This is a genomic window from Pseudomonadota bacterium (assembly GCA_036141575.1).
In the GTDB taxonomy this organism is placed as follows: domain Bacteria; phylum Pseudomonadota; class Alphaproteobacteria; order UBA2136; family JAPKEQ01; genus JAPKEQ01.
In genome coordinates this window covers 1-45531 of record JAYZXF010000013.1, presented here as the reverse complement: position 1 = coordinate 45531, position 45531 = coordinate 1, and the positions used below count along the sequence as shown (strand labels likewise).

Genomic DNA, 45531 nt, shown 5'->3' with positions numbered 1-45531 from the left:
TACACGGCGCTCACCCTCACGGATAATTTGCACACCGTAGACATCTTCAAGGTAAGAGCGCGCTTCATCAAAAGTCAGGTCTGCAACAACAAGGTCTTCACGTACTTCTGTACGCACACCATCACCATATCTCACAGCAATATTATAGGTATCCGCAATACGTGTCATTGCTTCTTCAAGAGTTGTACGACCTTTAACACTAAACGTCGCATTCGCTTTCATACGTTGCTTGCTTACAGGCTCACCAACTCCAACAACAGCTGCAGACTCATTTAAATAATCCTTATAAGGGTTAGAAGGACTTTCTCTCTGCACATAACTGATGTCATCACCACACGCAGAAAGTAACGTCGCTCCAAGAAGAGCTGTTGTATAAAGAAGCTTTGTTTTCATTATTTCACACTCCCGTAACCAAAGCGGTTGTTATGCGTCACAACAATCAACTTACCGCCAGGGAATACTTCAAATTTTAGGTTAAAGAGCTTAAGAAGACGCTCCATTGCAATACCAAAAGGCTCTTCAATGTGAGCAGGCTTAAGAACCTGATCTAACCCCGCGTACATACGCAGGCGCCACTGGCCACGTCCAGCTTGACTCACAACATTTTCAAGAGCATCTACAAGAGGAATCTCATCATAATGTAGAGAAACCATTGCCTCTTTAAGAACTTGTTCTGTTACAGCCAGACCTTCATCTTCATCAATTCCAGCAGCAGAAGACTTACCAGCAAGGTTACTACCACCAGCTTGATCCGTAATCACAAGGCGCTGTGTATTATCATAACGTACAACACGTAGCGGCTGGCCACTACGAGACTGAACACGAGCAAGAAGGGCATTAAGAACACTCATAAAAGGCTCTTCAGAGTAAATAGAGATTTCCATCTCTGGTAGACCTGCATTTTGCTCAGCAAGATCCCAAACTACTGTCCAGTCACCACCACCAATCTGATCCATCATACGCTGAAGCGCGCGACGAATTGTAATGCGATCTTCACGGAGACGAACAAGTGCATTTGTCATATCAACACTGTTTTTGTAAACCTGACCACGAGCAATTTCTTCACCAGCAGTTACATCTAGAGCTACAGAAGGCGGGTTGTAGCTGTAAGGGTTGCGCTGTGGAGCCATTGTTGGCATTGCAGGCTGGCCATACATAGGTGAACCCATTGTGTTTTGGCTTACTTGATACATTGCACCACCATTTGCCATTGTTGGCGCAGGGCCGGCAGCAGGTTCAATCATGTTTGGGTTACGTGCAACCATATCCAAGTTTGCTTCACGGGCAAGGTGACCTGCACTGATACGGTTCAGTTCACGCTCGTATGCATCTTCAGACATTGCAGAAGATCCCATACCAGCAACATAAGACGGGCGCTCGTACATTGGCGCGTTAAATTGTGATAGCTCCGTCTCAGTTTTTAAACGGTACTGACCATGTGTTGGAACAAACACACCACGTGTGTCATCCGCGTAATCAGGGACGTTTTGGTAGTTTACTGGAGGAACATAACCTGGAACAGGGGCAGCTTGGGCTGCAACCCCATGTAAGCTCGACGCAACCACTGTTGCGGCAAGAATGACACCAACTTTCATCGTTTTGCCTTCTTTTTTGGTAGCAAAATGCTTTTTATTATTGTCTTTACTGTAGACTTTTACATATAAATTGTCATTAGATTACCAAGGTAATGTGATAATATAAAGCATAAAAAATAAACAAAGTGTTGTAAATTAACAATGTATGATCCTAGGTTCAGACTCGCATTACTTATCTGCCTGATTTTAATGGTATTTACCATTGTACGTGTCACATACTACCTTATCTTCCAACCCGGCCTCTCTATTGGTGAGTACTTTAACGGTATCATGTCTGTAAGCGGCGCGACCCTTGGAGGATTCGTTTTTGTATGGATTTGCATCAAGTTTATTAATGCTGAGCGATTTAAAAAGACTGGATTTGAAGCCTCAAAAACGGATGACAGTGGCACCTCTTTTAACTTCAGCGTATCCCTCAGCAAGTTCATCCCTGAGCTTATCGCCTGCCCACCACCAACAAGTACAAGACACCCCCTTGAATCGGAACTTCTTGGCTTTTTAAATGGCTACCGTCACTGGCCTTACGATATTAGCGGCAACACAAATGAAACTTTATTTGAACACGCCATGAAGCAATGGCAAGCCATGAACACCCTTGAAGGCTGTACACCTTACCACCGTATTGCTGCCCTTGCCCAAGACCTATCCCTTATTTACGCCTACGAAGAAAAGCGTAAAATGCACCCCATTACAAGCTTTTGGAAAATGGACGACGTCTCTTACTCAAGACGCTGCGATGAACATGGCGGGCTCTCAGCTTTTATCCTCACAACATTCCCAAGCTTCAGAAAGCTGCATCACGATCCTGATAAAAACAGAGCTCTCAGACGCGCCCTAACAACAGCAGTCAAATACAGGGACAACCCAAGCAGCATTCCAAACAATTGCGACCCTCTCGCACGCGATATTTATGAGTGCTTGCACCGCTCATACCAAATTTCACTCAAATCAGCAGAGAGTAATGACAGCACATTTGCCCCAACAGAAGAGCAAGTCAGCCTATTTAGAACCAATGCTGCTGCATATTTCCAAACAGTCATTGAAGACCTTGATGTAAACCCAGCTGACATCACTGAAGATAGCGCTGGTATTTACATGGGGAACGGCATCCTTATTGTGCGCATGTGCGCCCTTGTTAAAAAATATGCCACAACACTCAACCCAACAATTCGCAGTGACTTCAGACTCTGGTCTCTTGATAACCGACCACATGCAAGCTGGCCGTACTTTATTGATATGCTCACAAACCAGCTCGGCTTACTCAAAACAGAGTTCAACAATGCCAAATCAACTGACAGCCTATTTCAACTCACGGCAGATGACATGGCCTTTGATAACTGTGTTGTTCTTAACTTGCCGGTTACACAATACCCAACACTTAGACAATCCCTTGACAGCTTGCCAGCATACAAAGGCATCATTGATGTAAAACAAGATGCTGTAAGCTACCTTGAACAGATTAAAGATAAAAGCCAAAAAGTGGATATACTTATTCAAGAAATGAACAGCACCCCACCAACCCAAACACTTGGTTAACCATCCCCCTTTAAGAGGTTAAGAAAGAAAAATCCATGAGCCATTTCAATTGCCCCGATGCAGACCTTGCCCCATGTGAAGGATCTGTAGAAATGACTATTTTTCCTCGTACAGGCGATATTGGTAATTTTGAAGTCCACCGCGCCCTCCCATTTAAAGATAAGCGCATGGTTGGCCCTTTTATTTTTTGGGATCAAATGGGCCCAGGTGAATTTATTACAGGGCAAGGCGTGGACGTGCGCCCCCACCCACACATTGGGCTTTCAACACTTACATTTTTATTTGAAGGAACCATGGACCATAAAGATTCTCTTGGCACAGACATGCGCATTTCTGCTGGTGACTTGAACCTTATGACAGCAGGGAACGGCATTGTACATAGTGAGCGCACAGGACAAGACATCAGGCAACAACCATCCTCCCTATACGGCATTCAAAGCTGGATTGCCCAACCAAAAAGCTCAGAGCAAGGAGCGCCTAGCTTTGTACACTTCCCTAAAAACGACCTTCCAACCTTTGAAGAAAATGGCGTGTCTGGTCGTGTCGTACTTGGCAACTTCCACGGACTTAAGTCTCCCGTAGAGACGGAGTGGGACACACTATATGTTGAACTTAAAATGGGAACAGGCACATCTATCAGCCTTGATGCTGGTACCGAAGAGCGTGCACTTTACCTTCTAAAGGGTGAAATTAGTATTGGGGGTGTTCTTTATCCAAAAGGTCAAATGATGGTACTTAGAGCGGGAGACGTTGTGACTGTTAAAGCAACTCAAGATATTCACATGATGCTCCTAGGTGGTGCAGCCATGGATGGCCCTCGCCATATTTGGTGGAACTTTGTCGCCTCAGATAAAGAGCTTATGGAAGAGGCTAAGCGTCGCTGGAAGGCTAAGGAATTTCCAGAGGTACCCAATGATTGTGAGGAGTTTATTCCTCTACCAGAGTAAAGTTAAAAGCATAAAAACCCCGCTCATGCGGGGTTTTTTGAGTTACTTGGTTCGAACACCACCTTCAGTAGGAAGAAGGTCTCCATCAGTTTCATCAATAGATGTAAACAAGAACGTTTCAAAGAAGTAGTAGCAACCACCCTCAAGAACGCGCTTTGTCCCAAGCGTCCAATTTGGTGTAAAACCAGTTAGGCCAGTTGTTACCTTAATCAGGCTATCCGTTACAATCACAACAGGGTGGCAAGCCTCAAGAAGCTTATCATCACCTTCTGCTTTCATAACTGTACCAACCCACCACGCAATCCCAAGAATTGAGAACACAAGAAATGCGGTCTTAGCAAAGTCCATTATATTTCCCCCCTATCAAACTTTAAAAGCCGTCAGAGCTTTCAGCAGCTGCAACTGGTGCTTCTTCTACTGGCTTCTCTTCTTTCACTGGCGCTGCTTCAGCAGGCTTAGCTTTTGGCTTTTGCTTTCTCTTCTCTGCAAGCTTATAGCGCTGCGCAATACGAGAAACAAAGTTGTTACCTGTCAGGTCAATCTCATGACGCTCAACACAAGCCTTCAGCTTTTCCATCATAAAGCCTAGAGCTTCATCAAAATCTTTTCTTGTATCATCAAAGGCATCACGGCTTTGCTTAGCTACGTAACCACGCGTACGACGATCTGCTTGAATCATGACATGCTCCCAAAGGCGAGCTGCATTAATAATATCTGTTGCTTCTGGAGTTGTGCGAATCACAACCTCGGCCATGTTACCGTGACGTTCAAGTTGTGTTTTTTGGTTTTCAAGGCGCGCTTGAAACGCTTGAGACTTGTTTGACATTTTACCGTGTCCTTTCAAAGTTTGCAGTTTTACAGTTTGGCCAATTAAAAGCCAAAAATCAGTTCTAGAGGCTTAACGCCTTTTTATTTACGTAAATAAAAGAATAGGTGAGGTTGAGAACATTTCAACCCCTAAAAGTATATTTTGTGGAACCTAAGGCCTAATAAAGGAACTATATTTAGGCAGCAGAATAATACGCTTTTACTAGCGTACTACCATAATCTCAACCACATCACCACCAAGGTGATCAGCTGGCATAGATGCAATCGGCACAGATTCTACGTTCGAAACTTTACTTAGGTATTTGCTCACTGCACGAACACGATCACGAAACTCACGAGAGTTTGGCTTACCACCGCGCGCATAAACAGTTACCTGTTCACTGTTACGAATTGCTTCAATCACATCACGAGACTGAGTCAACTGGGCTTTTTCTGGCCATACTTTGCCGGCTTCATAAGCGATAGACCATACAGCGATAGACTTATCCGCTTCATCAGAGCCGTTATCTGCGTCCGCTAGACTGGGCAGTCTGGGCGTGCGTGACGCTAAAGTTGCTGTTTGCTGGCCAGTCACCTGGGCAGGTGCTGCTTGCAAACTTGATGTTACCATACCATCGTTTGGCAGGTTATATCCAACAGGGCGAAGAGCTGCCCCTGAAAATCCTTGTTGTTCGTCATAACCCCTGTGTCCGTTTTGCAGCATTGCATTGGGTTCAACCGGTTGAAAAGAATTCATACCCAATGGCGACGCTGATCCGGATACATGAGAGCTAGTCTCAGAATAACTCATTGGCTGAAACATACCTGAGGGAGCTTGTGTTCCTGCACCATTCATTTCCATTCCAGAAATGCGAGAGAGTTCATTGCGTTCGAGGAGCTGCATGCGCTTATCAAGACGAAGCATTGCACGTTCGGCTCTTTTAAGACGCTCACGAAGTACTTGTAATTCAGCTAGAGGGGCTGTCTGGTCCATTGTTTGATACTGCACAGGAGAGGAAGCCTGAGGCATCATTGGTACTGGAGCTTGGGCTGGCTCGACATAAGGTTGACTGTAAGCTGGGCTTGCTTGACCAGTTACCCCATATCCCATTGGCGTTGGGCCGTTAGGAAGACCTCTTTGAGAGTTTCCACACGCCGATAGCAGGGCCGCAACTGCGACACATGACAGACTGAGAGTACTTTTGTTTTTCATTATTTTTCTTATTCCTCAAACATTTAGGAAGAGATAACTTGGGCTTGTTACATCTTCTGTATGATGCATAATACACACATCATATAGGTAAACGCAAGTGCCCAATCACTAAATATAGTTATTTTCTTGCCCTGTTGCACAAGACACACAAAAGTGATGTTTTTATGTTGACGGCCTGCCTAGTACATAGGCATATTTACCTTAATTTACATCTTATTTTCCATTTTTTAGAGTTTTCCCATGACAGAGAAAAACACCCTTGCGCACGACAGCATCAAACACCTTCTTAACGGTGTAAATGCCCTGCAAAACTTTCAAACATCTGAGTTTGAATCTTCCATCACCAAAGGCATCAATCTGTTTAATGAGTTCATTCAACAAGACCAGCCTTTTGATGAATACCTCACCCCCTTCCTTGAAGGGCTTTATGAAACTCAACTGATTGCAGGAAGTAAGGAGGACATCCTTCAAAACCTTCCGCAGGAAATCACAACCATCCATGGCCAAGTTGGCTACCTGTTTTGGATTGGTGTTTCCAGCAGCACGCGTGACGCCATCACACAGTTTATTGAAACCTTCTATAAACACTTGCAGGCTCACAGCGCTTAATCGATACAAAAAACCCCACCATTGGTGGGGTTTGAATTTTTTGAGGCTTAAATACGAGACATAAAGAAGTCACGAAGCGTCGCCATAATAATACGAAACATACGCATAATCGTGCCAAACACAAAAGCAATGGCGAGATATATGTACAAGCAGGTTTTATATATGAATGAGAATGTGCCGTTAAAGATCTGGCTCGGCAGATCCATCAGCTTACCTTCTTTAGCTTTCGCCCAAAAGGCCAGCACTAAAAGAACCAAAAGCAAAAATACAAAGATCTTAAAACCTGGCAGAAGGTAGTGCACGTATAGATATGCAAACTTTTCGACCGTCATAAAGTATCCCCTTAACTCACTTTACATTTCAAATCCGGAGAGCGTTTGGTAGCGCTCTGCCACAGATAGTCCTTGTACTTTTGGCATCTTAAAGCGTGGGAAGTCAAGGGTTTTGTTGGTTTTGTCCAACATAACAAGTGGCACTTTCAGCTTATAAACACTGTTCCTACCAATGTAAATCGCCTCACCGTCTTTCAAGTTTCTAAAGTCTTCTGGTCGCACAACAGCGCTATAAGAGTATGAAATCGATTTACCAAAACTCTTACCACGACCACCGGTACGCAGTGCAGAGGCATCATCTTCACCAGAAGCAAATGAAAGGCTTTCACCAAAACTCTCAGAAACAGACTCTTTAAGGATTTCACCAGCCGCGCGAGACATCATCTCACAACTTTCAGGCTCTTGAAGCAGGAAGGAAATTTTGTTCCATGTATTACCAAACACTTTGGCGGCAAAGTCATCACTCAGACCTGCCTCCTTATCTGTAAGAGATGAATACGTTTGAATGAACGGGAACAAACATACATTTGCTGAACGGGCCTGCTCAAACACGGGGGCAAGTGACGGCTGTGCGTAAGATGAAAACTCATCCATCAACGTTAGGAACGTTGGGTGCGGCTTATACTTATCATTTTGAATCTGACCAATAGCCGTTTTCAAATCACTAATAAAGAACTTGGCAAAATCAATCGCGGCTTCACGCTTATTGAGCATTGGCAGGGCTACATAAACCAAAAGGTTCTCTTTAATGGCCTGATAAAGGTCTACCTCTGGTGCGTACGAGTTCAGCACGCGACCTGCCGTACCAACATAGTAACTGTGCAGGCGAGACGACAAGTCACCAAATGTATGCTGAAGCTTGCTTGCATTAAGCTTTTGCTTACCCGTTTTCGGATCAATTTCCGTCATCTGGTCAAAGAAAATTTTGAAATCGCTGTATTCTTTGGTCGATTTTGGCGCATCTTCTAGAAGTTGGCGCATCGCCACTTCATTTGTCATCAAAACGTTTAAGTCACCAAAGTTGTAAGGTTTACCAATCACCTTAAGAATACCTGCAATCGCACGCATACCACGCGCAGCCTGCCCACGGAAGAAAGGATCACCTTTATTTCCGATGAGCTCCATAATACGGCTGGTCACCTCATCCTGGTCACCACGAAGGAGCGGGTTATATGTATTAGAAAAATCTGGATCTGCAATATTAATAATACGAACATCCTGCCAACGATCATGTTGGCGGGCAAGGTTAAGAAACTCAAGCGCTGCCTCTTTAGAAGATTTACCATCAATATGAATCGCCCCACCACCACGCATCATCTGCTGCTTAAGGATCAGGTTCAGGAAATTAGACTTACCACCACCCGTCGCAGCAATACCAAGGCAATGCCTTGTCATCAAGCTTGAAGAAATATTAATATCCTCAGATTCTGGTAGAGGTGATTTTGACATGGGTTCTCCAGCTTACTCAGACTTTTGTAAAACTTCCATAACCTTACCAAAGTAGTACTCATCTGGCATACGGTTTTTGCGGTTCTTTGTATCCTTACGACGCACAACAAGGTAATGCTTAAGTACGCCATAGTTTAATACAATACCAAAAAGTGCCCCTAAAAGGAAACCAAGCAGCGTGCTTCGGTCTAAACTTTGCGGATGTACTGTTCCAGGGCTCAAAACCCAAGCCACAATAGAAAAGAAGAAAACAGGGCGCATAACCCAAGCCAGGCGTTCTGCAGCGATCGCCTGATACTCATATGCTACGTCCTTCTTAGCTGGATTATTCATAAACCGACCTTAAGACTTTGAGCGTGATTTGGCAAGATTCTTTAGAAGCATTTCAATTTCAGTTGCCACAAGCACCCCTTCTCTCTTAATAAGAGGCGCCTTAGGGCCCGTACTAATAAGAAGTGTTGGTGTACTTCTTACACCAAAAGCTTCCAGCTCGCCCGGAAGAAGTGGACGCCAGTCACAGTCAATAATGCCTGCAATATTTTCTCTCTTTTGCTCTTTTGGAGATGTATCTACACAAGTCAGCTTCACGTCAGAGCTAGATATGCGATCCATAGCAAGACGAAGCTCTGGCTCAAACTTCTTACAAAACGGGCAAACATTACTAAAGTAGTAACTCACCTCAATAGGCCCTTGAGGGGCTGCCGTATTACTTTTACCACCATAAGCATCAATAGGTGTTAAAGAGCCACTTGCTGATACATTTTCACGCGCAAACGAGATCGCATCACTTGTACGATTGTAAGGATTTTCCTTCTTTTGCGCCATACTTGGTGGCTTTGACCCTGGTGGAGGCATCAAACCAGGATATTCTGGAATTGGTGGCAAAGGCTTAGAGAGCTCTGGAAGCTCGCCACCTTGATCTTTTGTTTGTTTATAAATCTTTTGAGCTGCCTGCCAAGCTTCCGCCATCTTTTGGTTACGCGTCATCATTTCATCATACTTACGTGCCCAGCGTAGAGCGTTTTCAACTGTTGGATTGACCGTCCATTCAGCAAACTCTCTTGGTGGCTTATCGTATGTATTATAGAACTCCTCAACCTTCAAATCCATTTCTGTCTTCATCGGCTGTGTTAGCGCAGGCTGCATGACCTGCTGCTGTTGCTGAGGCACTTGCGGCAAAGGCGTCGCCTCAACTACTTCTTCCTCTTCTGCGTAGGCATCATTATCCATACAGCCAGAAATCCCCTCTGCTGTATAACTAATACACGTTTGCGCAAACAAGCTCCCATGCAGAGCTATACCTAGAATTGCTGAAAGAATCAGTTTATACGCCATATGTTCACCATACACCTTTCCTAAGGATTTATGCTGTTTATCATTATTTTCATTCATGACAGTTATGCTAGTATGATGCCATAAAGAGGTTGGCGCAAGCACTGGAAAACGGTATATAGACGCCTAAACCCTATAAATAAGGAATATTTCATGTTTATTCTTGGAAATCTCATTATTGGAGTTACCCACGTCCTAGATGCAGTTTTATCACTGTTTACGCTTTTGATCGTTGCATCTGCGGTGATTTCACTTATGAATGCAAACCCTCGTAACAGGCTGGTTATGGCAGTTCACTCCATGACCCTCCCTGTATTTGGAATGCTGAGAAAGAAGATCCCGTCTAAATACTGGATTTATGGACAAGTCGATCTTATCCCGCTTTACACAATCTTAATCATTATTCTGGTTCAACGTGGCATTCTGCCTTCTATTTACCAAATTGGTGTAGGACTACAATAATGCCCCATACTGACAAACAGGTTTTAGATGCTGGCTACAAAGCAACAAGGATGGGCGTTGCTTTAAATGTTGGCATGGGTGTCGCCAAAGGTGCTGTTGGACTTTTTTCAGGCTCAGCAGCTCTTATTGCCGATGCTTTGCACTCCATTGCTGACGCTTTTACAGACCTGTTTGCTTACTTTATGCTGAAAATTGGTGTGCAAGCCCCTGATGATGACCACCCATACGGCCACCTTAAGTTTGAAACAGCTGGAACCCTTGTGCTTGCTGTTATTTTGGCTATTATTGCCCTAAGTATTGGTTATAGCGCCCTTGAAAACGCGATTCACGGCCACACACTTAACATTACGCCCATCGCCCTTGTGGTAACGGTAGGATCTATCCTTATTAATGAGTTTCTCTATTTCTATACAAAAGGCCTTGGTGAAAAAGTTGAATCTCCAATTTTAATCGCGAACGCTTGGCACCACCGTACAGACAGCCTTTCCTCTCTTGCGGTACTTGCCGGCCTAAGCGTGAGTATGCTTGGCTTTCCTATTTTTGATACCCTTGCCGCCCTTGTTGTAACAGTTCTACTCCTCAAGATCGCCTTTGATATTGGCATCGAGTCTTTCCACGACCTTGTTGATGCAGCTGTAGATCCTGAATTTTTAGAACGCCTTACACAAAGCATTCATAATCATGACGGTGTTATCGGTATATCATCGCTTCGCGCGCGCCGTGTCTCTAATAAAGCATATGCAGATGTTAATATTGAGGTTGATCCCCTTATTTCTGTATCAGAAGGCCATACCATTGCAGAAACTCTAGAAAGAGCACTCCTTAAAGCCCATAAAACGCTGTACGACATTACTGTCCATGTAGAACCTTCTGGCGCTGTTCATGGCACAACAAAAAGCACAAAGAAACTCAGATCCCAGGTACAGAAAAGCCTGAGCGCGCACATCAAGCACGATATCCATTCAACAAAAGTAAATATTGATGACCTTGAATCTGGCCTTTATCTCAGCGTTCACCTATCAGAGCTCACAAAAGAGCAAGAAAAAGCCCTAGACAAGGTATCTAAAGACCTAAAAAAACCAGAAGGCGCGTTTGATCACGTCACCTTCTGGAAAAACATTAAAACGAAAAACTAGGCGTTTAGTTTCTTTTTATCAACAGACTGCGCTTCTGCAGCTTGTTTAGCCTGCATCTGCTTGTTATGCATGTAAAGACCTGCAAAGTGGATTGGCTCAATCATACGAGGCTGGTAACCAAGAGAGGTTACGCCGTTCATAATCACTTGTCTGGCAAATGGGAAAACGAGCGAAGCGCCATCAATAGCAAGCAAGGCTTCTTTACGCTCATCATCAATATTTGTAAGTAGGTACTCACCTACATATTCCGTTTCAACAAGATAGACTGGCTTGTCACCAACCTTACCTTCACAACGTAGCTTTAAGAGCACTTCATAGGTATCATCTTTAAGAGGTTTTGTTGCGAGGCCCACATCTAGGCTTGTCTGCATTTCACCCTCAAAGGCGCTTTTAGAAACAAAACATTCTGCCGAAACATCTTTTGCGTACTGGTGTACCAGCTGAAACGTTGCTTTTGGAGTTTCTTTAGCTTCTTCTTTTTTCTTAGCCATTCTCTATCCCTTTATCACCCTGTTATTTTTTGACCCCTCACACACAAAAGCGTATATTGAGCGGGGTCAGTCTAACGAATTGTGAGTGAAATATCTATGGGAACTACAAAACATTTTGATTATTTGGTTATCGGCGCAGGTTCAGGCGGTGTTGCTTCTGCACGCAGAGCAGCAAGCTATGGCGCTAAAGTTGGTATTATTGAAAAGGGTCGCGTTGGCGGTACTTGCGTGATTCGTGGCTGTGTCCCTAAGAAAATCATGACATACCTTGCAGATCTAAAACGATCAGAGAAACTTATGGCTGACTACGGCTTTGAAGGCGAAATGCCAAAACTCAACTTCAAAACCTTTGTGGAAAAGCGTAATGCTGAAATTGACCGCCTCAACGGCATCTACCTAACAATGCTAGAAGGCTCAAACGTTGACCTTATTGAAGGCCACGCTTCATTTAAAGATACAAACACTGTAACTGTAAGCCATGAAGATGGCACTCAAACAGATTACACTGCTGACAAAATCATGATTGCTACGGGTGGAAAGCCGGTAAAAGCTCCTATTGATGGAGCTGAGCACTGCATGACATCAGATGATATGTGGAGCCTGACTGAAATTCCAGAAACACTCACTGTTATTGGTGCAGGCTTTATTGGTATTGAGTTTGCCTGCATTATGCAAGCGCTCGGCTCTCAGGTTCACCTTATATATAGAGCAGATCACATTCTCAGAGGGTTTGATCATGAAATGGTCCAACACCTTGAGGAACGCATGAAAGAACAAGGCATCACTCTCCACCCTTGCACATCTCCTACAAAGGTAGAGAAAACCGCTAAAGGCCTAGAAGTCCAAACAGACAAAGGTAAAGTTTCTTCAATGCACGTTCTCATGGCAACAGGCCGCACACCAAACACTTACGACATCGGTCTAGATAACATTGGTATTGAGACTGAACGTGGCTTTGTACCTGTAAACGATAACAGGCAAACTCAACATGAGCATATCTATGCTGTAGGTGATGTGATTAACCACTACGCTCTTACACCCGTTGCAATTCGCGATGGTCGCGCCATTGCAGACCATCACTTTGGTGGCAAAGAGCTTAAAATCGGTTTCAAAGCCCTACCTACAGCCGTTTTCAGCGAACCTCAATTTGGTACGGTTGGCCTCACTGAAGAACAAGCCCGCAAAGAGCATGGCGATAACATTGAGATTAAAACAACTTCATTTAAGCCTATGAAGTACAGTTTTACTGAGGTTAAACCACTTATTAAGATGAAGATGGTCCTTAAGAAGGATGATCAAACCGTTATTGGTTGCCATATGGTTGGTGCTGATGCTGCAGAAATCATCCAAGCAGCTGGTGTTGCCGTTGGCATGAATGCCAAAATGAGTGATTTTTACAACACCGTCGCACTTCATCCGTCTTCGGCGGAAGAGCTTGTGTTGATGTAAGCTTTACCTTATAAAGAATATGTAGATAAAATAAACCTATAGTGATCTGCCCGACACTATAAGCCCAATGCCCAGAAAGGATAAAAGATGAGCTTTTTAGAGGTTGGCACACCTGCCCCAAGCTTTACTCTGAAAAACCAAAACGCTGAGGATGTTTCTCTTGCTGATTACTCAGGCAAGTGGGTTGTCCTTTATTTTTATCCTAAAGCATTGACCCCGGGCTGCACAACACAAGCTTGTGCCCTCCGCGACGGTCTTGAGGAGCTTTCTTCTTTTAACGCCACCGTGATTGGCGTTAGTGGTGACGAATCCAAAAAATTGAAGAAATTTGAAGAGAAAGAGAGCCTTAATTTTACTCTGGTCGGCGACCCGGAGCATAATGTGCTGGAACAATATGGAACTTGGGTTGAAAAAAGCATGTACGGACGCAAATACATGGGCGTCGCACGCATGACATACATCATTAGCCCTGAAGGTAAAATCCATCACGTCTTCCCTAAAGTTTCTCCAAAGAAACATCTCGATGACGTTCTTAAAGTTTTAAAGGAGGTGACAGAAGATGTCGCAGCCTAACATCAAATCTATGAGCAAGCGCCCAAGTGGCCGCCTTAACAATGAAATGCGCCCAGTTTCTATTGAAACGGGCGTAAATGCTTATGCAGAAGGCTCTTGCCTTATTAGTTTTGGCAACACCAAGGTTATCTGTACTGCAAGCGTAAATAACACTGTCCCACGCTGGCTTAAAGGCCAAAAACAAGGCTGGGTAACAGCTGAATACGGCATGCTGCCTCGCTCAACACACGAGCGCATGGACAGAGAAGCCGTACGCGGTAAACAGTCTGGTCGCACACAAGAAATCTCACGCCTTATTGGCAGAAGCCTGCGCAGCATTGTAGACCTTAAAGCCCTTGGTGAGCGTACAATTCAGCTAGATTGTGATGTCATTCAAGCAGATGGTGGTACACGTACAGCAGCCATTACAGGCGCTTATGTAGCCCTACATCTCGCCATTCAAAAGCTCTTTAAAGAGGAGCAAATTGAGACAATGCCACTTACAGATTACATTGCAGCTATCAGCTGCGGTGTAACCGAAGCAGGCGCCGTTCTTGACCTTGATTACAAGGAAGATTCTAACGCTAAAGCCGACGGAAACTTCGTGATGACGGGTACTGAAATGTGGATTGAACAACAAGTTACAGCTGAGCAAGCTCCGATTAGCTCAGAAGAAATTCAAAGCCTGCAAACCCTTGCTGAAAAAGGCGTTTCAGAGCTTATCCAACTGCAAAAACAAGCCACTGGAGAGCTGTCATAATGGCACTCCCAAAGACGATTTTACTCGCAACGAAGAACATGGGTAAACTCAAAGAATACCAAGCTCTGTTTGAAGGTCTACCCATTGAGCTAAAAACATTGAATGATGTTGAATTCCCCGATGTAGATGAAACAGGTGTCACCTTCTTTGAAAACGCAAAACTTAAAGCTGACTCTGCCTTTGAGCTTACTGGCATGCCTGTTCTTGCAGAAGATAGCGGACTATGCGTGGACGCCCTTGACGGTGCCCCTGGCATCTATACAGCAAGATATGGCGGTATGGAAAAACTTCTAGATGCCATGAAAGCACCAGAAACAAACCGTAAAGCGCACTATCACTGTTGCCTCGCCTACAAGGATTCACATGAAACAATTCTAAAGTTTGAAGGCAACCTTGAAGGCAGCATCGCAGAAGAGATGTCTGGCGATGGCGGTTTTGGTTTTGATCCTGTTTTCATTCCAGAAGGATTTTCAAAAACAGTGGCGAGCTTAGATGAAGAAACTGTCCTACCAATTCGTCATAGAACAATTGCATTGAAAAAATTCATTGAACACCTGAAGAGCCTGGATGCCGCATAACGACATTGCAGTTTACATTCACTGGCCATGGTGCAAGAGGAAGTGTCCTTACTGTGACTTTAACTCACATGTTAGTGACCATTTACCTGAAGAAGATTATCTTAACGCACTCTTAAGTGACTTTAGGGCGCAGTCCAAAAATTTTGCTAGCAAAAATTTAGTGAGCATTTTTTTTGGTGGCGGCACCCCTTCCCTGATGAATCCCCTCACAACAGAAAAACTCATTAAAGAGGTTTGTGAATTTTTTGGCACATCATCAGACAAAGTTGAAATTACACTCGAAGCTAACCCCACCTCCTCTTCTTTGAACAAGTTTTTAGATTTTGAAGCTGCCGGTGTAAACAGGTTCTCTATTGGTGTCCAATCTCTACAGGACAAGCATCTACAGTTTTTAGGCCGTGAACACAGCTCTAAAGAGGCCCTCTATACTGTAGAACAGGCTTTAAAAACAAGGGCTAGGATCAATTTTGACCTTATTTACGGCCTACCAGAGCAAAACCTTACGCAGTGGCTGTCAGACCTTGCCTACGCCGTTTCAGTGGGTACCGGCCATATTAGTGCTTACCAGCTCACAATTGAGCCAAACACTAAGTTTTACAGCGACATGCGCAAGAACAACCTGACCCCTATGCCAAACGAATTACAGGCAGATTTCTTTGATGCTACACGCGAAAAACTGACTCAAAACGCTTACTCAAACTACGAAATTTCCAATTTTGCCAAGCAAGATCAAGAGTGCAAACACAACGTACATGTCTGGAAATACGGCTCTTACCTAGGCATTGGTGCTGGTGCCCACGGCAGATTGCACAACAAAATAGTCACAGCCACACAAAACTATAAGTTGCCATTAAGGTATATAGAAAAAGCTGCCCAAAACCAACACGGTGTTTTTATGTCACAAGAAACAGATACTGAAACAGCTCTATTTGAAAAGGTCCTGCTTGGTATACGATTAAAAAAAGGCATCCATCTTACCGATAAAGAGTTCACAAAACTTGACCAAGAACAAGTGCCAAACCTTCTTAAATCAGGTGTTATAACATGGAAAAACAACACCCTTACAATACCACAACAACACACCCAACTTACCGATGATATCTTACTGAAAATACTCAACTAAACAAAAGTAAGTAAAAACTTACAAACATTTCAAAGAAAGTCTACACCCAGCAGAAATTTGAGCGTTTTTTCACACTATTATGAAGAAGGATTCATCGCAGATTTATTTTTAACAACCTGGAAATAATCGTACACGGCCACAACACCTTTTGTTGTTTGAGCCAAGTAAACAATCTGCTCTCGTGTACTCTCTTTAGATGCAACACCAATCAGGTAAACGTTGCCTTTATGAACAACCACAGATAGGTCATTCGGATTTATTTTAAATGAGCCAATAATGCGACTACGTACCTTTGTTGCAAGTCCAGCATCATATGCATACTTACGTCTAAGGTAGCTTGAGTCCACATCCATAATGTCCGTAACACCAGTAACACCATAAACCTCATAAGCAGCATCCAACACCTTACGGCGCACATCCTCACTGGCTACAGAACCCACTAAATAAACGTTTCCACCATACACAGACACATCTACAGAAGGAACAGCGCCAAAATCGATCTTAGCAAGCCCTGCCTTCATTTTAGCCGCAATTGAAGCATCCTTGAACGATGTCTCAATCTCTCGATCCTGCGTTGCCGCCATACCTGCAACTGCAGCACCTCCTAGAACGAGAGGAACACACCCAGCAAGAAGTGGAAGAGTCATAAGAGCAGGAACGATAAGTTTTGTTTTCATGGTGAACCTTTATTTTTGTTACTTAACTAATATCACATACGTTTCTAATATGCTCAACCCTTAAAGGTGAAAAGTATACAACAAACAAATCAATTCTTATATCACATGCTGTATTTTGCATCACAGCAACCTTGCTTGCTGTTTTTATTCTGTTTAACTGATTAGTGCTTATAACTTTATGATCGTTTGATTTTGATTTTCGAGATTTAACCTCAACAAGAACAACCTCAGATCCACGCTTGGCAACAAGGTCAATTTGCACACCAGAAAGCTTTTGATCACGCTTTACCCTATAACCGCGCAGTAAAAAGTAAAAATAAGCGATCCATTCACCTATTTCTCCGGTAAGTCTATTGTCTCTCATGCAAAAAATTTATAGAATCCACTATGTTTTATCAATAAATAATATTATTGGAGCCTTATGCGCACACTCTCTACTTTCGCACTTACAGCACTTGTTAGCACATCAGCATGGGCTCAAGAGTTTGAACAGCCTCTATATATGGCGGAAGAAGTTGAAACTACTTCAGAAACTATTGCTCCTACAATTCATTTCAATGAAAACTACCTCAGCACACAAGGTATGCTTCAAACATTAAAGAAGTCTAAAGAGCAGAAACTGCAGACTCTCTATGAGACAGGCTTTATGTTTAACTCTGAAGAAGCTGCAGACTCAGACAAAGTTTCTCCAACCATTGAAAACTACATCGCCCTTAAAAAAGGCCTCCCCCTCCCCTACTCTATGCTTTCTATGGGAGAGGAGTACCCTGATATCAAAGAAGCTGTAGAAGCTCTAAACAATCCTAAAACCACATCAAACTACCTTAAAGTTGGCGTATTTCTGCCAATTAGCAGTCCACTAAAAAATGTATCTAAAAGTATTCTTTCAGCCGTACAGACGGCTCTCTTTGAGTTAGAGAATAACAATGTTTTAATTTATGTTTACGATATTGGTAACTCAGATAACCAAGCATTTAAGGCAACAAATCTTGCAAAACAAGATGGCATTCAAGTGGCCCTTGGGCCTATTCGCGCTGACCAAGCAAACTTTGTAAAAAGTGCTCTACGTAATATTCCTGTAATTAGCTTTACCAATACAGAGTCTATCCTTCGTAAAGGGCTATACTCTATTAGCTACCTTCCTCACGACCAAGTTTCAGCCCTATCTGATCATGCTCTTGCAACCGATAAAACAAAGGTTTCTTCATTTATGTCTAACAGTGACGCGACTCAAAACTCGCTGTCAGATACATTTATTAGACATATTCAATCATCAACATACAATCAGGCATATATCCACCCTACGTGGAGTTACGACCCATCAACAAACAACAATAAGAGCGATATTCAACAACTCATTGGCCACAATTCTCTACTCACAACACAAGAATCGCTGGTTGAATCTCTTAGCAATACAGAAGTACTTACAGAAGAAGAGAATAAACTCTTCCAGGAACTGCAGAATGATAACCTGTCATCTCTGATTCCTTTTGAAAGCCTATTCCTACCTTCTACACCTAAGGAAGCTAAAACCTTGTCACATCAGCTGGCTTTCTATGATATTGATGCAAGGAAAACTCAAATCCTCGGCCTTTACCCACTTGCTAACCTTTCTGGACGTAAGGATTTCCCAAGCAGCCTATCAGGTGCACTCCTGCCAACACCAGACCAAGCTGCGATTAAAGAGTTTAAAAAAATCTTTAATGAAGCAACGGGTAAAAAAGCTAAAAACCTTGATGTTCTTGCCTATGATGCCATCCAGATTTTGAATGAAGTTGCACTTATTTCTAATGGTCGCTTCAATGAAGACGTTTTTGAGCGTCCATCAGGCTTTTGGGGCTACGGTGGCGCGATCAGATTTCTTGATAACGGTAAAAACATCCGCAAATATGGTATCTCTAAGTTGTCTAAAAGAAAGCTCATTCCTATTACCCAAGTCACAGGACTTGCAACACACAAACACTATGAATCAGTGAAAAGAAACCCATTCTTCTCAGGAAGTGGCTGGGGTGGCGATAGCGGCTGGACAGGAAACACCCAGCAACGCCCTCAAAAGCCAAAGAAAGAGAAGAAAGAAGATTTCTATATTGAGTGGTTCTAAGAAGCCGTCATATAGCTTTTAAGAGCCATATATACAGCTGTATTTTCTTCTGAAGAGCCATCACGCAATGTAGAAAGATCTGACCACATCATCTTTCCAGCTTCAGACACCATACCTGGTGCAAGCTTTTGCGCCTGAGCAATAAACTCAGCTCTTTGACTATCAAACACAGGAGGCTTTAGGCTAGAGCAAGCCTGATATGGGTTCATCCCTGAGTCCATAGCCTGTCTAAGCTGCGACAAACGACGGAAGTGGCGTTGTACAAGGATTATAATCCCCTGTGCGCTTTCCCCTTCTTCTAACATCGCATGATAAAGCTTATCAGCTTCTAAGAATTGCTTCTGACCGAGCATATCGCACAGCTTAAAGACATTCATAGCCGGCGCATTAGAGAGGACAGCCTGACAGTCATCTAAATCAACTGAGGCCTTTTCTAGCGTGTATAGATCTACTTTTTCCAACTCAAGTAATGTAGAGGCTTTATCATGGCCCAAGTACATAAGCAAAAAGCTCATAGCTTCTGGAGAAACGACTTTATTCTTCTCTTTAAAGAAGGATGAAACCGTTGCTGAAAGATCGCGAGCACCTTCTTGGAAACACCTTACAGACATCACATTCTCTAATTTTTCAAGAGCTTTCACCTGTGCAAGTTTTGCATCAACACCAGGAGCAGGTACCAAAACAACAACATCACTTAAAGACTGGCTTGCAAGCTCATTAAGGGCAGAAAGCACAGCATTAATACTCTTTGTATCCAAAGCACCATGTAAACCATCAATGCGCACAAGTCTTGTGCCACCACCGAAAGAAAGTGTTGTTGCAGACTCAAAAAGCCTCGAGGACTCTTCCATTAAATCAGACACATCTAAACGATCGTGCAAAAATGGGTCATCTGGCTGATCTGTAATAAGGGGAATAACTTTATCAGCAAACTCCTTAACCTTTCCTGAGTCATCTCCATAAATAAAAACAATTGGAGAAAGAGGCTTTGAGCCTGAGAGGTAAGGTTTAAGACTCGCTTCCGTTAGTTTCATTAACGGTCCATCGCGTACATTTTGTAATATACTTGCTGAATAATATCTTCAGCTAGACGATCAACCGCACGATCATGTGCCGCCTCTTCTTCACTATCCGTTGCAAAACCTGTTGTTTGAACGTTATAAGCCACCAGCTGGCTCAAACGCGTTTTCAAAACCTCTTTACCATCAACCCCAAGCATTTTCACATGGGCAACAACCTGAAGCTGGTAACGCTCATCAGCAGCAGTACGGTTTGTTGCAAGGGCTTTTGTTGCCTCATCAAGTGTTACATTCAAGGTATACAAACCATTACCTTCAGGAAAAGCTGCGTTTAACTTTTGTGAAAGCCTTTGAGGCATACGACGAGAGCCAACATTCATCTCAACACCGCTAATTTGAACGGTTCCCACAGACACTTGTTTTCCAGAATCAATAGTTGAAGCCTCATACATTGGTGCATAAGAGCAGGCTGTCGTTGCTAAGCAAAGGCTAAGAGTAAAGAATGTTTTTTTCATATTATTATGCTACCGGTTTTACTACAAAGTTAACAAGACGGTTCGGTACAACTACGCACTTCAATACATCTTGATTTTCAAGGTGACTTGCTGCCGCTTCACGTGCTTTAACTTCCATTTCATCTTTAGGAAGACCAGCAGGCACCATAAGTTTCTCTTTCAGCTTACCATTAACTTGTACAACCATGGTAATTTCATCGTCTTTTGCGATTTCTGCATCAAATTCAGGCCAACTTGCTTCATAAAGTGGCATCTTATGGCCAGCAGACGCCCAAAGCTCTTCTGTAATATGAGGAGCTACAGGGTTTAGAAGCTGCATAACAACGTCACAACCATACTTAAACAAAGACTTTGCGGCGTCATCGTTAAGTTTCATTCCTGATAAAGTGTTTGAAAGCTCCATAATAGCTGCAATTAAAGTATTAAACTGGAAAGCTTCAATATCCTTAGATGCCTTAGCAATTGTCTTATGTATTGCACGGTGTACAGGCTTTAGGGAGTCACTACCCCATGATTCTGTATACTGTTTTGGCGCATTTTCACTCGCTTTTTGAATAAGAGACCAAACGCGACCCATAAAGCGCCACGCACCTTCAATAGCACCATCACTCCATTCAAGGTCACGCTCAGGAGGTGCCGTAAACATCATAAATGTACGCAGAGTATCTGCACCATAACGTTCAAGAAGAATATTAGGGTCTACACCATTATTCTTAGATTTAGACATTTTTTCCATGCGATTTACTTTAAGCGTTTCGCCTGTTTGAGCATGCTTAGCTGTTTCACCATCCCATTCAACATCGTCAGGATTGATATATTCGCCAGAAGTATCTTGGTAAGAGTTATTAATCACCATCCCCTGTGTTAACAATGACTTAAAAGGTTCGTGAGTATTTACATACCCTTGGTCCTTAAGCACTTTTGTCACAAATCTAGAGTACAACAGGTGAAGCACAGCATGTTCAATACCACCGATGTATTGATCCACACCACCTTCCATCCAGTATGCAGCCTCATCACCAATTGGCTTACTGCTTTCTACATCTGCATAACGAAGGAAGTACCATGAAGAGTCCATGAATGTATCCATTGTATCCGTTATGCGTTCAGCGTCCTTACCACAGCATGGGCAAGACACTTGCTTCCATGTCGGGTGACGATCAAGAGGATTACCAGGCGTATCAAAAGAAACATCTTTTGGAAGTTCTACAGGAAGCTGTTCTGCAGGAACAGGAACTGTTCCACAGTCTTTACACTCAATAAATGGAATTGGGCAGCCCCAATAGCGCTGACGTGAAATACCCCAGTCCTTCAAACGGAAGTTTACTTTACGCTCACCTTTGTTAAGGGCTTCAATAAATTCAGAAATTTTTACTCGGGCCTTTTCAGAGCTTAAACCATCGAATTCACCAGAGTTAGTAAGTATTCCCTGACCAGTGTAAACATCGCTGTCAGATTCATTTTCTTCAGGAGCGTTGATCACTTGTTTAATTGGCAAGTTATACTTTGTTGCAAAGGCATAATCACGCTCATCATGCGCAGGAACAGACATAATCGCCCCTGTCCCATAAGACATCAAAACAAAATTTGCGATATAAACTGGTAGCTCTTCCCCAGTAATAGGGTGTACAACAGTTTGCTCAAGTTTATATCCGCGCTTCTCAGCCTTTTCAATATCCTCAGCAGCCGTACCAAGCGCTTGGCACTCAGAAATAAACTCAGCAGCCTTAGAATCGCTCTCAGCAACCATAGCAGCAAGAGGGTGCTCTGGTGCAATTGCACAGTATGTACAGCCCATCAACGTATCAGGGCGTGTTGTGTATACCGTAAGTCCTTGGTCCCAACCGTTTACATCAAAAGTAAACTCAAGACCTTCACTACGACCAATCCAGTTCGCCTGCATTGTTTTTACACGCTCAGGCCAACCTTTTAGGTCATCAAGGTCATTTAGAAGCTGATCTGCATAGTTTGTAATGCGCAAAAACCACTGGTTCATAGCCTTACGCTCTACAGGAGCCCCAGAACGCCAGCCTTTACCATCAACCACTTGTTCGTTAGCTAGAACCGTATGATCAACAGGATCCCAATTCACAAGTGATTCTTTTTGGTACACTAACCCCTTTTCATATAAATCTAAAAACCATTTTTGCTGCTTCCCATAGTATACAGGAAGGCAAGTAGCAACTTCGCGATCCCAATCATATGAAAGACCAAACTTATTTAAATCAACCTTCATAGCTTCCACATTAGACAAAGTCCAAGCTTCTGGGTGCTTATTATTCTTCAAAGCTGCGTTTTCAGCCGGAAGACCAAAAGCATCCCACCCCATTGGGTGTAGTACATTGTACCCCTTAGCACGGTAATAACGCGCAACAACATCACCAATTGTGTAGTTTCTTACATGTCCCATGTGCAGCTTACCCGATGGGTAAGGGAACATCTCAAGAACATAATACTTTGGCTTATCTTTTGTTGCTTCACTCTTAAAGGCTTTGTTATCTAGCCAGCAAGACTGCCATTTTTCTTCAATACTAAAAGGATTGTACTTTTGCATAGTTGTTCTATTTCTTCTCTATTGGCTAGCTTTTGCACGCACACGGTAAGAACGTGCGTTTGTTAGGATTGTTTCTTCAAGTTCTTTAGCTGTTGCTTCTTGAGATCCAAGGTCCTCCCAACCAGTAGGAGTTTTTGATTTCTTAAATACACTTACATTCAAAGCAGAAGGTGAAAGCTCTTTACCAAGTAGCATAATGTTTACCTTAAACTGTTCTTTTGAATTAGATGGGTTTGTATACCAGTCTGTCAAAATAACACCACCAGCACTATCAGCTTGGTAAATAGGCATGAAAGAAACAGCTTCAAGTGAAGAACGCCATAGGTATGGATCAACACCAATACTTGCGCTTGCTGAATCAAGGTTATTGAAAGAATCTAAAAGGTTACCTGACTTTCCAGAAAAAAGGCCTGGCCCATCTGGAGCGTCATGAGGTTTTGGGTTTGGGTCTGTTCTTTCTAGACCGCTACCACATGCTGCTAGAGCAATTGAAGTTAGAATTGTTAAGCTTTTTGCAGTGTTCTTCATGTATACTTTTCTCCCAAAACATAAAAATCTTTGTACGAGCGCCATTATAGTACTGTTTTCTCATGTTTAACAAGGTGCAAGACACAAAAAAAACAGGCAGCATCCCGCTGCCTGTTTTTATAAAAAGTTCTGCTTAGAACTTAACGCGCATGTTAACGCCGTACACACTCATGTCTTCAAAGCTTGTAGCAGTGCTATCGTCAAACTCGAAGTTTTTGTAGTATGCAGCAGCAGATACACCGTGACCTAGGTTGTACTGACCAGCAAGACCGTAGTAAGTAGTCTCGTCGTCAGCTACACCAGCACCGTTTTCGTGCTTAGAGTAGTCAGCAGCAACTTCAAACGCGTCCCAAGTGTAACCTAGTTTCACGTAGTAGAAAGTTGGGTCATCGTTAGTACCAGCAACACCGTTTTCTAGCTCTTGCTGACCGTAAGCAACAGTCGCACCAAAGCCGCTGTCATGCTTAGCAGATAGAGAACCAGAGATTTGGCTTTCAGCGCCAACAGTACCAGTAGCAGCAGTGTTAAATGCAACGTAACCTAGACCACCTTTAATAGCAAACTCATCGATACGGCCGTGGTAGAATACACCAGTGTCCATGTCACCGCCTTGAGCAGCAGAAACACGTACTTGGAAGCCGTTAAAGATTGGAGAGTCGTAACGTACTAGATCTTGACGACCGTTACCGTCCATGTTGTCAGTAGCTGTACCAACAGAGTCAGTAGAGTAACCACCACCAGCAGTACGGAAGAACATTGCACCACCAAGGTCTTCAATGTCTGAACCTAGAACATCGCCAGCACCGGCCATGTCTTGCTCAGTAACACCGTCAGTAGCTGTAGAAGTGTGACCTACAAAGATCGCACCAAAGTCGCCACCAAGGCCTACACGTGAGTGACGTGCAGCAAGGTTACCAACAACACCGTTAGGAGTGTTTTGAGCGTTAGCAATTGTTTGGTTTTGAGTTAGAACATCAGAAGCGTTAGTCTGGTATTCCATTTCAAGTAGAGCAGACGCAGTTAGGCCGTTATCAAGAGCTTGTTCGCCCTTAAGACCGAAGCGTGTGCTTGAGAAGTCGTTGTCAACAACGTTGAACTCAGTGTCAGTACCGTCATCAACGATCATAACACCTTTGTTTACTTGACCGTACAGCTCTACGTCGATAGCGTTTGCGTTAGACGCAACACCAGCAACCGCAACAGCTGAAGCAGCAATCAACAGTTCTTTTTTCATTATATTTCTCCCTAAGGATTTTCTTTTATTACCATGAGCGAGACGAATCTCTATCACCAAGCAGTAAGATAAAGGTCTATATAAGTAGGGTCAAGTGTTTGGGCATTTTAGAGAAGGGGGTGTGTGCCATTTATGTAACGCTTTATTCTTCAAAGACTTTGCATTATAGTAAGTTCCCATGAAAGACTTTTATGACAAAATCAATGCTGAGCTTGACTTACAGGGTGCAACTCTTATTGCTGTTAGCAAAAAACAACCCGTATACAAAATCAATCAAGCTAAAGAATTAGGCATCACTCATTTTGGTGAAAACTACATTCAAGAGGCTCTTGGTAAGATAAATGATGGCGCTTTTTTAGATTGCACAACACACTTTATTGGGCACTTGCAAACCAACAAAACCAAAGAAGCTGTAACAAACTTTGATTTTATTCACTCTGTAGATCGCTTAAAACTTATCAAAAGCATTGAAAAAGAAGCAGGAAAGCTAGAAAAAACACAAAATATCTTTCTACATGTCAAAACCCACCAAGATAACAATAAGTCTGGATGTGCTTTAAATGAGGTTGAAGACCTTATTTTATATATCAAAGAAAACTGCCGACATATCCACCTTTGCGGCTTAATGTGTATACCTGCCTTACAAGTAGAACCTGAAGAATCCTTTAAAATCATTGCTGAGCTTATGGAAAAGTACCAACTTAAGGATGCCTCAATGGGAATGTCTGGTGACTATAAAGAAGCCTTAAAGCACGGCGCTACCTTTGTTAGAGTAGGCACCGCGCTTTTCGGCGAAAGATCATGACTGCGAGATCTTGTTTACAATATCAAGAAGCTCTTTTGAATCCTCAAAGAATACTTTAATGTGTCCAACACCCTCTTTTTGGGTGACTTGAACCTTAGAACCAAGCACTGTTTGCATGCGAGATTCTAGCTCTAAAGTTGCTGGGCTTACATTTCTCTGGCGAGGCTCTTTTTTCTTCTTTCCATCAGAGTGTTTTCGTACTAAATCTTCAGTTTCACGCACTGAAAGTGTCTTTTTAATGACCTGATTTGCGATACGAAGCTGTAATGATTCATCATGTGCAAGCCCAAGAAGAGCGCGGGCATGTCCCATTGTAAGTAAACCTTCACTCACACATTCTTTCAATTTTTTAGGTAAAGAGAGAAGGCGCATAAGGTTTGTGACATGACTTCTACTCTTACCTGTCACTTTTGCGATCTGTTCATGGGTATAATTGAACTCATTCATAAGACGCAAATAACCATCAGCTTCATCAATTGGGTTCAAGTCTGAACGCTGGACGTTTTCAACAAGAGCAATCTCAAGCGCGCGGCCATCATCCATCTCTTTTACAATAACAGGAACCTCTGAAAGACCAGCCATTTGTGAAGCTCTCCAGCGACGCTCACCGGCAATAATTTCATAACGATCCCCAGTAGGACGAACAAGTAAGGGTTGAAGTACACCCTGAGACTTAATAGATTCAGAAAGAGCCTTTAATGCATCTTCATCAAATGTACGGCGTGGCTGCGCATCTGAAGGGCCAAGAAGTGTTACTGACAACACTTGTGGTGCACCAGTACTCTCAAAACCACTACCTACAGCAAAATCACTATCATCTAGTAGAGCACCTAGACCTTTACCAAGACCTTTATTCATTATGCAGCTACTCCCACTTTAGTGCTTGAAAGCTGGTTATGGCGACGAATCATTTCACCAGCTAGGCGAATGTATGCCTGGCTACCAGCACAGTTCACATCATAAAGAAGAACAGGTTTACCATGGCTAGGTGCTTCTGACACACGCACATTACGAGGAATAAGCGTTTTATACACAAGACTACCCAGATGTTCACGAACTTCTTTTTCAACCATGCCTGAAAGCTTATTACGAACATCAAACATTGTTAGCAGTACGCCACCAACTTCAATATTCGGGTTTAGGTTACGCTTTACAAGTTTCACAGTTTGTAAAAGTTGAGAAACACCTTCCATTGCGAAAAATTCACACTGAAGAGGAACCATAACTTCTGTAGATGCTGAAAGAGCATTCAATGTAAGGAGCCCAAGAGAAGGTGGGCAATCAATAAAAATGTAATCATATTGGTCATGCACTGATTTTAGAGCATCACGCAGACGGTACTCACGCGCCATAACCGGTACAAGTTCAACTTCAGCACCTGATAAATGAATTGTTGAAGGAATAAGGCTCAAATTTGGAACACTTGTAGATAGGATTGTATCTTCAACTGCAGCTTTTTGCATAATTAAAGAGTATGAATTTTGTTTATTAGATGATTTATCCAAATTAAAGCCTGTTGTCGCGTTACCTTGAGGATCAAAATCTACAAGTAGTACTTTTTTTCCACACGCTGCAAGAGCTGTTGACAAATTCATCGCCGTTGTTGTTTTTCCAACACCGCCTTTTTGGTTAACAATTGCTATCACATGAGCCATTCGAGTTTTTCCTTTATTGGGTTTTTACGAATTGCGTTATTTTTATAATTTTCGCACCCTCTTTAGTTATACTCGGAAACGTTTCATATGTCATCTGATATTTTTTAGAACACTCTAATATTTCATCATTAAAGTTTTCACCTTTTAATAAAACCATTTGATCAACACGGTCATGTAAATGATTTGTCATTTCAAATATTTTCAACAATGCCGCGAAAGCCCTTGATGTTATAAGGATTCTTTTTTCATTTTCTAAATCTATTTCTTCAATAGAAATACATCTTGCAGAAAAATCACATCCCTTTAAATACTTTTTAGCAAAAGAATTTTGAAAAATTATCTTTTTATTCACAACATCACATGTCGTTACATTTTTATATCCCATTATAGATAGAATAATACCTGGTACACCTGCACCAGATCCTATATCGAGTATTTGTGTTTCATGTGAAACATATGGAACAAGTTGTAAAGCATCTAAGATATGTCTTGTATAAATCTTAGTTCTTGTATCAGGTCCAATAAGATTTATTTTACCTGACCATTTGAAAAGCTCTTCCGCATAAGTATCCAGAAGAGCTAATTGATCATCATTTATTGTAAAAGGAAGAGACTTAATCTCCTGTAAGAAGACATCTCTATCCTGCTTGAGTGCTTTGTTCACCATTTGGGTTATTCTTCCTTATATAAATCCATAAAGCTGTCAGAGCAGAAGGGGTCATACCACTAATACGACTCGCTGCACCAATACTGGCTGGCTGATAGGTTTTAAGCTTTTCAACCACCTCATTAGAGAGGCCACCGACCTTGCTGTAGTCTAAATCAACTGGAATCTCTAGAGCCTCATCCATGCGCATAGCATCAATCTCAGCCTTCTGACGGGACAAATAACCATCATAATGAGCCTCAATCTCTACCTGCTCAAGCGCCTTAGGCGCCAAGGTATCAATAGAGCCATCAAAAGCTTTAAGGCTCTCTAGCGTAATCTGAGGGCGCTTAAGAAGCTGAAACAGGCTCTGGCTATGCTCATAACGACCTGAGACCTCCTGTACATGAGCACCTAGCTCACTTGAAGGCTTGATCTTTGTTTCCTTAAAGTATGTCTCTGCCTGAGAGAGTGCCTCAAGGCGCGCTGCAAAGTGCTTTTGGCGGCGCTCAGAGATACAGCCAATGTCCATACCCTTCTGTGTCAAACGAAGGTCCGCATTGTCCGCTCTCAGCAGTAAACGGTACTCTGCGCGCGAGGTAAACATACGGTACGGCTCAGATGTTCCACGTGTAACAAGGTCATCAATAAGTACCCCTATGTACGCATCTGCTCGATCTAGCTTAAACTTTTGATTTGTTTTGACTTTTAGGGCTGCATTAAGGCCTGCCATAAGACCTTGAGCTGCGGCTTCTTCATAACCAGTTGTGCCATTAATCTGACCTGCCAGGAAGAGACCTTTAATCTTCTTTGTCTCTAATGTATGTGTGAGCTCTGTTGGATCAATGTAATCATACTCGATTGCATAGCCTGCACGCAGAATTTCAGCATTCTCAAGCCCTTCAATAGAGCGCACAATCTCAATCTGAGCATCAATTGGAAGAGAAGTAGAGATCCCGTTCGGGTAAACCTCTACACTATCAAAACCTTCAGGTTCTAGGAAAATTTGGTGGCGGCTCTTCTCAGCAAAGCGCACAACCTTATCTTCAATAGATGGGCAATAACGTGGCCCAACACCTTCAATTACACCAGCATAAAGTGGTGAACGACTTAGGTTTTCACAAATAATTTCGTGAGTTTTCTCATTTGTATATGTGATATGGCAAGGAATCTGCTCCTGCTCAATTGTCTCAGTCAGGTCCGAGAACGGTACTGGAACATCATCACCGTGCTGCACTTCAAGCTTTGAATAATCAATGGTGCGTGTATCTAGGCGAGGGGGTGTCCCTGTTTTTAAACGCCCAAGCTTAAAGTTAAGGCGGCCTAGAGTTTCACTGAGCTTCATAGAAGCAGGCTCACCTGCACGACCAGCTGACTGCTTAGAGTCACCGATATGAATGAGACCTTTTAGGAATGTTCCTGTTGTAAGGATAATAGACGGGGCATGGAACTTAAGACCAATAGACGTGACAACAGCAGAGACTTCACCGTTTTCATCAAGCTCAATATCATCAACCATTGCCTGCTTGATTGTTAGGTTCTCTGTACCCAGAAGTTCCATTTGTACCGCTTCGCGGTACAGTTTACGATCTGACTGTGCACGTGGACCACGGACAGCAGGACCTTTACTCGCATTAAGAATACGGAACTGAAGACCTGAAACATCTGTCATGCGTCCCATGATGCCGTCCAAGGCATCAATCTCACGTACAAGGTGCCCTTTAGCAAGACCACCAATAGCTGGGTTACATGACATTTGACCAATTGTATCAAGGTTACCTGTAAGCAAAAGAGTATCTGCGCCCATGCGCGCAGCCGCAGCAGCCGCCTCAGAACCTGCGTGCCCACCACCAACAACAATCACATCATATGTATATTTCATCTCTTTTCCTTTTGCATACATAAAAAACTATCTCTTTGATCTAATGTATAGACCGTTAAAAATCAAGCTTTAGACATGTAAAAAAAGACCTCTTTATTGAAAAAGAGGCCTTTTTAAAGAGTAGGGGACTTTTTATGCTTTTGGATTTAACCCTGAAAGCTTCTCTCCACCAAGGATGTGATAATGCACATGGAAGACTTCTTGACCTGCATTTGGGCCTACATTTGTAACAACACGGTAGCCATGCGCATCACAGCCCGCAAGCTTTGCAATCTCAGGAATTTTTGTTTGTAAATGGCCAAGAAGAGTAAGATCTTCTGCTGTTGCTTCATTCACTGAAGGGATAAGCTTTTTAGGAATAACAAGCGCATGTACTTTAGCTGCAGGTGAGATGTCACGGAAAGCAAGGACATGCTCATCTTCATAAACCTTGTCACATGGAATTTCACCACGTAGGATTTTACCAAAGATTGTCTCGTTATTTTGGATATCTTGTTCGTACATATTTCTAACTCACATTATTAGCTATTTATTAATTTTGTTCATGTGGTCCACGAAAATTGTGTTTTTGCGAGAACTCAAGCGGAGTATATATCATCATACATGAGCATGAGGAGCGCAGCAAAAACCAGTTTGCAGTGCCACAGGGGCGGAATTAATGGGCTTCATCCCAATTGTTACCTATACCCACACCAACTTTTAATGGCACTTTGAGGGGTATAATGTTTTCCATAATTTTTTCAATATTTGCGACTTCGACTTCTAGAACATCTTCTTTGATTTCAAAGATCAATTCATCATGCACCTGAAGAAGCATGCGAACATCTATACTACCAAGATATTTTGCATGGATTTGGATCATGGCTTTTTTAATGAGGTCCGCATTACCACCTTGAAGAGGAGCGTTAATTGCAACGCGCTCTGCGCCAGATTTCAACATACCGTTAGAAGCATTAATATTTGGCAACCACAAACGGCGCCCCATTAGCGTTTCTACATAGCCATTTTCACGGGCAAACTCTTGTTGGCCTTCAATGTAGTCTTTAATACCTGAATAGCGCTCAAAGTAGTTTTGAATATACTGAGCTGCCTCTTTGTTGCTTACACCAACCTGGCGCGCAAGACTGTGGGCACCCATACCGTAAACAATTCCAAAGTTAATAGACTTAGCAATACTACGCTGCTCTGATGTGACTTCATCAAGAGGTGTTCCAAAGATCTGATGTGCTGTGAATGCGTGAATATCTTGTCCGCCATTAAAGGCTTCAAGTAGACCTTCAGCGCCACTCATATCTGCAAGAAGGCGAAGTTCAATCTGAGAGTAGTCTAAACTCACCATTTTGTAGCCTGTGCGAGGCACAAAGGCTGTACGAATTTTACGGCCTTCCTCAGTACGGATAGGAATGTTCTGTAAGTTAGGGTCAGTTGACGATAGACGGCCCGTAGAAGCACCCACAGGGTTATAACTGGTATGTACACGCCCATCTGCTGCGATTTGTTCCTGAAGGGCTTCTGTGTACGTGCTCTTCAGTTTTGCAAGCTTACGGTAGTTTAAAACCTGTGCGGCAATGTCATGGCCTTCATCTGCAAGAGCCTCAAGGACTGTTACATTTGTTGACTTCGGTGTTTTGCCTTTCAGTGTCAACGCCATATCTTCAAAGAGAACTTTTGAAAGCTGCTTTGGAGAGTTTAGATTAAACTCTGAACCTGTCTCGCCATAAATAGACTTTTCAAGCTCTTCAAGCTTTGCTGAGAACACTGTTGTCATCTCTTGTAGAACTTTGGCGTCTACTTCTACACCTTTACGTTCCATAGAACGAAGTACTTCAAGGAGTGGAAGCTCTAGCTCTTCGTAAATTTTTTTAACACCGGCATTTTGATCTTGGTTCAGCATTTCCTCAAAAATAAGGTACAGCTGCAACGTAATGTCTGCGTCTTCTGCTGCATAAGCTGTCGCAGAAACAATATCCACATGATCAAACGTCACTTGTTTTTGACCAGTACCGGCAACACTCTTATATGGAATAGGCGTAATACCTAGGTAACGCTGGGATAGGTCATCCATATTGTGAGCATGGTTACCTGCGTTCAGCGCGAAAGACATAAGCATTGTATCTTGTACATTATTCACATGAACATCGTACTTATGCATGATATGCATATCGTACTTAATGTTTTGACCAATCACTTTAATTTCAGGGTCTTCAAGTATCTCTTTCAAAAATGGAAGAGCTTCAGATTCTGTTAACTGAGGTGTTTGACTAAGGAGGTCAACCTTGTGGTTGAGTGGTACATAACATGCTTCACCCGCTTCTACAGAAAGTGAAAAACCTACTAGCTGGGCTTCTTGCACATGAAGGCTTGTTGTTTCAGTATCAAAAGCCACAAAACCTTTGGCTTTAATTTTATCCATCCACGCCTTTAGGGCTGGGAGGGTATCTACTGTTTGATAAGACTTTTTCTCAGACTCTTCTTCAACAACAGCATCAGCAGAAGTATCACCGTTCCTGTGTTTTTCACCTTCAGCTTTTACTTTTTTCGCCAGGCTGAAAAATTCAAGTTCTGTAAGAATGTCTGCCGCTTCTGAGCAATCAGGGTGAAAATCTAGATCTTCGCCAGTCACAGAGAGAGGCACATCACTCTTTAGAGAAACAAGCTCACGAGACATAAAGGCTTTATCTTTATTGTTTGTGAGGTTTTCTAGGAGTTTCGGCTTTTTAATATCATCAAGGTTCGCATAAAGTGTTTCAAGTGAACCATACTCACCAATCAGCTGCGCTGCTGTTTTAGGGCCAACACTTGGCACACCTGGTACGTTATCACTACTATCACCGATGAGAGCTTGGACTTCAATTACCTTATCCGGCGTTACACCAAATTTATCCATCACCTCCTCAAAGCTCATAGACTTGTTCTTCATGGTATCAAGCATAGATACGTTATTTGTCACCAACTGCATCAGGTCTTTATCAGAAGAAACAATCGTAACTTTATGGCTGTCACCGTAGTCTTTCGCAAGAGTCGCGATAATATCATCCGCCTCATAGCCGTCTACACGTAGGGCAGGGACACCAAACCCAGCAATAAGTGGTTCGAAGAAAGGCATTTGTGCCTTCATATCGTCGTCCATTTCACTACGGTTTGCTTTGTAGTCTGGGTAAATATCATAACGGAAATTTTTCACAGGGCTATCCAGTGCCACAGCGCAAAGGTCAGGTTTAAGGTCAGTCAGAACCTTAATCATCATCTGCGAGAAACCGTACAGAGCGTTAGTTGGTGTTCCATCTGTTTTATTAAGCATACGCACCGCATGATACGCGCGAAATAGAAAGCTAAATCCATCAATAATGACGAGGTGAGGGGTGTTATTCTTTTCCAATTTTTCCATAAAGCCAAAATAACGGATTCATGAATTTAAAACGACTCTTTTTTATAAAAAGATAGGAATAAGAATTAAAAAGCCTGAGCGCTTTGTTTTGTTGTAAGGCTTTGCCTTTTTGATGATTTGTAGAGTAGACGCTCTACTTAAAAAGCGAGAAAAGCAAAGAGTTACTCAAATAAACTTATTTCTTTTAGTCTCTCAAACGTTTAATGAGTACATACAAAGCACCAACACCACCATGCTTAGGTTTAGCGGAGTGGAAGGCCAATACATATGGAGAATCAATCAACCAGTCTGTAACCTGAGATTTAATGGCACCCATATTACCTTTTTCACCGTAGCCAGAGCCTTTACCATGGACAAGAAGAAGCACACGAGAGCCAGATTTTGCACAGCGCGCAAGAATATCCTCTGTACGATTTTTTGCTTCATTCACAGTCATGCCATGAAGGTCTAACCTTGCATCAATGGCAAAGTTCCCTTTCATAAGGCGGCGGCGCGTTTTCTCATCCACACTGGCACGCGTTGCAGACATATGATCCGCGCGAGAAGTATCCTTATGGTGCATACCCTCTGGTTGTTTTTTGGATTTTCCTTTGAATTTCTCAATAAGAAGCTGCGCTGCCGAAGGCCCTTTAGAAACAACAATTTCATCTTCGGGTTCTTCTACAGCAGGTTTTTGAGTTTCTTCTTTTGCTTCCTCAGGAAGCTCTGCCTTCTTCTTACCTTTAAGAGGCTTGACGTCATCTACTTCTTCAAGCCATTCATGCCAATCTTTCGCCATAAGAAACTATGCCACCACAACTTCTGTCACTGGCTCATCAAGCTCTAGAACTTCTTCTGCACCAAGCTTTTTAAGAGTTTCATTTATGGAAAACTCTTCCAAATCAATAGGAGCAGCAAAGGCATCAAACCATGCATAGAGCGCATGAGAAGATTCCATATAAGTTTGTGGAAGGCGAGGCGCGTTCAATGCTTTTTCTGTCCACTGAGCAACTTCTTTCGCATGGGGGTTTAAAGCACGCTCTGCTTCAATAAGCAGGTCATAAACTTCTCTGTAGTTATGCTCTTCTGAAAGGTTAATAAGGAGCTGTCTTGCCTTAAGGGCATTTCCAGATTTAAGGTGAGCGGCAGCCATAAGCATGATGGCTTCAGGTGTTTCTGCAATACCTTGTACAAGAAGAAGCGTCTGCTTCACGACATCAGGCTTACGGTAACGCTTCTTCATAAGCTCAACCCAAACACTGTAAATCATAGGGTGAGGGAGGTGTTTCCACATTTCTCCAGCAAAATTAAAGGCCGCGCGCCATTTCTTTTGATCAATAAGACGGTTGAGATGATAAAGCGCTGTTGGCAGTGTGAGACCAAGTTTCTTGTTTGCAAGTTCAACCATTTTTGGAGCGTCTTCACCTTTAAGTAACGCCAAGGCTCTTTGTACTGTTTGCTTTTCTTCTTCTGAGTCATCAGCATGAGCAAGGTACAGTTTCAAGTGATCTTGTGCTTTATAAAAAGCACCTTGGTGGAGGTAAATCAGCATCGCTTGCTTAGCAACCCAACCGTTCTTTGGGTATTCTTCCTGACAACTTTCTAGAAGGAGTTCTGCTTCATGCCAGTTTTTTTCTTTAATACTTTGAGCCAGAAGACCACGTAATCCTGCAAGTTGGCTTTTCTTTTCTGCTGCAAGCTCAATATAAAGCGCTTCAGCTTTGTCAGCTTTCCCTTGATGGGAGAGTGCTTGGGCTTCGACTACGCGGCTGAGTCTTGTATCTGCAAGAAAAGCAGCAGACTTATGCGCTGCTTTTTGGGCCTCTTTCGCATCACCAAGGCTTAGAGATTCAAAGGCTTCAAATAAGTAGTTAAGGCCTTTAGCCTCTGATTTGCGGCCACGGCGCGCTTGTAAAAGCTTTGGAAACATTTTAACCCATGAAAACAGATACCCCGCAAAGAAAAATCCACCAAGGCCACAGACAAGCGCGACACAAAGCACTGTTGTAGAGAAGCGGATATCATACCCTTGCCAAACAATAACAACGTCACCAGGGTTGCTTGTGATGTTTTGTGTGATAAGCCCTAAAGCTGCGGCACACAGGAAAAGAATAATTCCTCTAACGAGCATAAAAAGCCCTCACACGCTCTAAAAGTTTCTGCTGGTTCATGTAAGTAAGTAGTTCTTTACCACCTTCAGTAAAACGACGATCTACTGAAAGTATTGGACTTTCTTGAATCCAAGCCACCGTCGCTTCATAGTTACCATCCATAAGATGCGCTTTCAGCTTATCACTATGTGCTTCCCATTGTTCGTCATATGACATGGCATAATCTTCTACAGTTTGCTTCTTCACTGTCACCCATTTAGAAAGAGATTTCTTCCATGTAGAATCGCTTTCAGCAAGGATATTGCCACTAACTTCCTGAGCGCGCTCTTCTCTTGAAAGGGGGCCTTTATGAATCGCATCTAAGAGTTTAACAACAGTTTTATTTGCTGACAGTCTTTTACCAGCAAGGAGAGAAAAGTCTGTACCAACAAAAGCTGGTTCTGTTTTCAAGACATCAACTACTGAAGCAGGATTACTTAAAGCCATAAGTGCAACACGCTGCTCTTCGGTTTGCATATTGAGAGATTCAATTTCCTGTGACTGTGTTTCTGTAATTTCTGTCAATGCGTTAATTTTTTGATTCAGCTGATTAATGACTTCAATATATTCATCAATGATTGGCTCTTCTTCAATGAAAGTAATTTCTGTTTCTACAGCTTCCTGGGTAGTTACATTCATATTTACGCCTGCATCTTCAATAACCACTTCTTTTACAGGGGCAGGCTTTGTTTCAGCAAGAGTTGGCGCTGGAAGAATATCTTCAACCACAGGGAGGGTTGTGATTTTTTCAAATGGTGTTGGCCATACAATAGTGAGTAGGTACATACCTAAAACAGCAAAAAACGCTAACGCCCAAGGCGATCTTGTCTGTGACGACTTTTTACCGTTTTTTTTCTTTTGCGGTTTATCATCCTTTTTAGGTGCTTCTACCGCTTTTGTTGCTTTTTTCTTTGTGGCCATATTGGTATGTCCTTTTTGCTTATAAACTTGAGAACTATGATGACATAAAAGGCTAAAGAGAGCCAGATGTACTGATTTCCTGCTTCACTTTACTGATAAGATCTTCTTTAGTTGGTGTGTTTGCAAACAACACCTGACTCCAACCTTTTGAATGTTTTGAAATGTCTTCACTTAAACACACAGCCGTTGCTGAGCTAAAATCAATATTTCCATTTATGAAAAGATTTTGTGTTGTCGTTAAAGCTGCTTCTGACAGAAAGACAAAGATATCCTTTGAAAGGTTTCGGAATGACTGTATCTCAGCAGGTGAAAGCTTTTCTTTATAAGATACCTCATAACAAACTTGAGTCTTAACAGAACCACCGCTGTTTTTAATAAGGCTATACCAATCTATTTTTGCTGAAGAGCCTGCTAAATGAACAAAGTGGCCAGCGCCTTTGGTCGTTACAATATCTTTTGCTAAATCTGTTGCTGAACCTTGGCCTGTAAGAGCAACTGTTCCTCCCAAAAAAGTTACAGATTCTGTACTTTTTTCACCAACACAATAGAAAGGTGGGAACTTTGAAAGGTCTTTTTCTTGAAAACTTTCTACTGCCAATGCACTTGTAATAATAAGCCCATCAATATCCCTAAGCTCTAATTCAGATAAGTAAATTGAACTGAGTTCATGTTTTGAGATTGGAAAAGATTCCACATTTTGAAAATGTTCTGAAAAGGCCTGCTGAAAGGCTGGAGTTCGCTCACGCGAGCCTACGATGATAATGCGGCTTTGCATTCTGCAATCACTTTATCTGCACCTTGCTCTATAAGAACATCAGCAACATGTTGGCCAAGAGTATATGGATCTTCTACTGGCATTTTTTCACGGGCACGGAACACAGTTTGGCCATCCATTGAAGAAACCATTGCAATCAAACGAAGGTTTCCGCCAGCCGTGGCCTGACAGTATCCAGCAACAGGCGTTTTACAATCTCCACCAAGTTTTTCAAGGAGAGAGCGTTCTGCTGTTACACAGGCCCATGTTTCTGCATGGTTAATGGCAGAAAGCGCTTCAAGTGCTACATCATCATCGCTGCGACATTCAACACCAACAATACCTTGCGCAAGAGCCGGCAACATAAGGTCAGGTTCAAAAACAGTATGAATTTCTTTTTGTAGTCCAAGAAGGTCTAGCCCAGCTTTTGCAAGGATAATGGCGTCAAATTCACCATCTTTCATTTTTTGGATACGTGTTTCTACATTTCCGCGAATCGGTTGAATATTCAAATCTGGAAACATGTTTTTCAATTGTGAAACACGGCGAATAGCGCCAGTACCAACAGCAGCCTTTGCTGGAAGTTTTTCAAAGTCATATTTATTTGAAATATAAACATCTCTTGGATCGTGACGCGGAAGTACAGCTTTAATTTCAAGCCCTTCTGGAAGGTGAACAGGAACATCTTTCATAGAGTGTGCTGCAAGATCTATAGATTTATCAAGAAGAGCGTCTTCAATTTCTTTGGTAAAATCACCTTTACCACTCAACTTTGCTCTGTTTCCCCAAGCCTGTGAACGGTCACCAGTGGTGACAAACTCAACAATCTCAACTTGAATATCATGGCACGCATCTTCAATGTGTTTTTTCACAAGGTTTGCTTGAACAAGAGCAAGTTTACTACGACGTGTACCAAGTTTTAGCGTTTTCATGAGGATATGTGTTCCTTCTGTTTATGAGCACACGCTACAACGCTCTTGGTAAAAAGACAACCATTTCTCCATCACTATTTTGATGAGCCGCCATTTTTTCAGCTTCTTTGCCATCACCAGCATAGATATCCACCCGGCCAACACCTTTGATTGCCCCACCTGTATCATCTGCACGGAGCCTATATGTTTGTTCTGTATTATCAACAGTACGTGTTGTTTTAAGGATAAACGGTAGGCCGTAGCTCATCGTTTTTGGATCAATGGCAGCGCTTCTAAATGCTTCTAATGTTTTTTTAGAGGACCCTTTCACATCTCTACCCCAACCAAAGAAGATATAGCGAGGATTGGTATTAAAGAGAGGTTTCATTTGCTCAGGGTTCCCTTGAATCCAAGATTTAATAGAAAACATATCTGCGTTTTCTAGTGTGAGCTCACCGTCATCAACAAGAACTTTACCAATACTTGTATAAGGTTTTCCATTATGAGCAGCAAAAGCGGCAAGCTTCTTTTCACCATTTTCAAAATTCACATAGCCTGAGCCTTGCACTTGAAGGAAGAACTTATCAACAAGGCTATCTGTATAGAAGAGAACATCACCGTTCATTTGTTCAATTTCAGCGCGTTCATAATAAGGCACCACTTTATTTCCTTGAATCATACCAATCCAAACATTGCTTTCATCTTCATCAAAAAGCTTGGTATGAATTTGAACAAGATTTTTTGGTTTTGAATGTACTGGAACGTTATATGTTTCTGTCTTTGTATAAGACCCACTTAGGGCAGGGGTATAATAAGCAGTGACCTTTGCAGATGGCTTACGGAAAAATTGATTCTTTGTCTTATGAATTTCAGCAGGGGTAAACACTGCTTTAAAGGTTTCCAGTGATGAATCTTCTTTAAGGCTTTTACAAGCAGGCTTAAAATCAAAAGATTCTCCCGCTACAAAAGTAGGGCCCTTTTTAGATTTTTCGCAGAATGCAAGAATATTTGTATAGGCATACTGGATATCTTGCTCTTTATAAGAATCCCAAGACACTTCTTTTATAGATGTTTGTTCACATCCAACAAGAGCAACAGAACAAAAAGCTGCGGCATAAAGTTTTTTCATGAGGTTTAACCCCTAAGAAGGTTTTTGGATTTTATCCAAGTCCCAGTTTGGATCATCACTGTCCACAGGACGTGCTAGTGTCCAAATCACTTTTTCAGATGACTTATCATCAAATGAGACATCAAACATCACATCAACAAAAGCAGTACGACCTTTTACGTCCGCATTCACAATGCTTGATGTTTTGATCTTATCAACAAGCTTAAGACCTTTCGGGTTTGAATCGAGGTAATCACGGGTTTCATCCATGAGACGTGGAGAAAGGAAGTCTTCAAGAAATTCTTCATCATCATCTTTAAGAGATTCGTAGTACATTTTAAAGGCATTATCAGCTCCCTTCAGGAACTTACCTTCTTTAAAGAAAGGATCCATAGACTTAAGTTTATCCACACCTGTAAGAGGTTTATCGTCCTTCTTCTTAGATTTAAGAGGAACAACTTTAGTGGCTTGAACAAAATCATCCTCTGTTGAGCCAATAAATGTTTTGAGAGGTGGTTTCTCTTTCTTTTTGTCATCCTTAGGAAGTTTTGTTTGGAAAAATCTCGAAAATACAAAGATTCCAACAACAATGAGGAAAATAAAATCGATTAAAGTAAGGCCTTCTTGCATTGTTCTTCCCTTTATTAGATAACCTATTCACCCCAAGAGTACTCACTTCGTCTTCTTTTCTCAAGGCTCATTTTACGGATTTATCCACAAAAAGAAAAAGCCTGTGGATAACGGTGAAAACTTACGCCCTCAAAAAGGCTCATATTTTTACACACAATTCTCCACATAGATTTACAGAAGTTTTCCAAGGTGGAAGATGCATGTAAGTCCTTTATGTTAAAAACTAAATAAAAGTTATCCTTATTATCCCTGTGTCTTAATATAAAAATTATTTTTTATATATTTATATATATTATTTTATAGTCCGTAGATGTGGATTGTTTAGAAGTTAAATTCTAACGATGAATAAACCTGCACATGTGGACTAGAATTAAAAGAAAGTTTCGTATAGTGTGAACTTATGAAACTATTAAACACACTCCATGGATCTACACATGAAACACCTCCTTGTTGGATGATGAGACAAGCAGGTCGTTACCTTCCTGAATATAGAGAACTTAGAGCAGAAGCAGGTGACTTCTTAACTTTAAGCTATACACCTAAGTATGCAACAGAAGTCACACTTCAGCCTTTAAGACGTTTTGCTTTTGATGCAGCAATTCTCTTTAGTGATATCCTTGTTATTCCCCATGCTCTTGGTATGAGCTTAAGATTTGAAGCTGGGGAAGGCCCTGTTCTTGGACGTGCAAGTACACTTCAAGAGTTCTCAAATTACTTTAAAGTGAGTAAGGATACATATCACCAACATTTAGATCCTGTGTATAAGGCTGTTTCTTCTATTCGTGAAAATTTAGAAGATGATAAAACGCTTATTGGTTTTTGTGGTGCACCTTGGACGGTGGCAGCATATATGACAGATGCAAAACCTTCTAAGAGTATTGATAACCTCAAAACTTGGGCGTTTCAAAATCCTTCTCTTTGGGCAGAAGAAATGCTGAATCTTGCACGCATTTCAGCAGATTATCTCAGCAAACAGGTTGAAGCAGGCGCTCAGGTTCTACAAATTTTTGATAGCTGGGCAGCTTCAGTACCGGCTGTGTTGTTCGAAGACGCGGTGATGAACCCTCTTCAAGAAATGTGTCGTCTACTTAAAGATAAACACCCTGAGACGCCGATTATTCTATTTCCTCGTGGTGTGGACAGTCGTACCCTAGAAATGATGATAGAACGATTTGGTGACCTGTTTGACGGTCTTGGTGTGGATTATTCAACACCACTTGAGCATGTGGCTCATCTCCAAAAGCATGTAACCCTACAAGGAAACATGGATCCTATGGTACTGATGACAGATCCTGAAACAGTAAAAGCTCATGTAGAAGATACACTTCTTAAGGTAGACCCTACACAGCGATACATCTTTAACCTTGGCCATGGTGTTACACCTAAAACACCTACCCAAAATGTTCAGGCTATGGTTGAAGCGGTACAAGGGAAATAAAGATGTACCTAACGTTTAAAGCTCTTCATATTATTGCCATTGTTTGCTGGTTTGCTGGTTTGTTCTATTTGCCACGTATCTTTGTGTATTACGTTGAACGTGCAAAGACAGAAGAGACTAAGCAAGTTCTACAAACAATGTCTTATAAGCTTTTAAACTACATCACAACACCTGCAGCCATTGTGTCTTGGATCTTTGGTTTGATCCTTCTTATCCAAAATCCTTACCTGTTTGAACAGGGTTGGATTCATGTGAAGCTTACATGCGTGGTTCTTTTAACGATTTACCATATGATTCTTATTAAATATAACCGTGAAGTTCAGGCTGATCGGGTGGAAAAGTCTGGCAAATACTTTAGAATTTTAAATGAAGTACCAACACTTTTCCTTATTATTGTGGTGATTCTTGCTGTGACAAAACCTTTCTAAGGATCACAAAAAGCTTGACGGCTGCACACAATCCATTTTAAATGAACGTATCAGTGCATCTCCAGACGCTGCAAATTTCAAAATTAAGTAAACAAATTTCCATTTAATCAATCAAAAGCAGATACAAAATCTAATGAAACACCTAAGTGAACTAAAAAACAAAAGCACAGAAGAGCTTATTGAAGTGGCTTCAGCTATGGGTATTGATGACCCAGCAGCCATGAAACGCCAAGAAATCATGTTTGAAATTGTCAAAGCAATTCCAGAAGAAGAGCGTGATGTAAAAGCAGAAGGTGTTCTTGAAGTTCTACAAGATGGTTTTGGTTTCTTGCGTTCTCCAGACAGTAACTACTTCCCTGTACAAGAAGATATTTATGTTTCTCCAAGTCAGATTCGTCGTTACGGTCTAAGAACTGGTGATACGATTACAGGTTCTGTACGTCCACCTAACCCAGGTGAGCGTTACTTTGCTCTGCTTAAACTTGAGACGATTAACTACGAAAACCCTAAAAATTCTAAGTCTCGTCGTAACTTTGAGAAGCTTACTCCACTTTACCCGAACGAGAAGTTCAACCTTGAAGGTGACGACCCAACAGATAAAAAGAACATGACAGGTCGTATCATTGATCTTGTCGCTCCAATTGGTAAAGGTCAACGTGCAATGCTTGTTGCCCCACCAAAAGCTGGTAAAACAATGATGCTTCAGTCTATTGCTCACGCAATTGAGAAGACTCAACCTGACGTTCACACGATTGTTCTTCTGATTGATGAGCGTCCTGAGGAAGTAACAGACATGCAGCGTAACGTAAAAGGTGAAGTTGTTTCTTCTACGTTTGATGAGCCTGCAAGCCGTCACGTCCAAGTGAGTGAAATGGTGATTGAAAAAGCGAAACGCCTTGTTGAGCAAGGTAAGGATGTTGTCATCCTTCTTGACTCTTTGACACGTCTTGCTCGTGCTTACAACACAGTTGTGCCAAGCTCTGGTAAAGTTTTAACGGGTGGTGTGGATGCACATGCTCTACAACGTCCAAAGCGTTTCTTTGGTGCGGCGCGTAATGTGGAAGAGGGTGGCTCTCTTACAATTATTGCAACGGCTCTTATTGAAACAGGTTCTCGTATGGATGAAGTGATCTTTGAAGAATTCAAAGGAACAGGTAACAGTGAAATCTGGCTAGATCGTAAGCTTGTTGAAAAACGTACATACCCAGCGGTAGATATTACTAAGTCTGGTACACGTAAAGAAGAGCTTCTGATTGGTAAGGACGATCTACAGCGTACATGGTTGCTGCGTCGTATTCTTCAGCCAATGAACCCTGTAGAATCTATGGAGTTCCTACTTGGTAAGATGCGTGCAACGAAGAACAACGCAGAGTTCTTCCAAAGCATGAACAAGTAAGTTCTCAAAAAGTTTAAAGCCCTCGCAGTAGCGGGGGTTTTATTTGTCGGAGTAGGTAAAGCTTGCTTGTGTTACATAAAAAACTTCACAAGACCCATCACCTCTGTCTGTTCGGCTCTGAGAGGATATCCACCAACGATTCTTTTCTTCGTCATCAACACGAACTAAATATCCTTGTAAATCAACAAGTGTGCCTTCTTTGAATTTTTTAACCATAGTTGCCACATGCTCATTTGCTGGGAGAATGTGAACATTCGCGCTGTTATTAAAAATTTTCTGTTCTGAAACAGCAGCAGAATTGCCCCACTTTACATAGTACCAACGGCGCGCTTGCTTAATTTTTAACTGATCTAAATAAAAATTAGAGCTCATAACATCCCAGCCTAAAGCAAGGTCTACAGGGGAAAGGTCTGCCCATTTTGAAAACCTGTAATGTTTTTTACCAAGAACTCTCGCACGGAGTTTATAATATTGTAGAGGTGTAATTAAAAACTTTCCTTTCTTAAAAGGGAGTTCAGATGTTTGTTCTTGTAGAGGTTCTTTTTTTATAAGGATTCCATCAGGTTGTTTTACTGGAGATTCATGAAACGTAAGGAATAAAAAAACTGCTGTAATAGCAAGGACAGTGAGGTAAAAATGTAATTTTGAAAAGCTCATAAAGTTCATCATATAAAAAAAGCTACCCAGGTGGGTAGCCTTTTTTGAGAGCTTTATGCTATCGACGCTCGCCAATCAGCTGAAGTAGGTGGATAAACATAATTACGAAGTTAACGTAAAGTGTGTAAGCACCGTAGATCGCGCGACGTGCCGTTGATACATCATCACCAGCGTGCTGATGGTACATATCACGTAGCATGTTTGTTTCGTAAGCTGTAAGACCTGCAAATAAAGGAACAGCAAGAAGACTAATCATGAAGTCTAGGCCGCTCATCTGGAAGCCCATAAGGCTACCAACAATGTTGATAATCACAGCGAAGAATAGGCCCCAGACACCCATCATTAGGAAGTTACCCCAACCAGAAAGTGATTTACCTGTTACGTAACCGTAAGCACTTGCACCAGCAAACATGCCTGCAGCTGTAAAGAAGGCTAGAAAAACACTTGCGCCTGTGTAAACAAGAGCGATAGGTGCGAGAGCAAACCCTGTCAAAGCACTAAAGAATGCAAACAAGCCTAGCGCAACAGCAGGCTGTAGGCGGTTAATTAGGCCAGCCATTACAAAGCCAGAACCAATCCAAAGAACCATAAAGATAAGCTGAGTCGCTGGGTTTACAGCAACTTGAAGCAGACCTGGAGAGTTAATTGTAAGGAAGGCAACAAGGCCACTTAGGGCAACTCCACCAGTCATGTAGTTGAAAATCATGCGCATATATGCAGCAACAGCGGCGTCATTTGTGCGTACTGTTGATGCAGCGTGAGACATATTCATTTCATTTGTCCTTTTGTTTAAATTTCATTATCATCGCACGGTAATATACGTGCTTGTATAGGGATATATTGAGGCATTACGCCAAAAAATCAATAAAAACCGAACAAGACTCGTCCTATTTATCTGAAACCTTTTGAAATGAAGGGGTACGAATATGACCCATATCGGAGTTCCTAAAGAAACCAAACCTGCTGAAATGCGCGTAGCGCTGACACCTGCTGATGCGGGGACACTCGTTGATGCTGGCCATACAGTGTGGATTGAGTCCAGTGCTGGTGAAGGCGCAGGCTTCAGTAATGATGACTATGCAGCAGCTGGCTGTCGTATTTGCGCAGATGCAGATGCTCTTTATGCCATGGCTGATTTGGTTGTAAAGGTAAAAGAACCTCAGCAAGGGGACGTTGACAGACTGACAAAAGATCACCTTTTGTTCTGTTACCTGCACCTTGCAGCAGAACCAAAGCTTACAGAAGACCTGAAAAATATTGGCCTGACAGCCGTTGCGTTTGAAACTGTTGTTGAAGATGGTAAAACACCACTTCTTGCACCAATGAGTGCTATTGCTGGGCGCTTGGCAACACAAAACGGCACATCTTTCCTGCATTCGTCTAAGGGTGGTCGCGGTGTTCTTCTGGGTGGTATTTCTACCCATAGTGCTGGTAACGTTATGGTGATTGGTGCAGGTGTTGCCGGTAGGGAAGCTGCTATTCTTGCTGCAGGTATGGGTGCAAATGTAACCCTGCTTGACTTGAATGAAGAGCGCTTGAAAGAAGTGAAGGCAAAATATCCTGCTATTAACACACGTCTTTCAAATACGGAAACCATCAATGAGCTGTTGCCAACATGTGATTTGCTTGTGGGTGCAGTGTACGTACTAGGCCGTAAAGCACCAACAGTGGTGAGCGCTGAACAAGTGAAGATGATGAGGGAAGGTTCGGTGATTGTTGATATTTCAATTGACCAAGGTGGTTGTATTGAAACATCGCGTCCAACCAGCCATGAGGCGCCGTAT

48 protein-coding genes are annotated in these 45531 nt (G+C 42.3%); 16 read left to right on the top strand and 32 right to left on the bottom strand.

The annotated features are described in order from the left end of the window. Together VX730_06400 and VX730_06395 are read right to left on the bottom strand one after the other, a co-directional pair. Positions 1-393, bottom strand: a 393-nt coding sequence (locus tag VX730_06400; GenBank protein MEC9292017.1) for a hypothetical protein, incomplete at its 3' end; no start/stop codon positions are given. Next, positions 393-1595: a hypothetical protein gene (locus VX730_06395; GenBank protein MEC9292016.1), complete on the bottom strand. Its 1203-nt coding sequence runs from the start codon at positions 1593-1595 to the stop codon at positions 393-395. The genes VX730_06400 and VX730_06395, both read right to left, overlap by 1 nt. A gap of 141 nt (positions 1596-1736) precedes the next feature. Between VX730_06395 and VX730_06390 the strand changes: the two genes are divergently transcribed. Both VX730_06390 and VX730_06385 read left to right on the top strand, forming a co-directional pair. After that, entirely contained in the window at positions 1737-3131 is a 1395-nt protein-coding gene (locus VX730_06390; GenBank protein ID MEC9292015.1) for a hypothetical protein, read from the top strand. A 92-nt stretch (positions 3132-3223) separates the two neighbouring features. Further along, the gene (locus VX730_06385) at positions 3224-4078 is read left to right on the top strand and encodes a pirin family protein (protein ID MEC9292014.1); all 855 of its coding nucleotides are present in this window, start codon (positions 3224-3226) and stop codon (positions 4076-4078) included. Between the two features lie 42 nt (positions 4079-4120). On the opposite strand, the gene VX730_06380 is transcribed toward VX730_06385, so the two are convergent. The 3 genes from VX730_06380 to VX730_06370 form a co-directional block, all read right to left on the bottom strand. Then, positions 4121-4426, bottom strand: a complete 306-nt coding sequence (locus tag VX730_06380) for a hypothetical protein (GenBank protein MEC9292013.1) — start codon at positions 4424-4426, stop codon at positions 4121-4123. A 22-nt stretch (positions 4427-4448) separates the two neighbouring features. Next, positions 4449-4904, bottom strand: a complete 456-nt coding sequence (locus VX730_06375; GenBank protein ID MEC9292012.1) for a hypothetical protein — start codon at positions 4902-4904, stop codon at positions 4449-4451. 204 nt (positions 4905-5108) lie between these two features. After that, a complete protein-coding gene (locus VX730_06370) occupies positions 5109-6098 on the bottom strand; it encodes a hypothetical protein (protein ID MEC9292011.1) in 990 nt (329 codons plus the stop codon). Between the two features lie 240 nt (positions 6099-6338). Between VX730_06370 and VX730_06365 the strand changes: the two genes are divergently transcribed. After that, positions 6339-6707: a hypothetical protein gene (locus VX730_06365; protein MEC9292010.1), complete on the top strand. Its 369-nt coding sequence runs from the start codon at positions 6339-6341 to the stop codon at positions 6705-6707. A 47-nt stretch (positions 6708-6754) separates the two neighbouring features. Here the strand turns inward: VX730_06365 and VX730_06360 are convergent, their stop codons facing one another. The 4 genes from VX730_06360 to VX730_06345 are packed head-to-tail and all read right to left on the bottom strand — an operon-like array spanning position 6755 to position 9880. Then, positions 6755-7039 (bottom strand): hypothetical protein, encoded by a 285-nt coding sequence (locus tag VX730_06360; protein ID MEC9292009.1) that lies wholly within the window; start codon positions 7037-7039, stop codon positions 6755-6757. A gap of 21 nt (positions 7040-7060) precedes the next feature. Further along, positions 7061-8488 (bottom strand): TraM recognition domain-containing protein, encoded by a 1428-nt coding sequence (locus tag VX730_06355; GenBank protein MEC9292008.1) that lies wholly within the window; start codon positions 8486-8488, stop codon positions 7061-7063. Between the two features lie 12 nt (positions 8489-8500). Then, entirely contained in the window at positions 8501-8821 is a 321-nt protein-coding gene (locus VX730_06350; protein MEC9292007.1) for a hypothetical protein, read from the bottom strand. A 9-nt stretch (positions 8822-8830) separates the two neighbouring features. Beyond that, entirely contained in the window at positions 8831-9880 is a 1050-nt protein-coding gene (locus tag VX730_06345) for a hypothetical protein (protein MEC9292006.1), read from the bottom strand. 93 nt (positions 9881-9973) lie between these two features. On the opposite strand from VX730_06345, the gene VX730_06340 reads away from it, so the two are divergent. Continuing rightward, positions 9974-10282, top strand: coding sequence for a YggT family protein (locus VX730_06340; protein MEC9292005.1), 309 nt, complete (start codon positions 9974-9976; stop codon positions 10280-10282). Then, positions 10282-11418, top strand: a complete 1137-nt coding sequence (locus VX730_06335; GenBank protein ID MEC9292004.1) for a cation diffusion facilitator family transporter — start codon at positions 10282-10284, stop codon at positions 11416-11418. The genes VX730_06340 and VX730_06335 overlap by 1 nt, the downstream gene beginning before the upstream one ends. Here the strand turns inward: VX730_06335 and VX730_06330 are convergent. Further along, positions 11415-11909, bottom strand: a complete 495-nt coding sequence (locus tag VX730_06330; protein ID MEC9292003.1) for a protein-export chaperone SecB — start codon at positions 11907-11909, stop codon at positions 11415-11417. The two genes, VX730_06335 and VX730_06330, sit on opposite strands and share 4 nt — an antisense overlap. Before the next feature lie 96 nt (positions 11910-12005). Here VX730_06330 and gorA point away from each other — a divergent pair, with 96 nt between their 5' ends. The 5 genes from gorA to hemW all read left to right on the top strand — a co-directional run bounded on the left by gorA (position 12006) and on the right by hemW (position 16371). Beyond that, positions 12006-13358, top strand: coding sequence for a glutathione-disulfide reductase (gene gorA / locus VX730_06325; protein ID MEC9292002.1), 1353 nt, complete (start codon positions 12006-12008; stop codon positions 13356-13358). 87 nt (positions 13359-13445) lie between these two features. Then, a complete protein-coding gene (bcp, locus tag VX730_06320) occupies positions 13446-13931 on the top strand; it encodes a thioredoxin-dependent thiol peroxidase (GenBank protein ID MEC9292001.1) in 486 nt (161 codons plus the stop codon). Next, positions 13918-14670, top strand: coding sequence for a ribonuclease PH (gene rph / locus VX730_06315; protein MEC9292000.1), 753 nt, complete (start codon positions 13918-13920; stop codon positions 14668-14670). The genes bcp and rph overlap by 14 nt, the downstream gene beginning before the upstream one ends. Beyond that, positions 14670-15248 carry an RdgB/HAM1 family non-canonical purine NTP pyrophosphatase gene (rdgB, locus tag VX730_06310; protein MEC9291999.1) on the top strand — a complete coding sequence of 193 codons (579 nt, stop codon included), beginning with the start codon at positions 14670-14672 and terminating at the stop codon, positions 15246-15248. The genes rph and rdgB overlap by 1 nt, the downstream gene beginning before the upstream one ends. After that, entirely contained in the window at positions 15238-16371 is a 1134-nt protein-coding gene (hemW, locus tag VX730_06305; GenBank protein MEC9291998.1) for a radical SAM family heme chaperone HemW, read from the top strand. Before rdgB ends, hemW begins: the two co-directional genes overlap by 11 nt. 77 nt (positions 16372-16448) lie before the next feature. On the opposite strand, the gene VX730_06300 is transcribed toward hemW, so the two are convergent. Together VX730_06300 and VX730_06295 are read right to left on the bottom strand one after the other, a co-directional pair. Then, positions 16449-17048: a BON domain-containing protein gene (locus VX730_06300; GenBank protein MEC9291997.1), complete on the bottom strand. Its 600-nt coding sequence runs from the start codon at positions 17046-17048 to the stop codon at positions 16449-16451. 22 nt (positions 17049-17070) lie between these two features. Then, the gene (locus tag VX730_06295; GenBank protein MEC9291996.1) at positions 17071-17412 is read right to left on the bottom strand and encodes a YraN family protein; all 342 of its coding nucleotides are present in this window, start codon (positions 17410-17412) and stop codon (positions 17071-17073) included. A gap of 57 nt (positions 17413-17469) precedes the next feature. Here VX730_06295 and VX730_06290 point away from each other — a divergent pair, with 57 nt between their 5' ends. Then, positions 17470-19149 (top strand): penicillin-binding protein activator, encoded by a 1680-nt coding sequence (locus VX730_06290; protein MEC9291995.1) that lies wholly within the window; start codon positions 17470-17472, stop codon positions 19147-19149. Here VX730_06290 and holA read toward each other — a convergent pair. The 5 genes from holA to VX730_06265 form a co-directional block, all read right to left on the bottom strand. Then, a complete protein-coding gene (gene holA / locus VX730_06285) occupies positions 19146-20183 on the bottom strand; it encodes a DNA polymerase III subunit delta (GenBank protein ID MEC9291994.1) in 1038 nt (345 codons plus the stop codon). The genes VX730_06290 and holA overlap by 4 nt on opposite strands. Then, on the bottom strand, positions 20183-20683 hold the full coding sequence (gene lptE / locus VX730_06280) for an LPS assembly lipoprotein LptE (protein MEC9291993.1): 501 nt from the start codon (positions 20681-20683) through the stop codon (positions 20183-20185). Before lptE ends, holA begins: the two co-directional genes overlap by 1 nt. Before the next feature lie 4 nt (positions 20684-20687). Beyond that, positions 20688-23237 carry a leucine--tRNA ligase gene (gene leuS, locus VX730_06275; protein ID MEC9291992.1) on the bottom strand — a complete coding sequence of 850 codons (2550 nt, stop codon included), beginning with the start codon at positions 23235-23237 and terminating at the stop codon, positions 20688-20690. 18 nt (positions 23238-23255) lie between these two features. Then, positions 23256-23765 carry a DUF3576 domain-containing protein gene (locus VX730_06270; protein MEC9291991.1) on the bottom strand — a complete coding sequence of 170 codons (510 nt, stop codon included), beginning with the start codon at positions 23763-23765 and terminating at the stop codon, positions 23256-23258. A gap of 133 nt (positions 23766-23898) precedes the next feature. Then, complete coding sequence (locus tag VX730_06265; protein ID MEC9291990.1) at positions 23899-24999, bottom strand: porin; 1101 nt, start codon at positions 24997-24999, stop codon at positions 23899-23901. 178 nt (positions 25000-25177) lie between these two features. Here VX730_06265 and VX730_06260 point away from each other — a divergent pair, with 178 nt between their 5' ends. Beyond that, on the top strand, positions 25178-25804 hold the full coding sequence (locus tag VX730_06260; protein ID MEC9291989.1) for a YggS family pyridoxal phosphate-dependent enzyme: 627 nt from the start codon (positions 25178-25180) through the stop codon (positions 25802-25804). Here VX730_06260 and VX730_06255 read toward each other — a convergent pair. The 13 genes from VX730_06255 to VX730_06195 form a co-directional block, all read right to left on the bottom strand. Further along, complete coding sequence (locus VX730_06255; protein MEC9291988.1) at positions 25799-26662, bottom strand: ParB/RepB/Spo0J family partition protein; 864 nt, start codon at positions 26660-26662, stop codon at positions 25799-25801. The two genes, VX730_06260 and VX730_06255, sit on opposite strands and share 6 nt — an antisense overlap. Continuing rightward, positions 26662-27459, bottom strand: a complete 798-nt coding sequence (locus tag VX730_06250) for an AAA family ATPase (protein ID MEC9291987.1) — start codon at positions 27457-27459, stop codon at positions 26662-26664. Before VX730_06250 ends, VX730_06255 begins: the two co-directional genes overlap by 1 nt. Before the next feature lie 13 nt (positions 27460-27472). Further along, the gene (rsmG, locus tag VX730_06245; protein MEC9291986.1) at positions 27473-28126 is read right to left on the bottom strand and encodes a 16S rRNA (guanine(527)-N(7))-methyltransferase RsmG; all 654 of its coding nucleotides are present in this window, start codon (positions 28124-28126) and stop codon (positions 27473-27475) included. Next, positions 28098-29987, bottom strand: a complete 1890-nt coding sequence (gene mnmG, locus VX730_06240; protein MEC9291985.1) for a tRNA uridine-5-carboxymethylaminomethyl(34) synthesis enzyme MnmG — start codon at positions 29985-29987, stop codon at positions 28098-28100. Before mnmG ends, rsmG begins: the two co-directional genes overlap by 29 nt. A 132-nt stretch (positions 29988-30119) precedes the next feature. Beyond that, a complete protein-coding gene (locus VX730_06235) occupies positions 30120-30491 on the bottom strand; it encodes a histidine triad nucleotide-binding protein (GenBank protein ID MEC9291984.1) in 372 nt (123 codons plus the stop codon). A 151-nt stretch (positions 30492-30642) separates the two neighbouring features. Further along, positions 30643-33375 carry a DNA polymerase I gene (gene polA, locus VX730_06230; protein MEC9291983.1) on the bottom strand — a complete coding sequence of 911 codons (2733 nt, stop codon included), beginning with the start codon at positions 33373-33375 and terminating at the stop codon, positions 30643-30645. 184 nt (positions 33376-33559) lie between these two features. Beyond that, a complete protein-coding gene (locus VX730_06225) occupies positions 33560-34153 on the bottom strand; it encodes a Smr/MutS family protein (GenBank protein MEC9291982.1) in 594 nt (197 codons plus the stop codon). A gap of 6 nt (positions 34154-34159) precedes the next feature. Continuing rightward, the gene (locus VX730_06220) at positions 34160-35485 is read right to left on the bottom strand and encodes a heme biosynthesis HemY N-terminal domain-containing protein (GenBank protein MEC9291981.1); all 1326 of its coding nucleotides are present in this window, start codon (positions 35483-35485) and stop codon (positions 34160-34162) included. Next, positions 35475-36425 carry a hypothetical protein gene (locus VX730_06215; GenBank protein MEC9291980.1) on the bottom strand — a complete coding sequence of 317 codons (951 nt, stop codon included), beginning with the start codon at positions 36423-36425 and terminating at the stop codon, positions 35475-35477. Before VX730_06215 ends, VX730_06220 begins: the two co-directional genes overlap by 11 nt. A gap of 52 nt (positions 36426-36477) precedes the next feature. Then, positions 36478-37200, bottom strand: coding sequence for a uroporphyrinogen-III synthase (locus VX730_06210; protein MEC9291979.1), 723 nt, complete (start codon positions 37198-37200; stop codon positions 36478-36480). Next, the gene (gene hemC / locus VX730_06205) at positions 37176-38111 is read right to left on the bottom strand and encodes a hydroxymethylbilane synthase (GenBank protein MEC9291978.1); all 936 of its coding nucleotides are present in this window, start codon (positions 38109-38111) and stop codon (positions 37176-37178) included. The genes VX730_06210 and hemC overlap by 25 nt, the downstream gene beginning before the upstream one ends. A gap of 34 nt (positions 38112-38145) precedes the next feature. Continuing rightward, positions 38146-39219 (bottom strand): MltA domain-containing protein, encoded by a 1074-nt coding sequence (locus VX730_06200; protein MEC9291977.1) that lies wholly within the window; start codon positions 39217-39219, stop codon positions 38146-38148. Between the two features lie 12 nt (positions 39220-39231). Continuing rightward, entirely contained in the window at positions 39232-39828 is a 597-nt protein-coding gene (locus tag VX730_06195; protein ID MEC9291976.1) for a TIM44-like domain-containing protein, read from the bottom strand. A gap of 400 nt (positions 39829-40228) precedes the next feature. On the opposite strand from VX730_06195, the gene hemE reads away from it, so the two are divergent. The 3 genes from hemE (at position 40229) to rho (ending at position 43090) form a co-directional block, all read left to right on the top strand. Next, the gene (gene hemE / locus VX730_06190) at positions 40229-41266 is read left to right on the top strand and encodes a uroporphyrinogen decarboxylase (protein ID MEC9291975.1); all 1038 of its coding nucleotides are present in this window, start codon (positions 40229-40231) and stop codon (positions 41264-41266) included. Positions 41267-41268: 2 nt separating this feature from the next. Continuing rightward, the gene (hemJ, locus tag VX730_06185) at positions 41269-41694 is read left to right on the top strand and encodes a protoporphyrinogen oxidase HemJ (protein MEC9291974.1); all 426 of its coding nucleotides are present in this window, start codon (positions 41269-41271) and stop codon (positions 41692-41694) included. 133 nt (positions 41695-41827) lie between these two features. Next, positions 41828-43090: a transcription termination factor Rho gene (rho, locus tag VX730_06180; protein ID MEC9291973.1), complete on the top strand. Its 1263-nt coding sequence runs from the start codon at positions 41828-41830 to the stop codon at positions 43088-43090. A 39-nt stretch (positions 43091-43129) separates the two neighbouring features. On the opposite strand, the gene VX730_06175 is transcribed toward rho, so the two are convergent. Then, entirely contained in the window at positions 43130-43747 is a 618-nt protein-coding gene (locus VX730_06175; GenBank protein ID MEC9291972.1) for a hypothetical protein, read from the bottom strand. 58 nt (positions 43748-43805) lie between these two features. After that, on the bottom strand, positions 43806-44519 hold the full coding sequence (locus VX730_06170; protein MEC9291971.1) for a Bax inhibitor-1/YccA family protein: 714 nt from the start codon (positions 44517-44519) through the stop codon (positions 43806-43808). 154 nt (positions 44520-44673) lie between these two features. On the opposite strand from VX730_06170, the gene VX730_06165 reads away from it, so the two are divergent. Further along, on the top strand, positions 44674-45531 hold an 858-nt coding region (locus tag VX730_06165; GenBank protein MEC9291970.1), incomplete at its 3' end, for an alanine dehydrogenase.

Coding starts and splice junctions, on each gene's coding strand:
- VX730_06375 (MEC9292012.1), bottom strand. CDS start 4,904: ATGTCAAACAAGTCTCAAGCGTTTCAAGCGCGCCTTGAAAACCAAAAA.
- VX730_06175 (MEC9291972.1), bottom strand. CDS start 43,747: ATGAGCTTTTCAAAATTACATTTTTACCTCACTGTCCTTGCTATTACA.
- VX730_06380 (MEC9292013.1), bottom strand. CDS start 4,426: ATGGACTTTGCTAAGACCGCATTTCTTGTGTTCTCAATTCTTGGGATT.
- VX730_06195 (MEC9291976.1), bottom strand. CDS start 39,828: ATGCAAGAAGGCCTTACTTTAATCGATTTTATTTTCCTCATTGTTGTT.
- VX730_06340 (MEC9292005.1), top strand. CDS start 9,974: ATGTTTATTCTTGGAAATCTCATTATTGGAGTTACCCACGTCCTAGAT.
- VX730_06370 (MEC9292011.1), bottom strand. CDS start 6,098: ATGAAAAACAAAAGTACTCTCAGTCTGTCATGTGTCGCAGTTGCGGCC.
- VX730_06365 (MEC9292010.1), top strand. CDS start 6,339: ATGACAGAGAAAAACACCCTTGCGCACGACAGCATCAAACACCTTCTT.
- hemJ (MEC9291974.1), top strand. CDS start 41,269: ATGTACCTAACGTTTAAAGCTCTTCATATTATTGCCATTGTTTGCTGG.
- VX730_06265 (MEC9291990.1), bottom strand. CDS start 24,999: ATGAAAAAAGAACTGTTGATTGCTGCTTCAGCTGTTGCGGTTGCTGGT.
- holA (MEC9291994.1), bottom strand. CDS start 20,183: ATGAAACTAACGGAAGCGAGTCTTAAACCTTACCTCTCAGGCTCAAAG.
- VX730_06330 (MEC9292003.1), bottom strand. CDS start 11,909: ATGGCTAAGAAAAAAGAAGAAGCTAAAGAAACTCCAAAAGCAACGTTT.
- VX730_06170 (MEC9291971.1), bottom strand. CDS start 44,519: ATGAATATGTCTCACGCTGCATCAACAGTACGCACAAATGACGCCGCT.
- VX730_06215 (MEC9291980.1), bottom strand. CDS start 36,425: ATGGCCACAAAGAAAAAAGCAACAAAAGCGGTAGAAGCACCTAAAAAG.
- rdgB (MEC9291999.1), top strand. CDS start 14,670: ATGGCACTCCCAAAGACGATTTTACTCGCAACGAAGAACATGGGTAAA.
- lptE (MEC9291993.1), bottom strand. CDS start 20,683: ATGAAAAAAACATTCTTTACTCTTAGCCTTTGCTTAGCAACGACAGCC.
- VX730_06200 (MEC9291977.1), bottom strand. CDS start 39,219: ATGAAAAAACTTTATGCCGCAGCTTTTTGTTCTGTTGCTCTTGTTGGA.
- leuS (MEC9291992.1), bottom strand. CDS start 23,237: ATGCAAAAGTACAATCCTTTTAGTATTGAAGAAAAATGGCAGTCTTGC.
- hemE (MEC9291975.1), top strand. CDS start 40,229: ATGAAACTATTAAACACACTCCATGGATCTACACATGAAACACCTCCT.
- VX730_06290 (MEC9291995.1), top strand. CDS start 17,470: ATGCGCACACTCTCTACTTTCGCACTTACAGCACTTGTTAGCACATCA.
- VX730_06390 (MEC9292015.1), top strand. CDS start 1,737: ATGTATGATCCTAGGTTCAGACTCGCATTACTTATCTGCCTGATTTTA.
- VX730_06345 (MEC9292006.1), bottom strand. CDS start 9,880: ATGAATGAAAATAATGATAAACAGCATAAATCCTTAGGAAAGGTGTAT.
- rho (MEC9291973.1), top strand. CDS start 41,828: ATGAAACACCTAAGTGAACTAAAAAACAAAAGCACAGAAGAGCTTATT.
- VX730_06295 (MEC9291996.1), bottom strand. CDS start 17,412: ATGAGAGACAATAGACTTACCGGAGAAATAGGTGAATGGATCGCTTAT.
- VX730_06220 (MEC9291981.1), bottom strand. CDS start 35,485: ATGCTCGTTAGAGGAATTATTCTTTTCCTGTGTGCCGCAGCTTTAGGG.
- polA (MEC9291983.1), bottom strand. CDS start 33,375: ATGGAAAAATTGGAAAAGAATAACACCCCTCACCTCGTCATTATTGAT.
- mnmG (MEC9291985.1), bottom strand. CDS start 29,987: ATGAAATATACATATGATGTGATTGTTGTTGGTGGTGGGCACGCAGGT.
- VX730_06350 (MEC9292007.1), bottom strand. CDS start 8,821: ATGAATAATCCAGCTAAGAAGGACGTAGCATATGAGTATCAGGCGATC.
- hemW (MEC9291998.1), top strand. CDS start 15,238: ATGCCGCATAACGACATTGCAGTTTACATTCACTGGCCATGGTGCAAG.
- bcp (MEC9292001.1), top strand. CDS start 13,446: ATGAGCTTTTTAGAGGTTGGCACACCTGCCCCAAGCTTTACTCTGAAA.
- VX730_06270 (MEC9291991.1), bottom strand. CDS start 23,765: ATGAAGAACACTGCAAAAAGCTTAACAATTCTAACTTCAATTGCTCTA.
- gorA (MEC9292002.1), top strand. CDS start 12,006: ATGGGAACTACAAAACATTTTGATTATTTGGTTATCGGCGCAGGTTCA.
- VX730_06255 (MEC9291988.1), bottom strand. CDS start 26,662: ATGAATAAAGGTCTTGGTAAAGGTCTAGGTGCTCTACTAGATGATAGT.
- VX730_06355 (MEC9292008.1), bottom strand. CDS start 8,488: ATGTCAAAATCACCTCTACCAGAATCTGAGGATATTAATATTTCTTCA.
- VX730_06300 (MEC9291997.1), bottom strand. CDS start 17,048: ATGAAAACAAAACTTATCGTTCCTGCTCTTATGACTCTTCCACTTCTT.
- VX730_06250 (MEC9291987.1), bottom strand. CDS start 27,459: ATGGCTCATGTGATAGCAATTGTTAACCAAAAAGGCGGTGTTGGAAAA.
- VX730_06225 (MEC9291982.1), bottom strand. CDS start 34,153: ATGGCGAAAGATTGGCATGAATGGCTTGAAGAAGTAGATGACGTCAAG.
- VX730_06360 (MEC9292009.1), bottom strand. CDS start 7,039: ATGACGGTCGAAAAGTTTGCATATCTATACGTGCACTACCTTCTGCCA.
- VX730_06210 (MEC9291979.1), bottom strand. CDS start 37,200: ATGCAAAGCCGCATTATCATCGTAGGCTCGCGTGAGCGAACTCCAGCC.
- VX730_06335 (MEC9292004.1), top strand. CDS start 10,282: ATGCCCCATACTGACAAACAGGTTTTAGATGCTGGCTACAAAGCAACA.
- hemC (MEC9291978.1), bottom strand. CDS start 38,111: ATGAAAACGCTAAAACTTGGTACACGTCGTAGTAAACTTGCTCTTGTT.
- VX730_06395 (MEC9292016.1), bottom strand. CDS start 1,595: ATGAAAGTTGGTGTCATTCTTGCCGCAACAGTGGTTGCGTCGAGCTTA.
- rsmG (MEC9291986.1), bottom strand. CDS start 28,126: ATGGTGAACAAAGCACTCAAGCAGGATAGAGATGTCTTCTTACAGGAG.
- VX730_06260 (MEC9291989.1), top strand. CDS start 25,178: ATGAAAGACTTTTATGACAAAATCAATGCTGAGCTTGACTTACAGGGT.
- rph (MEC9292000.1), top strand. CDS start 13,918: ATGTCGCAGCCTAACATCAAATCTATGAGCAAGCGCCCAAGTGGCCGC.
- VX730_06385 (MEC9292014.1), top strand. CDS start 3,224: ATGACTATTTTTCCTCGTACAGGCGATATTGGTAATTTTGAAGTCCAC.
- VX730_06235 (MEC9291984.1), bottom strand. CDS start 30,491: ATGTACGAACAAGATATCCAAAATAACGAGACAATCTTTGGTAAAATC.